Annotated in this window: 37 protein-coding genes; 21 read left to right on the top strand and 16 right to left on the bottom strand. The window is 48.4% G+C overall.

Annotated features, from left to right (window positions below; genetic code table 11):
* The 4 genes from NG792_RS29030 to NG792_RS25520 all read left to right on the top strand — a co-directional run.
* On the top strand, positions 1-718 hold a 718-nt coding region (locus tag NG792_RS29030), incomplete at its 5' end, for a plastocyanin/azurin family copper-binding protein (protein ID WP_317619525.1).
* A 176-nt stretch (positions 719-894) separates the two neighbouring features.
* Complete coding sequence (map, locus tag NG792_RS25510) at positions 895-1,728, top strand: type I methionyl aminopeptidase (protein ID WP_261237257.1); 834 nt, start codon at positions 895-897, stop codon at positions 1,726-1,728.
* A 724-nt stretch (positions 1,729-2,452) separates the two neighbouring features.
* Complete coding sequence (locus tag NG792_RS25515; RefSeq protein ID WP_261237258.1) at positions 2,453-3,358, top strand: UbiA family prenyltransferase; 906 nt, start codon at positions 2,453-2,455, stop codon at positions 3,356-3,358.
* A gap of 423 nt (positions 3,359-3,781) precedes the next feature.
* Positions 3,782-5,188, top strand: a complete 1,407-nt coding sequence (locus NG792_RS25520; RefSeq protein ID WP_261201522.1) for an amidase — start codon at positions 3,782-3,784, stop codon at positions 5,186-5,188.
* A 195-nt stretch (positions 5,189-5,383) separates the two neighbouring features.
* Here the strand turns inward: NG792_RS25520 and NG792_RS25525 are convergent, their stop codons facing one another.
* Positions 5,384-6,127 (bottom strand): hypothetical protein, encoded by a 744-nt coding sequence (locus NG792_RS25525; protein ID WP_261201523.1) that lies wholly within the window; start codon positions 6,125-6,127, stop codon positions 5,384-5,386.
* Between the two features lie 864 nt (positions 6,128-6,991).
* Positions 6,992-7,204 carry a hypothetical protein gene (locus NG792_RS25530; RefSeq protein ID WP_261201524.1) on the bottom strand — a complete coding sequence of 71 codons (213 nt, stop codon included), beginning with the start codon at positions 7,202-7,204 and terminating at the stop codon, positions 6,992-6,994.
* A gap of 34 nt (positions 7,205-7,238) precedes the next feature.
* On the opposite strand from NG792_RS25530, the gene NG792_RS25535 reads away from it, so the two are divergent.
* Positions 7,239-7,475, top strand: coding sequence for a hypothetical protein (locus NG792_RS25535; RefSeq protein ID WP_261237259.1), 237 nt, complete (start codon positions 7,239-7,241; stop codon positions 7,473-7,475).
* 96 nt (positions 7,476-7,571) lie between these two features.
* On the opposite strand, the gene ilvC is transcribed toward NG792_RS25535, so the two are convergent.
* A complete protein-coding gene (gene ilvC, locus NG792_RS25540) occupies positions 7,572-8,567 on the bottom strand; it encodes a ketol-acid reductoisomerase (RefSeq protein ID WP_261201526.1) in 996 nt (331 codons plus the stop codon).
* A 188-nt stretch (positions 8,568-8,755) separates the two neighbouring features.
* Here ilvC and NG792_RS25545 point away from each other — a divergent pair, with 188 nt between their 5' ends.
* The 3 genes from NG792_RS25545 (at position 8,756) to NG792_RS25555 (ending at position 10,473) form a co-directional block, all read left to right on the top strand.
* The gene (locus NG792_RS25545) at positions 8,756-9,388 is read left to right on the top strand and encodes a hypothetical protein (RefSeq protein ID WP_261201527.1); all 633 of its coding nucleotides are present in this window, start codon (positions 8,756-8,758) and stop codon (positions 9,386-9,388) included.
* Positions 9,389-9,548: 160 nt separating this feature from the next.
* Positions 9,549-10,091 carry a J domain-containing protein gene (locus NG792_RS25550; protein WP_261237261.1) on the top strand — a complete coding sequence of 181 codons (543 nt, stop codon included), beginning with the start codon at positions 9,549-9,551 and terminating at the stop codon, positions 10,089-10,091.
* 109 nt (positions 10,092-10,200) lie between these two features.
* Positions 10,201-10,473: a DUF3143 domain-containing protein gene (locus NG792_RS25555; RefSeq protein WP_261201529.1), complete on the top strand. Its 273-nt coding sequence runs from the start codon at positions 10,201-10,203 to the stop codon at positions 10,471-10,473.
* A 150-nt stretch (positions 10,474-10,623) separates the two neighbouring features.
* Here NG792_RS25555 and uppS read toward each other — a convergent pair whose 3' ends face one another.
* The 3 genes from uppS to lysA all read right to left on the bottom strand — a co-directional run bounded on the left by uppS (position 10,624) and on the right by lysA (position 13,965).
* Complete coding sequence (gene uppS / locus NG792_RS25560) at positions 10,624-11,373, bottom strand: polyprenyl diphosphate synthase (RefSeq protein WP_261201530.1); 750 nt, start codon at positions 11,371-11,373, stop codon at positions 10,624-10,626.
* Entirely contained in the window at positions 11,370-12,326 is a 957-nt protein-coding gene (cdaA, locus tag NG792_RS25565) for a diadenylate cyclase CdaA (protein WP_261201531.1), read from the bottom strand. The genes uppS and cdaA overlap by 4 nt, the downstream gene beginning before the upstream one ends.
* 229 nt (positions 12,327-12,555) lie before the next feature.
* Positions 12,556-13,965, bottom strand: a complete 1,410-nt coding sequence (gene lysA, locus NG792_RS25570) for a diaminopimelate decarboxylase (RefSeq protein WP_261201532.1) — start codon at positions 13,963-13,965, stop codon at positions 12,556-12,558.
* Between the two features lie 101 nt (positions 13,966-14,066).
* On the opposite strand from lysA, the gene rimI reads away from it, so the two are divergent.
* Both rimI and NG792_RS25580 read left to right on the top strand, forming a co-directional pair.
* Entirely contained in the window at positions 14,067-14,648 is a 582-nt protein-coding gene (rimI, locus tag NG792_RS25575; RefSeq protein WP_261201533.1) for a ribosomal protein S18-alanine N-acetyltransferase, read from the top strand.
* A gap of 204 nt (positions 14,649-14,852) precedes the next feature.
* A complete protein-coding gene (locus tag NG792_RS25580) occupies positions 14,853-15,215 on the top strand; it encodes a hypothetical protein (RefSeq protein ID WP_261201534.1) in 363 nt (120 codons plus the stop codon).
* A 66-nt stretch (positions 15,216-15,281) separates the two neighbouring features.
* Here NG792_RS25580 and NG792_RS25585 read toward each other — a convergent pair whose 3' ends face one another.
* The 3 genes from NG792_RS25585 to dnaG form a co-directional block, all read right to left on the bottom strand.
* A complete protein-coding gene (locus NG792_RS25585) occupies positions 15,282-16,301 on the bottom strand; it encodes a nucleoside hydrolase (protein WP_261237264.1) in 1,020 nt (339 codons plus the stop codon).
* A gap of 511 nt (positions 16,302-16,812) precedes the next feature.
* Positions 16,813-17,958 (bottom strand): glycine cleavage system aminomethyltransferase GcvT, encoded by a 1,146-nt coding sequence (gene gcvT, locus NG792_RS25590; protein WP_261237265.1) that lies wholly within the window; start codon positions 17,956-17,958, stop codon positions 16,813-16,815.
* A gap of 170 nt (positions 17,959-18,128) precedes the next feature.
* Positions 18,129-20,045 (bottom strand): DNA primase, encoded by a 1,917-nt coding sequence (gene dnaG / locus NG792_RS25595; protein ID WP_261201537.1) that lies wholly within the window; start codon positions 20,043-20,045, stop codon positions 18,129-18,131.
* A 109-nt stretch (positions 20,046-20,154) separates the two neighbouring features.
* Here dnaG and NG792_RS25600 point away from each other — a divergent pair, with 109 nt between their 5' ends.
* The 3 genes from NG792_RS25600 to NG792_RS25610 all read left to right on the top strand — a co-directional run bounded on the left by NG792_RS25600 (position 20,155) and on the right by NG792_RS25610 (position 23,006).
* Positions 20,155-21,087, top strand: a complete 933-nt coding sequence (locus NG792_RS25600; protein WP_261237266.1) for an SGNH/GDSL hydrolase family protein — start codon at positions 20,155-20,157, stop codon at positions 21,085-21,087.
* A 109-nt stretch (positions 21,088-21,196) separates the two neighbouring features.
* A complete protein-coding gene (locus NG792_RS25605; RefSeq protein ID WP_261237267.1) occupies positions 21,197-21,844 on the top strand; it encodes an Eco29kI family restriction endonuclease in 648 nt (215 codons plus the stop codon).
* Positions 21,825-23,006, top strand: coding sequence for a DNA cytosine methyltransferase (locus tag NG792_RS25610; RefSeq protein WP_261237268.1), 1,182 nt, complete (start codon positions 21,825-21,827; stop codon positions 23,004-23,006). The genes NG792_RS25605 and NG792_RS25610 overlap by 20 nt, the downstream gene beginning before the upstream one ends.
* Positions 23,007-23,307: 301 nt before the next feature.
* Here the strand turns inward: NG792_RS25610 and NG792_RS25615 are convergent, their stop codons facing one another.
* The 3 genes from NG792_RS25615 to NG792_RS25625 all read right to left on the bottom strand — a co-directional run bounded on the left by NG792_RS25615 (position 23,308) and on the right by NG792_RS25625 (position 24,660).
* Positions 23,308-23,964: a Uma2 family endonuclease gene (locus NG792_RS25615; RefSeq protein WP_261237270.1), complete on the bottom strand. Its 657-nt coding sequence runs from the start codon at positions 23,962-23,964 to the stop codon at positions 23,308-23,310.
* A 221-nt stretch (positions 23,965-24,185) separates the two neighbouring features.
* Positions 24,186-24,416 (bottom strand): type II toxin-antitoxin system Phd/YefM family antitoxin, encoded by a 231-nt coding sequence (locus NG792_RS25620; RefSeq protein WP_261201542.1) that lies wholly within the window; start codon positions 24,414-24,416, stop codon positions 24,186-24,188.
* 94 nt (positions 24,417-24,510) lie between these two features.
* Positions 24,511-24,660: a hypothetical protein gene (locus tag NG792_RS25625; RefSeq protein ID WP_261201543.1), complete on the bottom strand. Its 150-nt coding sequence runs from the start codon at positions 24,658-24,660 to the stop codon at positions 24,511-24,513.
* Positions 24,661-24,693: 33 nt separating this feature from the next.
* Here NG792_RS25625 and NG792_RS25630 point away from each other — a divergent pair, with 33 nt between their 5' ends.
* The 6 genes from NG792_RS25630 (at position 24,694) to NG792_RS25655 (ending at position 29,942) form a co-directional block, all read left to right on the top strand.
* Positions 24,694-26,409 (top strand): bifunctional serine/threonine-protein kinase/formylglycine-generating enzyme family protein, encoded by a 1,716-nt coding sequence (locus tag NG792_RS25630; protein ID WP_261237272.1) that lies wholly within the window; start codon positions 24,694-24,696, stop codon positions 26,407-26,409.
* A 122-nt stretch (positions 26,410-26,531) separates the two neighbouring features.
* Positions 26,532-26,885, top strand: a complete 354-nt coding sequence (gene avd, locus NG792_RS25635) for a diversity-generating retroelement protein Avd (protein WP_261201545.1) — start codon at positions 26,532-26,534, stop codon at positions 26,883-26,885.
* Positions 26,886-26,897: 12 nt separating this feature from the next.
* Positions 26,898-27,953: an RNA-directed DNA polymerase gene (locus NG792_RS25640; protein WP_261237273.1), complete on the top strand. Its 1,056-nt coding sequence runs from the start codon at positions 26,898-26,900 to the stop codon at positions 27,951-27,953.
* A 24-nt stretch (positions 27,954-27,977) separates the two neighbouring features.
* The gene (locus NG792_RS25645; RefSeq protein ID WP_261201558.1) at positions 27,978-28,133 is read left to right on the top strand and encodes an SUMF1/EgtB/PvdO family nonheme iron enzyme; all 156 of its coding nucleotides are present in this window, start codon (positions 27,978-27,980) and stop codon (positions 28,131-28,133) included.
* 136 nt (positions 28,134-28,269) lie between these two features.
* Complete coding sequence (locus NG792_RS25650) at positions 28,270-29,229, top strand: serine/threonine protein kinase (protein ID WP_261237274.1); 960 nt, start codon at positions 28,270-28,272, stop codon at positions 29,227-29,229.
* Between the two features lie 56 nt (positions 29,230-29,285).
* Positions 29,286-29,942 (top strand): Uma2 family endonuclease, encoded by a 657-nt coding sequence (locus tag NG792_RS25655; protein WP_261237276.1) that lies wholly within the window; start codon positions 29,286-29,288, stop codon positions 29,940-29,942.
* A gap of 90 nt (positions 29,943-30,032) precedes the next feature.
* On the opposite strand, the gene NG792_RS25660 is transcribed toward NG792_RS25655, so the two are convergent.
* The 3 genes from NG792_RS25660 to NG792_RS25670 all read right to left on the bottom strand — a co-directional run bounded on the left by NG792_RS25660 (position 30,033) and on the right by NG792_RS25670 (position 33,991).
* The gene (locus NG792_RS25660) at positions 30,033-30,584 is read right to left on the bottom strand and encodes a Uma2 family endonuclease (protein ID WP_261237277.1); all 552 of its coding nucleotides are present in this window, start codon (positions 30,582-30,584) and stop codon (positions 30,033-30,035) included.
* 160 nt (positions 30,585-30,744) lie between these two features.
* Positions 30,745-32,442, bottom strand: coding sequence for a potassium channel family protein (locus NG792_RS25665; RefSeq protein ID WP_261201550.1), 1,698 nt, complete (start codon positions 32,440-32,442; stop codon positions 30,745-30,747).
* A 502-nt stretch (positions 32,443-32,944) separates the two neighbouring features.
* Positions 32,945-33,991, bottom strand: coding sequence for a tetratricopeptide repeat protein (locus tag NG792_RS25670; RefSeq protein WP_261237278.1), 1,047 nt, complete (start codon positions 33,989-33,991; stop codon positions 32,945-32,947).
* A 383-nt stretch (positions 33,992-34,374) separates the two neighbouring features.
* Between NG792_RS25670 and NG792_RS25675 the strand changes: the two genes are divergently transcribed.
* Positions 34,375-35,250 (top strand): MBL fold metallo-hydrolase, encoded by an 876-nt coding sequence (locus NG792_RS25675; RefSeq protein ID WP_261201552.1) that lies wholly within the window; start codon positions 34,375-34,377, stop codon positions 35,248-35,250.
* 146 nt (positions 35,251-35,396) lie between these two features.
* On the opposite strand, the gene NG792_RS25680 is transcribed toward NG792_RS25675, so the two are convergent.
* Entirely contained in the window at positions 35,397-39,260 is a 3,864-nt protein-coding gene (locus NG792_RS25680; RefSeq protein ID WP_261237279.1) for a PAS domain S-box protein, read from the bottom strand.
* An 822-nt stretch (positions 39,261-40,082) separates the two neighbouring features.
* Between NG792_RS25680 and acnB the strand changes: the two genes are divergently transcribed.
* Positions 40,083-42,692, top strand: a complete 2,610-nt coding sequence (gene acnB, locus NG792_RS25685) for a bifunctional aconitate hydratase 2/2-methylisocitrate dehydratase (protein WP_261237281.1) — start codon at positions 40,083-40,085, stop codon at positions 42,690-42,692.
* Positions 42,693-43,074 lie beyond the last annotated feature (382 nt).

The raw sequence follows: 43,074 nt of genomic DNA on the forward strand, positions 1-43,074 counted from the left end.
CATCCTCCCCATCCTCCCCATCCTCCCCATCTTCCCCATCCTCCCCATCCTCCCCATCTTCCCCATCCTCCCCATCTTCCCCATCCTCCCCATCCTCCCCATCCTCCCCATCTTCCCCATCCTCCCCAACCCTCCCCAGGCATTCCCCCGGGATGATACATTCGGGAAGGAAACGTTCGCAATTTTCCTCAAAACTATGACTGTACTCCCCATCCTGCGATCGCCTTTAAAGCTGTTCCCGCGTCTGTTATTGCCCACGCTGTTATCCCTACTGCTGAGTCTGGGCCTCGGATTTGGTGGGTTCGGGTCCCCCGTGCTGGCGGATGCCATTCCCCCCGGCAGTCTAGCGGCTCAATCTGTGACTGAAATTAAAGTCAGTTTGGGCAATCCGGCGAATGAGCTAAAGTTTTTTCCCAGTCACCTCGACTTTGTGGCCGGAAAGCAATATAAATTAGTCCTGGACAATCCCAGTCCCCAAAAACATTATTTCACGGCTAAAGATTTTGCCGATGCTAGTTATTCGAGCAAAGTTGAAGCGGGAAAGGTGGAAATTAAAGGGGCGATTCACGAACTTGAACTCAAACCCACGGCTGAGGCAGAATGGATCTTAACTCCGATGAAACCCGGAACTTATCAGTTGCGCTGCACCATTCCAGGTCACACTGAAGCGGGTATGACGGGGACGATTACTATCACGGCTGGACCGCAATCGGTCTAAAGCACTAGAACAGGTAAAGGGTCAGTCCCGACCCTTTACCCCAGAACCTTATGGGGAATTGCTGAATAATCTGTTAACTTAGATAAAGATTCCTAGATGCACAAGGGCGATCGCCGACTGGCGCAACGCTTCCTCATTATTTATTGATGTCCATATCCTAGTTACTTATCCCATAGATGAACATTCTTTCTAATCTACTGCCTCAGCCTGTCGGTCAATCGCGTGCCAAAAAACAGCAACGCCGGGGGATTGAACTCAAGTCGAAGCGTGAAATCGATATCATGCGTCAGGCAGCAAAAATTGTCGCCACGGTCCTCAAAGAAATTTCTGAAACCGTTGAACCGGGAATGACCACTGCTGACTTGGATGCTTATGCGGAAAAACGCATCCGGGAAATGGGGGCCACTCCGAGTTTTAAAGGGTATCATGGATTTCCCGCTTCGATTTGCGCCAGCGTTAATCAAGAAGTGGTGCATGGAATTCCCAATAAAAAGAAGGTACTCTGTCTCGGGGATGTCCTCAAGGTGGATACCGGCGCTTATTTTGAGGGATTTCATGGGGATTCTTGCATTACGATCGCGGTGGGTGGGGAAACTTCTCCAGAGGCGGCACACTTGATTCGGGCAGCAGAAGAGTCGCTTTACAAGGGCATTGAACAAGTGAAGGCGGGGAATTATCTGCTGGATATTGCCGGTGCGATCGAGGATTGCGTGAAGGCGAATGGGTTTAGTGTGGTGGAAGATTTCACGGGTCATGGTGTGGGTCGAAATCTTCATGAAGAACCCTCGGTGTTTAATTTCCGGACTCGGGAGATGCCGAATGTCAAACTGCGTGCAGGGATGACTTTGGCGATCGAGCCCATTGTTAATCAGGGTTCGCGTCACACGAAGATTTTATCGGATAAATGGACAGCGGTGACGGTGGATAATTCCTTGTCGGCTCAGTTTGAGCATACGGTTTTGGTGACTGAGGAAGGTTATGAGATTTTAACCGATCGCACCAAGGTATAGTTCTTCGGTCAGACTTGCCTCCTCCAGTCGGATGGAGGCTATTTTTTTGGAGGCGATCGCCCCTTACCCTCCCGGATGGCACTCAGAAAGCCGCTTTTTTGACAAGATCCTGCTCATTCACCACAAATGCGGACCCAGAAAGCGGGTTTTTGCCCTAAATTGGCTGTAGAACCCGCAAAAATTTTGTGAAAAAACCCGCTTTGTTTTCCCTTTACTGTAACCGACTCCGAGATTGTCCCAACCCTTCAAAAATGGGGGATCACTTGTTGACTGGGGCGATCGCCTTTTTGGTTGGTTTCTTGTTCGACCCTAAAGCATCGATCCTCGATGAGATTCCCGGAACAAAAAACTAGGTTTCTAGTCTTCAGACAGTTGCTGATAATGACAAATGGTGTATAGAAACCCGGTAGTCTTCCCCATCCTGTATCCCCGGACTCCGGTGACAACATTCGGGGTTAAACTTTAACTCTCTTCACACCCCTGTGAAGATTAACGAGATTGTAAATACAGCTCGGCTTTGAAAAAATTTATCGAGTATGGTATAGTATGAGCGCTTCTGTCTTAAAAATTTTTTAAGCTTCCCCGAGAACCCAAATCAAGGGGAAAGTGATATAATCCGGTAAATGAAAGGCGATCGCTGAGTTCGTTTAAACCGAGCTTCAGCATCTTAGAGTATAGCATCTCGCTCAATTCAATAATAGGGTGTAAGGGAGAAAAAGCGATTGTGCAAGCTAAACTGCTAGGAAACTGGAACTGGGGCATCCGATGGGCGCAAATGGTTAAGCGCGAACTCTTGGTGAATTGGTTATTCATCAAAAGTGAGATTTGGGTCGGAGTTATCCCGGGATTGATTTTTTTATGTGTGGCCTGGAATTCGCAAGAATCGCCAGCAGTAGAATTACTGCCGGTGTTAGCCGGGGGAACGCTCTATTTCTTGTTATATACTTATACATTTTGTGTAGCCAACCAAATGATGGGGGTGGTGGGCGATCGCCTTAACCAACGCGATCGCCCCCTGTGCCGGGGACTGATTTCCTATCAGGGAGCCAAGCGGCGCTGGATTGCCAGCATGGTAGGCTTTGCGGTGGTGGGATGGCAGTTAGGGGTTTTTGAATGGACTCTGCTGTGGCAACTCTGTATCAGTTGTCTGACGTTTGGGCGATTGGGTTTAGAGTGGCCCACGAAACACTTTTTCTTAGGACTCGGAGCGCTGGCGCAAATGGCAGCAGCATGGCAGGCAGTTGCTTCCATTAACCTGGTTCAGGGGACTTGGATCTTATTGGTAGCTATTCTTTGTAGCGCTGTTGTGGGCATTCAAGACCTGAGTGATCTCGAAGGAGATGTGGCGACGGGAGTAAACACATTTCCGGTAACCTTTGGCAATGTGGGCAGCCGAGTTATCCTTTGTATCGGCTTTTTGCTCTTGCCTCTAGCCATTCATGTGGGACTGTTGATGCCAGCCGGTTTGAACAACCCTTTACTGCTCTGGGCCCTCGCTCAAACCTTGGCGAGTTGGGGTGTGGCGGTGCGGGTGATTCTCTATCGATCGCCCACTGCTGACCGCGACACCTACTTACTGGCTTTAGCATGGTATTACATCGTTTTAGGGAGTGCAAGCGCTGCATTTTAGTCAGATTCAACTATCATTCACCTCTAAAATAGTTCAGAGCGATCGCCGATAATCGGCGATCATTTTTTTGCCCTATTTCCTTGGCGTTGTTGAAGGAAAATTCCCCCAAATCAGAATAGAATGCCATTCCTTCTAAATCCCCGAAAATAATGTTAATGAATTAACACCACCTTGTGGACTCAGCGAAGATCCCCGGTAAAAACCTAAATGTGCATTCTCGGTTCGAGGGGCGATCGTCAACAGTGACGATTGATAAACTGTCTACTTCACTGCATACCAAGGGGAATCCAGATTGTAAAGTAAACCATGAGCACGCGTGGCAACAATCAAAGCTAAATTGGGTAGGTTGCATCAACGAACCCACGCCGATTCGTGCTCGATGACAAGATAGAGAAGAAGAAGGCGATCGCGAGATAAGCAACCATGAATAAACAGGATTTAGCATTTACACCGGCTTTGGAACAAGCGCAGCTGATTCGGAACAAACAACTCTCGCCTTTAGAACTAACCCAGCTTTATTTAGAACGCATCGAAACCTTAGATCCCAAGCTGGGCAGCTATTTCACCGTTACCGCTGAATTAGCCTTAGCTGATGCCAAGGCCAAAACGGAACAACTCGCCACAACGGATCCCGATACCCTGCCCCCCTTCTTTGGCATCCCCATTTCCATCAAAGACCTCACCGCCGTGGCGGATATGCCCTGTAGCTATGGCGTTGCCGCCCTGCGGGACAAATTACCCAGTCAAGATCGCGCAGTGGTTACCCGCATCAAACAAGGGGGATTTGTCCTCTTGGGGAAAACCGCTACATCCCAATTAGGCAGTCTTCCTTTTACAGAACCGGCAGGATTTCCACCCACCCGCAATCCGTGGAATTTAGACTATAGCCCAGGGGGGTCCAGTGGAGGAGCCTCTGCCGCCCTGAGTGCTGGATTATGTGCGATCGCCCAGGCATCCGATGGCGGGGGTTCCCTCCGGGGTCCCGCTGCCTGCTGTGGGTTAGTCGGAATCAAACCCGCCAGAGGTCGAGTTTCCCTAGCGCCCCTGGGGGATTGTGTCAGTGGATTACTCACTCATGGGGCGCTCACCCGCACAGTCGCCGATGCCGCCGCCATGCTGGACCTCATTTCCGGTTATGTTCCCGGAGACCCTTACTGGCTTCCCGACCCTGACCCCTCCTTTCTCGCTCATGCCACCGCGAAAACCGTAAAACCCTTGCGGATAGCCTTTGCCACCCAGCTTGATCCAATTGGGGAAGCAGCCCCCGAATGTCAGCAGGCGGTCCTAAACACCGTGCAACGCCTGGAAGAAATGGGACACGCGATCGAAGAAATTTCCCTAGACTTAACCGATTTACTCCAACCCCTCACCGCCATTTGGGTCAGTGGAGTCTCCTTTTCCGGGATGCCTAGAGAGATTCTGCAGCCGATCAACCAGTGGTTTTTAGAACGCGGACAACAGGTAACCAGCGGTCAATACCTGCAAGCTGTCGCCCAAATGCAGATGTTTTCCCGGCGGATTGTGGCCTCCTTGGAGCAATATGACGCCCTGGTATTACCCGTGTTTATGAGTCCGACCATTCGGGTCGGGGAATGGGCGAATCTCAGTCCTGAAGAAATTTTGCACAAGAGTTTTGAATGGGTGGCTCCCTGTCCCCTATTTAATGCCACAGGTCAACCGGCGATCGCAATTCCCGCCGGATTTTCCTCCGGTTTACCCGTGGGGGTCCAGCTTGTAGGCCGTCCCGCCGGAGAAGCCCCCCTCTTTACCTTAGCCGCTCAACTAGAAGCCGCTCACCCTTGGATTCAGTACCGCCCCCCCATCGCCTAGGATGTTGGCCCAGTGGGGGTTAGAAGCTGACCCCGACCCAAATTAAAAAACCGGGTTTCTGCCTGAACCTGTGACAATTGGCAAAAAAATGGACAAGAAACCCGGTTTCTGACCCCTACTCCAACCTTTGCTCCCTGCTAAAAAAAACTCCCTCCTGAATGGGAGAGAGTTGAAGGTTTAGGAGGAGCTTAAAATTTAATTCGCAGGAATCGCCGAACCCGACTCATTGCTCGGTTCTGCCGATTGAGGCTCAGGAGCTGTTTCTGCGGGGGTTTCCGGTGCCTGCTGGCTTTCTACCGGAGGCGTGGCAGGTTCGGGTGACTCCGCCGGTGCGGCAGGAGTGGAATCTGGCTTAATTTCCGGCAGGTTGATGTTGATATTCGAGGGGGCCGCAGGCGCGGGTGCCGGTGGCTCGGCGGGAGCCTCTTGGGTTTGAGAGTTGGGGACCGTGATATTAATATTCGGGGCCGGTTCTGCCGGAGCGGGTTCAGAAGCGGGTTGCTCTTGCTCCCCGGAAGTATCTTGCGGGACCGGAATCACTCGTTCAATCAGAGTCCGTTCTCGCTCGATGGTGCGGGTGGGTGCGGGTTCGGCTTCTATCTGTTGAGGGACCGGGGTAGTCACTGGAGTAGAAGCGCCATCGCGGTCGGACAGATAGTACAGGGTTCCTGCGGCTAACGCGGCTAAGGACGTGAGGATAATACCCAAGAATAAGCCCCGGGCCGAATTGTCGTTGTCGCGCTCTCGCAGTTGATTTTCTCGAACGTTTTCCACGACTCGACCTTGCACATAACCGTCGTTATAACCGGCATTTTCTGCACGGGCGACTCGGGCAGCGGTTGGACTGGCTGGGGGTACGCTGACTTGACCATGCCCTTGAGGTGTACTATTCACCTGTGAAGGGGTTTGAGGAGAGGATTGGCGTTCGTTAGATTTCATAATCGGTTCTATCAAAAGTATTCAACAAATGGGGGTATGTAACGTCGGCAGTTGGAGACTGGAAATAATCGGGGTAGTGGTTCATGCTTTTAAAATTTTTCAACGGAGTTGAAAAAAGGGGTCTACCCGGGTTCATTTTCGAGTTCGTCCCTGCTTCGGGTTTGACAATCCACGAGGTCAAAACGCTTTTTCAATCAAAAAGTTTTTCCCTGAATGATTGCTGGTTCAACGGTTTCAAAGTTGCTGTACACCCCTTCCTAAAAAAATAGTTTAATAATGAGGGTTGGAGAGTCTGAACGGGGTTAAGATACCGTCAGAGGGAAAATGGATGGTTTTGCGAGTGAATCGAAAGGATTCGAGGGCGCAAAACGGCTTTTTTTGGGTCATCCTCGATGCGATCGCCTTCTAAAATAAGATGGCTTGGCACAGGGGACGGGAGTTAACTCCAATGTCCCATCGAGTCTGGCCTTTCACCCCAGAGAATCGGTCTAAACTCTAGGGGGATTGGACTCCTGATTGGTTCAGGATTCAACCCTGCTGTAATTTCAACTGTACTGGCTTAAAACCCTGTTCGGCTCCCCCCTTGGATGGATTTAAAGCGACTGTAATTGGGTAGAGGGATCGGTATAAATACAATCGATTAAAGGAAAATAGTGAGGGGGAATTTGGGGATAAGTTTTTTGGTAAAAAGTTCCGAGGAAATGAGGCGAATCCTCGTTTTGATCCGGGGTTTAAAAGTTAGTGGGGGAGCCGGAATAATTTAGGGTAATTTCTGGTTTTTTATTCCCTGGGTATGAGAGTTTTTCTAAGAGAAAAGGGTAGCGATCGCCCCAGGGGGTAGAACAATCGGGTCCGGGCCTCGACTCAGCGGCGATCGCCTCTAGCAAAGGGTTTGTCCGGGCAATGAAGAGAATCCCCTAGATTCAAGCCTACTCCCACCGGCGATCGCCACTCCAGGACTCGGTGAAGACAAACAACCGCCCACCACCAGGAATTAAATTCCAGCCCTCCCAAATTGGTCCCTAATTTGCCTAAACCCAGAGAAAATGTGGTATAATCCAGTTGTGTGAGCCTCAAATAACAGTGCTGTCCTTTCACTCTAAAGACACAGATGCTTAAAACCACCTTAATTACAGGCTCGATTCTGTTGGCCTCTCTGTATATCGGATTTGGAGATAGATTTACCTTTCTGCCAAAAGAGATGCAGACAACGAGCGCCCAAACTCGCACCAGCCTCACGAAATTTGGCACCGGACTTATCCCGAAGTGGGTTTCTAACACTAAAGAGAAACCCGATGCGTTTGAGCGAACGGAACAACAACTCCAGCAAGAACAGAAGGCTCCGTGATGGAATCCCCGGCGTCCCCACCCCTTGGACAATTCCATCCCACCACAGACGCGCCCTAGGGCGCGTCTGTGCTTTTTCGACTCCTACTACAGCGGCTTATTTTTTCTTCAGCCAGCTAAACATCGCCCGCAAATCTTTTCCGACTTCCTCAATGGGATGTTCGGCTTCTTGTCGGCGCATGGCGGTAAATCCAGCCTTACCGGATTGGTTCTCTAACACAAATTCCCGAGCAAATTGTCCCGTTTGAATTTCTTTGAGAATTTTCCGCATTTCGGCGCGGGTGGTATCGGTGACGATGCGAGGACCGCGAGTATAGTCTCCATATTCGGCGGTATTAGAGATACTGTCGCGCATGGTGGCGAGTCCACCTTCTACAACCAAGTCAACAATCAGTTTGACTTCATGCAGACATTCAAAATAGGCCAATTCGGGCTGATATCCAGCTTCAACCAAGGTTTCAAAACCGGCTTTAATCAAGGCACTTAAGCCGCCACAGAGAACCGCTTGTTCGCCAAAGAGGTCCGTTTCGGTTTCTTCGCGGAAGGTCGTTTCGAGGATACCGGCGCGGGTGCCGCCAATGCCTTTAGCATAAGCCATTGCGCGATCGCGAGCTTGCCCCGTAGCATCTTGGTACACTGCAAACAAGGCGGGAACCCCTTCTCCCTGTTCATAAGTCCGACGGACCAAATGTCCCGGCCCTTTTGGTGCCACCATCACCACATCCACATCATCCGGGGGGACAACTTGTCCAAAATGAATGTTAAACCCGTGGGCAAAACACAGTACCTTGCCTGCGCTGAGATTCGGCTCAATTTCATTTTTATAAACCGACTTTTGGACCTCATCCGGCAACAAAATCATAATCCAATCAGCAGCTTTCGCGGCGTCAGCAACGCTATGCACGGTCAATCCGGCGTCTTTTGCTTTAGTGGCTGATTTGCTGCCCGGATACAGCCCGACAATGACGTTCATGCCACTATCTTTCAGGTTGAGGGCGTGGGCGTGACCTTGAGAGCCGTAACCAATAATTGCAATGGTTTTTCCGGCTAATAGATCCAAATTTGCGTCTTCGTCGTAGTACATCCGGGCCATAAACAGACGTCTCCTTCCAGCAAGCTTCGTAAATATTGCAAACTTTGTATTGTATCAGATAAAGGGAATCATTCCAAGGTCAAGTTGAGTTTTTAGAGCTGGGGGATGGGGTGGTATTTCATTCCGGCGGCTTAAGGCTACCCTAGAAATCGTAGGCTCGACATCATGTCCTAGGAAGGATAGAAGCAATGGATGAAGTGGTAAAAAAGGTAGCCGCTTTGGGACTGCCTGGAATTATTTTGGCGATCGCAATGGCAACGACGGGGTTAACAGGTTCTGCCGCGATCGCCGCTGCCTTAGCCCTGTTGGGGGGTCCCGCCGGGGTCCTCGGCGGTATCGGCGTTTTGGGGATTACCGGGTTAATTGCGGAATATCTGACCCGGGAAAGCATTGAACAGTTGCTCACGGATGTCTATCGGGTACGGGCGCGCACCGAACGCACGCAGACGGTTTTAGGGGAGTTGGAGTGGTTACCTATTTCTGAGGAGTTGAAAACTCGCCTGGAATGGGAAGTGCGACAAGTGGGCAACCAACAGGCGAATTTTGCTACCTCAATTGGACCCGTAACTCAGGAGGCGATCGCCATTTTAAATCAGGTTCGGGGCATCAACTATGCTTCAGACAGCGACTTGAAAAATTCCAGACCGATTTTTGTCCTCCGGGATGGGACGGTGGTCCGAACCTGGAAAAATTGGTTAGGAATTGACCATATTTTCCTAGCGGATACCCAGGGGAATATTATTTATGGGGGGTTCGTCAGTTGGGTGGATAGCGACTCTTTGAATGAGGCGATCGCCCAGATTCGCACCGACTTTACTTAAAATCAGGACGGCGGCCCCTCTTAAAAAGGGACCTTTGAGGGTCCGGTTAATTCATGGCTTGCCCCGACTCTCGATAGATGCGATAAACTATCTAAAACTGACGCCAGTGGTGTTTGTTGTGACTCAAAACAGAGTAAACGCCAACAACCGAAAACCTCCAATGCCACCGGGTACCTTGTCGGCACTGAATTATTATGCCTTGCTTGGCCTCTCCACTGGGGCAACGGTGCCGGAAATTCGGCGCGCTTATCGGGAACTGAGCAAGCGCTATCATCCCGATACTTCCCCCCTTCCCCAGGAGGAAGCGCGGGAAAAGTTTCAACAGCTTAAGGATGCTTACAAGACCCTGAGTAATGACCGAGAACGACATCTGTATGATGTGAAATTGAGACTAGAGCGGGATGGAATTGCGGGAAATGGGGTGGCGTTACCACCGCATTGGAAGCGCACCCCGGACGCTGCTTCTGGGAGGTCTACAGGGACGGTTCGCGACCCGTCGGAGCGTCCTTTGTCCGGTGGGGAGTTGTTTGTGCTGTTGATTCTGGGGATAACATTGATAGGCTGTTTGTTGCTGGCGATCGCGATCGGGTTAACAAGGGAAAATGTACCTTTACCATCCCAGACTCCAGAGTTGTTCTCGATGCCAGTCTCTGTGAGCGCCTTGGATGAGAGAATGAACCTATCGGGCCAAACTGGATGTTGAACCCGTGAAATGCCTGTTTTATGATCAAAAAAGAGGACGCGGCGACGGCGATCGGGGAATTCCAGTAGAACAAAATTTCTAAACTTACTGAAGCAAAGCTAAATTTTCTATGACATTACCTTCACCGGATACCCCGCTTTATAACCATGCGCTTCCTGCGATCGAGCAATGGTTAGAGGACCAAGGATGCGAACAAGACCGAACCGAACTGCACTGCTGGCGGGTAGAACGCCCCAGTTGGAATGCAGAACTTTTGCTGGATGTCGATCATGTCAGTGTCCGCTACATCAATGCTGACGGTGGGGTGCAAGATATTCAACGCTCCTTCAAATATTCCCTCAGTCGGCGAGATATTGAAGAAGCGATTTTTAGTGGACCCTAGGGGATTGGGGGAGATGGGGGAGATGGGGGAGATGGGGGAGATGGGGGAGATGGGGAGGATGGGGGAGATGGGGGAGATGGGGGAGATGGGGGAGATGGGGGAGATGGGGGGATGGGGGAGATGGGGGAGATTGGGGGGATGGGGGGATGGTTAGACTTTGCCAAAACGGCGTTCTCGTTTTTGATAGGAACGAAGGGCGTAGTGAAATTCTTCTCGGTTAAAATCCGGCCAGAGGGTTTCGGTGACATAGAGTTCCGAATAGGCGACTTGCCAGAGGAGAAAATTGCTCAGGCGCATTTCGCCACTGGTGCGAATCAACAAATCGGGGTCTCCGACATCGGAGGTGTAGAGATGACGTTCAAATAACGCCTCATCGATTTGTTGGGGTTGAAGTAAACCTTGCTGCACCTGTTCGGCGATCGCCCGACAAGCTTGGACGATTTCCTGACGACCTCCGTAATTCGTGGCGATCGTAAAATGGATCCCCTTATTGTTGCGAGTATTTTCCACCGATCGCCTGATTTCTTCTTGGAGGGATTTAGGCAAAGACTCTAAGTTTCCCACAAAGTTAATCCGGACATTTTCCTCCATCATCTCCTGGAGTTCTTGGCGCAGGACCCGCTCAAACAGGGTCATCAAAAAATTGACTTCTTCTAGGGGACGCCCCCAATTTTCACTGGAAAATGCGTAGACGGTGAGGGCCTGAATTCCCCAATCCCGACAGCAGCGCAGGAGGTCCTTGAGGGTATCGACTCCCCGCCGATGCCCCATAAACCGGGGCATTCCATGAAGCTTCGCCCATCGACCATTTCCATCCATGATCACTGCTACGTGCTTGGGGAGTCTCTCTCCGTCGAGGTCAGCAGGCAACTGTTGTAAAGCTGATGGCTTGGTAATCATTTTTTCTCCCGTGAAGCCGATGATGGAAGACGGAGCAAGCGTAGCACGAGTCCGACTGCTTTTGATAGTAACTGACGGCCTAAATTTCCCAAATCTGGAGCAACGGGTTCCCGTTCCACCGTTTGTGAAAATCGGGCTTGTAGTAGTTCCTTGAGTTTACTACTGGTTAAAGGTCGATTCAGGGTACCTTTTTCTGCCAAGGAGATGGAGCCAGTTTCCTCGGAGACCACGACGCAAACACAGTTTTCGACGCGTTCTGTAATCCCCATTGCGGCCCGATGACGGGTTCCTAACTGTCGGGAAGCGCTGCGATCGGACAAAGGTAGAATCACCCCGGCGGCCATAATGCGAGAGGCGCGAATTAAGAGCGCCCCATCATGCAATAGGGTACTGGTCTGAAAAATAGTCTGCAAGAGTTCTTTAGAGACTTCGGCATTGATTTTGACCCCGGGAACGGAAAAATCTCGTTCGTCTATGGGACCGCTTGTTTCTAAAATCATCAAAGCGCCGGTGCGGTTTTGGGAGAGTTCCTTGACTGCATCGACGATTTCATCAATGACACTATCGGGTTTAGGAATAATCTGGCGGTAGGGTTGAAATAGTTGCCGGATTTCGCCTTTACCCAATTGTTCCAAAAATCGGCGGAATTCCGACTGAAGAATCACCGCCATTGCCACTGCCGAACCAATCACTAAGTTACTTAGGACGAAACTTAACAGAGTCAGTTCGAGGCGGCTACTGATAGCTGCTGCGACCATCAGAATGATAAATCCGCGAACGATCCAAAGGGTGCGGCGCTCCCCAATGATGACGAGCACCATATAGGTCAGGGCCAAAACTAAGAGGATGTCAAGCGGAGTTTTAATCCATTCCTGCCAAATTTGGACCAGGTGAAGCAGCAAGGACTGAGTCCAGTTCGGGTCGATCGACAAGTGCTCCCACAAATATCCCATCGGATCTCGATTAACCTTGCGCTTCTACATGACGAGATTGATAGGCTGGCAACCTCGCCAGCCTCTTAATTTTTCGTGGGTCTTAACCCACAGGGGGTTGAGCCCAAGCTGTTGTCCACCGGAAAAGCGATCGCCCCAACACTGGAATCAGTGTTTAACCGATTACATGGCTCAACTCCAGAAGTTTTAAGGTTTCACATCGCCGGTCCTTTCCCAAAATGAGTGGCTATTAACTTAGATGAGCCAGTCTTTCAGGTAGGCGATCTTGTCGAATTAAATCTTCGTAAGTTTCCCGGGCCAGGATGATATTCGCAATCCCATCTTTGACTAATACGGCAGCGGGTCTGGCTACCCGATTATAATTCGAGGCCATGCTGTAATTGTAAGCACCTGTGGTCAGAACGACTATAATATCGCCGCTTTCGGTTTTAGGCAGATGGGCTTGATGAATTACAATGTCCCCCGATTCGCAGTGCTTACCGGCTATGGTAACAGTTTCTGTCAAGGGTGCGGACATCCGATTAGCAACAATGGCTCGATAGACGGATTGATAGGTAATCGGACGGGGGTTATCGGACATCCCGCCATCTACGGAAAGGTAGGTGCGGATTCCAGGTACCTGTTTTTGTGCGCCTAGGGTGTAGGCGGTGACGCAAGCCGGACCAATCAGCGATCGCCCGGGTTCACAGAGCAATTTGGGTAAAGTCACCTGTTGGGACTCGCAGGCTTCGGTAATGGCTTCGCTAACGCCTTTGACCCATTCCTCAATGCTCGGTGGGTCGTCGGCTTCAGTATAGCGAATGCCTAATCCGCCTCCGACATTCAGTTCGGTGACGGGGAGTTGGTAGGCAGCGGCTTGTTTTAACCATTGGACCATCACAGCAGCTAGGTCCCGGTGGGGTTGCCGTTCAAAAATTTGGGAGCCAATATGGGCATGGAGTCCAATGCAGGTCAAAACGGGATGCTGTTGGACAAAGGCAAAGACTTCTTCGATTTGGTCGGGATCAAAGCCAAATTTGCTGTCGAGGTGTCCGGTGCGGATATATTCATGAGTGTGACACTCGATCCCCGGGGTGAACCGCAACATGATGCGGATGGCTGACGGTGCGGTTTCTTTGGCGATCGCCACTAAGTGATGCAAGTCTTGCCAGTTGTCGGCAACGACGGTACAGCCACTGGCAACGGCAATTTGTAACTCTTCTTTAGATTTGTTGTTGCCATGCAGATAAATTTTTTCGGGGTTTAAACCGGCTTCTAGGGCCGTGTACAGTTCCCCACCACTGACGACATCGATCCCCAGGTTTTCTTGGCCGACGATCGCGCAGATTGCCAAGCAATTCCAGGCTTTCGATGCATACAAGACCTGAGATTGACCGGGATAGTACCGCGCAAACAGGTCCCGATACTGTCTGGCCCCTTCTCTGAGGGTGTCTTCGTCCAAAATATAAAGGGGCGAACCGAACTGCTCGACCAAGGTGACGACATCACAGCCGCCGATTTCTAGGCGATCGGCTTCATTGACTCGGGCGGTAAGCGGGAGCAGTTCCTGGTTGGGCGATCGCGTCTCGCTGGCGCTACTGGATTGACTTAGATACTGACGGCCTGTTTTTTGAACCGCCTGGGTTTGAATGGATACCATATTTAACAATTTGTATGAGGTTAGGTCGATCCGCGTAAGTGGCTTCGTTTTCCAGTGTACAATCGTCTCCTGTCCTTTCTCCAATCAACCTCGGCTGTTTTGTGCCTGTTTTATTACTCAACCGACTCACCCCCGACCTGTTAGAGTCTGTCGTGGAACTCGATCAGCGTTCTTTGGGCGGAATGTGGAGCTTTGATGCCTATCAGCGCGAGTTCAACAGTCCTAACAGTGATTTGCTGGTGTTATCGATTCCCTCACCGCCGGACTCTCCTGATTCCCCAGACTCTCCTCCTGTTTCCCCTCTGGTGGGCATCGGTTGTCTCTGGTCGATTCTGGAGGAAGCTCATATCACGGTTCTGGCTATTCATCCCGATTACTGGCATCAGGGTTTCGGTCAGTCCCTGCTCTATGGACTGTTGGCTTGTGCTAGGGCGCGGGGACTAGAATGGGCCACTTTGGAAGTACGTCGTTCTAATCAACGGGCTTTGTCCCTCTACCAAAAGTTTGGTTTTAGAGAGGTTGGCTTTCGCAAACGGTACTATAAAGACACGGATGAAGATGCCCTGATTTTTTGGCTCTCGGGTTTGCATAAACCCGAATTTACTGACAGTTTAGGGCTGTGGGAAGCCATTGTGCGCGATCGCCTCGCTCAATCCGGCTGGTCTTTATCCGTGCATCTTTAGGATGATGATTTTTTGATAGTTTTTGGTATAATGTTATCAGGTTTTCTGAAACGTTAAAAACAACTTTAAAAAGTTGGGGTTTCATGACGATCGCAATAGCAGACCCTGGCTCTGACTATTGAATTTTTCATCGACCCGTTAAACAGACTTCTTTCTTAACCTTGTCTTGCTAGTAAACCCCACAGTATCTAAGGGGGTATATATATGCCAAAACTACTGTCTACACTACTGATTTTCGCGGGAGTCAGTCTGAGTCTGACCGCGATGAGACCGGCAACAGCGATGGATTCTGACCCGTTCATGATTGCACAGGGTCCTGAATCAACTTCCGAGTCTACCGAGCCTGTTATGCAAACCCAGATGGGCGATCGGGCTGATTTAGAACGGGGAATTAGTGATTTTGACTGGGATCTCCCTAATCAAAACCCCGAAACTGAATTCGGCACTCCCCTCTTGCTTCCTATCCGCCTCACTGTTCCTTCCCAGGAAAACGAGGGTGATGGGTTAGCAGTTCAAATCGATTTCACTCGGTTAGATCGGTTAGAAGAGGTCGAGGGCCAACAGTGATTGATTTCAAGTGAAAGGGGAGGGCGGCGAGTGCTACCCTCCCCTTTCTCCTGGAGTCATTCCAAATTAAACCCTCACCCCTTCTTTCAACCTCTGGGAACAGAGTCTTTTTAAATCATCGACTAAAATTCCTAACAAATTTATCGCCTCCACTTCCACTGCTACAAAAGCATTGGTGAGAGATTTAGTCCCGTGGCGACGGTCTAAAATCGTTTGACCTCGGGTATAATTTCCAGCAGTTTCTACCGTCACTAATCCCCGCCGAAATAATAAGGTTTCTGGATAAAACAAATAAGCCAGGGTGACGGCATCATGAACTAAAAATCCATTAATGCCAGCAGTTTCTCGATGTTGCAAACAAGAATTGCTCATAAATTGACTCAGTTGGTGAATAAACTGGGCCAGTTCCAGGGTAGGATATGCCTGGGCGATCGCCTCGGTCATCTCCACTGTTAAAATTAGCTTCCGGGTCACATCCAACGGCAAAATTACCACATCCTCTCGACTCTCCAAAACAGTGACTGCCGCCTCGGGATTAAATGCCACATTAAACTCCGCTAGTGAGGTCACATTTCCTGGCACATCAAACGCACCCGCCATTAACACCAATTCCTTCGCCAAACGCAAAATCCCCGGTCGTTTCTGTTCCGCTGCCGCCAAATTTGTCAGCGGTCCCAACCCAATTACCGTCACCTCCCCCGGTGCAGCTTCTAAGGTTTCAATAATCATGTCATCGGCATCGGGTGCTGCTGCAAATTGCCGAGGAGAATTGGGCAGTAAATGAGATAAATTGCATAAACCATCTATCCCATGTACTTCCGCAGCATCCCCAATTTTTCCACCCTCCCAAACTACACTTTTGCCCACTTTCACTGATTCAAAACCCCCTAATGCTAAGACTTTACAAGCATTGGCAAAGGTTAATTCAGGGGAAACATTTCCCGCAACGGTCGTGACTCCCACCCATTCAGCGAACCCTTGTTTCACCAAACTTTGCAGCCATAGCAAGGCAAAGGTATCATCTCCACCGGGGTCTGTATCCACTAGAATTTTTCGGGGGGATGGTGTCAAGATTTGACCGGACATACTTCCTCATAGATGCTTTATGGAATACCTAGACTTTTGATAATTTTTTTAAAGGCCCCCCTTCTTAAGGGTTGGGCTGTTTCATTCTCCCAGCCGACTTAATTTTTGCATTGTTCAATCGCTTGATCTGGCCGGGGATACAGCCATATTCCCCTCCCTTGGAGGGGTGTCCCGAAGGGACGGGGTGGTGTCTTGATTGAGAAGAGACATATACTTTTGAGTAAAGAAGCATAGCTCAATACTTGATTACTAGCTAGAATTTACCACCCCGCCCCTCCGGGGCACCCCTCCAAGGGAGGGGAATATGCCCCAAAATTCCCCTCCCTTGGAGGGGTGTCCCGAAGGGACGGGGTGGTCTCTATTTTTTAGGTTCAACTTAGGAAATTAGGCCGAAAACCCTTGTTCCGTAAAGCTTACGGGGTAAGGAAAATTTGACAATGAAACAGCCCTACGTTCTTAAGGGGGGTTGGGGGGATCAATCCGGATTTTGGTAACAAATTTAATGAGTTAATTAAGCTTTTTGAGGTTTTTTACCCGAGCGATAGAAGGGCTTTTTAACTACAGTTCCCGGATAGGTTTTCCCGCGAATTTCCACCTCAATAGATTGACCGGGTTTACTCAGTTCTAGGGGTAAATAAGCTAGGGCGATCGCTTTTTCCAAAGTAGGAGACCAACTGCCACTCGTAACCTCTCCCACAGGTTTACCTTCAGATATCACCGGATAACCATGACGAGCAATATAACGACCCTGCATTTCGATTCCCACCAAACGCCGTTTAACCCCTGTTTCTTTCTGTTTTACTAATACTTCCCTGCCGATAAATTCCCCTTTGGTATCCAGATGCACTAACCAACCCAAACCCGCTTCTAACGGGGTTGTGCTTTGGTCGATATCTTGACCATAAAGCGCCATTGCTGCTTCCAAACGAAGGGTATCCCGGCAACCCAAACCACAGGGAGTTACACCCGAATTTAAGAGCGATCGCCACAGGGTCATCCCTGTTTCTGGATTCACCATCACTTCATATCCATCTTCCCCAGTGTATCCCGTGCGGGCCAAAAATCCATTTCCCCCGCATACTGACCCTTGTAAATGTCCAAACGGTTTTACCGCAGACAAATCCACTTCGACAAACTGCTGTAATTTCTGTACCGCTTCGGGACCTTGAACTGCTAGTAATACCTTCTGTTTCGATAAATCCTGGAATTCCACATCGGACCCTGCCAATTGTGCTAATAACCAAGCTTTATCTTGTGCACAAGTGGCAGCATTCACAATCACCTGAGCAAAATGCCTTCCTGTTTCATCCTGCCCTTGATCATAAAAAATAATGTCATCTAGGATGCCACCCTTGTCATTCAGGAGAACTGTGTACTGACCCTCACCGGGTTGTAAACGAGACAAATCTGAAGGGACTAATCCTTGCATTTGCGTTAGCAAATCTTTACCACTCACAGAAAACATCCCCATGTGGGAGATATCAAACATTCCCGCAGCGGTTCTGACTGCTTGATGTTCCGGGTTAATTCCCGAAAACTGCACCGGCATTTCCCATCCAGAGAAGGCAGTCATCCTCGCATTTAGGGCGATCGCCTCCTCATAGAGGGGAGTTCGGGACAAGGGTTGTGCCGTCTCATTTGCTGCTGTGGTTGCCACTAATGTTTCCTCCGGTTGGGTGAAATATTTCTTATTTTAGGTGAAATTGGGTCCGGTGGCAGGGGGATAAACAGGCGATGGGGAAACCGGGGAATCCGCCTGCCGGTTCGATCCGTTTTGTGCTTATATTTTTTATACTATTCCCCACATTTTAAAAATTGCCCCCATTTTCAATACATTTGTAACCAATCAACTAAACTCACTTGGCGATGCTTATCTAGTTCTTCAATGCGCTTTTTTTCTTCAGAAATTTGTTCTTGATAGTACCGCGCACGGTCGGGTTCTTTTGTAACATCGGTTTGCTCCCAAAGCTGTAACGCTTGACGGCAACGCTTCTCACAGAATACCTTTTCAATACAAGCGATCGCCCCTTGAATCATCAGAGGTGGATTCAATAAATCTCGCTGAGACTTTTCATCCAAATGAAACAACTCAGAAACAGGTTTTAAATCCCGATTATTCTGTAAAAACCGCTCTTGGACTTGAGACAGTAAATCCCCGGTTGAATTGTGATATTCAAGCTGGATAATTTGCTGCCACAAAAACCGATGGGGGGTGAGACTAAAATCTAAATCCCGCGCCTCCAACTCCTGGGCGATCGCCCCGCGATGTTCCGGACAATGCAAATACAACCGCAATAACACTGCTTCAGCATTTTCTAACAATCCGCGATCGGCAGAAACCGGAACTTGATCCAGTTGCTTCTCCTGCTCACTCTTACTTTCCTTGCGCCGGATTCGATTAAGTTTTTTAATTAAATCTTGGGCGCGTAAAGTAACTAAAGTTCCATTTCCCTGACTGAGAATTTCTGCACAGCGATTCACATAATACATTCGGGTATCGGTATTCTGAATTTTGGTGAGTAAATTCACCATTTGCTTGGCAATCCGTTGATAAGCATCGGATTGGTTTAAATCATTTCCTTGTAACAATTGCTGCATCTGCCAATCTAACCATAAAGGCGCATTATCCATCAATTGCCGATAGGGTTCTGGACTGCCGGTAGATTTGAGAAACTCATCCGCATCTTTACCATCGGGAATATTGATAATTCTCAGTTGGACTTGTCCCTTGTATGCCAATTCGGCAATTTCTCCGATCGCCCGTTCCGCTGCCGTCGTCCCTGCCGTATCCGCATCAAAATTCAGAATCACTTGTTTGGATTCGGTATAACGCAATAATTGCTTAACGGCATCCAAACTCAATGCGGTCCCCAAAGAGGCAACGGCATTAGAAATTCCTGCCGCATGAAGGGCGATCGCATCAAAATATCCCTCCACCACTACCGCTTTATCTGCCTTGGAAATCGCTGTTTTAGCTTTATCCAACGCATACAGCGTTTTGCCTTTATCAAATAACGGTGTTTCTGGAGAATTGAGATATTTCGGTTGTTCATCGCTGAGGGTTCTGCCACCAAAAGCAATAGCACGACCCTGGGAATCATGAATTGGAATCATCAGGCGATCGCGAAAGCGATCGTAATATCCTCCCCCGGTATTCCGCGCCTTAATTAATCCCGCCTCTTCCACCAACTGGACGGAAAACCCTTTTTCTTCTACTAAATAACTATAGATACTTTCCCATCCTGCCGGTGCATAACCCAATTGAAACTGTTGGATTGTTTCCAGACTTAATTGCCGGTCAACTTTCAGATAATTCAGCGCATCACTGCCTTGGGGTTGATGTAAAGCGTGCTCATAAAACCGCACGGCGATCGCCATAATTTCATAGAGTTCTTCTCGCCGAGAAAGCTGTCGCTGTAACTCTTCCCGCTGTTCCGGTTCAATCGTATGCACAGGAACCTGATACCGTCGCGCCAGATCCAACACTACATCGGAAAACGAGTGTTTGCCAATTTCCATCAAAAACGTAATCGAATTTCCCCCCGCCTGACATCCAAAACAGTAATACATCTGCTTACTGGGACTCACGGTAAAACTGGGTGACCCTTCATCATGAAAGGGACACAATCCCACCAAATCTTTACCCATTTTTTTGAGTACAACACGCTCAGAGACGATATCTACGATATCAGCACGTTGCTTGACTTGTTCAATCGTGTCAGGATGGATGCCAGGAATGTTCATCAGCACAGAATTACAGATTGATTCTTATAATCATATTAAGTCCTAAATCCCGATTTTATTATAGGGTGATGGGATAAAAACGCTGAGGGTGGTGGTGGAGGTTAAACCCGTGAAAATGATATGGATTGCGATCGCGATAATTGTTGGACTGTTCATCGCCGTAGAAGTGGCACTCAGACTGCTCTTTGGGTTTGGCAACCCTCCCCTGTACATCCCCGACGAGAAAATCGGGTATCTGTTGGCACCGAATCAGAAATTGCGACGCTTTGGCAATCGCTTCGAGATTAACCAATATTCCATGCGGAGTGCTGCCGTGAACCCAACATCAGACACCCTGCGAGTCTTGTTGCTAGGAGATTCCGTTGCCAATGGCGGATGGTGGACAGATCAAGCGCAAACCATCTCCGCCTTCATGCAGCAACAACTCCCGGAACGCCTCCCGGGGAATTCCCCTCAAATCGAAGTGTTCAACGCCTCCGCGAACTCCTGGGGACCCCGCAATGAACGCGCCTATCTGGAGAAATTTGGGACCTTTGGTGCTAAGGCAGTGGTGTTGCTCATCAATACCGATGATTTGTTTGGGACCCAACCAAGTTCTATACAAGTTGGACGCGATCGCAACTATCCTGACAAAAAACCGCCCTTCGCACTGGTAGAGATAGTGAGTCGATATCTTTTACCCGCGCCAACTGTGCCTAAGTTACCCGAGGAAAAAGGCGATCGCGTGGGGTTTAACTTAGAAGCAATTCATCAAATTCAGCAAATTGTCACCGCAAACCAAGGTCAATTTATATTAGCAATCACCCCCTTATTACGAGAAATCGGAGAACCGGGACCGAGAGACTATGAAATAAAAGCGCGTCAACGCCTGCAAGAATTCACCCAACAGCATCAAATCACCTACTTGGATTTTTTAGACCCTTTTAATGCCGTAGAAAACCCAGCAAGTTTATATCGAGACCACATTCATCTCAGTCCAAGTGGCAATGAGTTGGTTACTCAGAAGATTACGGAGGCACTGGCGCCGATGATGTCATTTTAAGGCATTAGGGTAGTGCTGCAACCCACATTGCGATTGTTGATGAATTATGAATCACTCATTCCATTTGATGGTATTATGTTGATGGTTATTGGTTTAAGATCGGGCAGGTATGGATATTTTTGATCGTTCACAACATCTCTATGTTTCTTCAGACTTTGACGCTATCATCAAAGATACGATCCGCTTTTTTAATGGAACCCCTGTCCATTCTATTCCTATTCCCAAACGCTTTTCGGGTACCGGCGTATATGCTCTATACTGTATTGCTCAGTCGGGAATGTACTCAAAATTTCATAAAATTAATAGAACTGCATTTAATATGCCGATTTATATTGGTAAAGCGGTTCCCAAAGGGTGGCGGCAAGCTAGGCAGTTATCCTCCATAGACAGTAGAAGTTATGAGTTATATAATCGACTCTATGAACATAGCTATAGCATCAATATTGCAGAGGGTTTGGAAATATCAGATTTTTTCTGCCGGTTTATGATTCTCGAAGGGAGAGAAAGTGATTTGATTGGAACGGTTGAAGCGGCCCTCATCCGAAAATATCAACCCATTTGGAACACTTTAATTGACGGATTTGGTAATCATGATCCGGGCAAGGGTAGATACCAACAAGCAAAATCAGATTGGGATGTTTGCCATCCAGGACGTCCTTGGGCAGAAAAGTGCCAGGGAATACCTGCAAACCAAGAAAACCTTTTTCAAAGTATTGAAAACTTTTTAAATAATTTAGATGATGAAAAACAACCCTAAAATATCTTGCTTAGAATTATTTGCAGGTGCAGGGGGTCTAGCTAAAGGACTAGAACTCTCGGGAATTCAACACACCGCTTTGATTGAATGGAATAAAGATGCCTGCAAAACCCTGAGCTATAACTATAGCGAAAATCTGGTTTATAATACCGATATTCGTTCCTTCCAGTTTGACCAGTTCGATAAGGTTGATATGGTTTCAGGGGGACCGCCCTGTCAACCCTTTTCAATAGGAGGAAAGCACGAAGGAAATATAGATGAACGAGATATGTTTCCTTATGTGTGCAAAGCCATCAGTATCTCTAGGCCAAAGTTTTTTATATTTGAAAATGTCAAAGGTCTTTTACGACAATCATTTAGGCGCTACTTTGAATATATTATTTTAAGATTAACCTATCCTGATGTTGACATAAAACTTTCAGAAAATTGGCAAGAACATCTCATCCGCCTTGAAAATATCCAGACATCAGGCCAATATGACGCCGTAAAATATCAGGTAACTTTTCGCTTGGTGGATGCAGCAAATTACGGCATTCCCCAACGCCGGGAACGGGTTTTCATTGTAGGTATTAGAGAAGATTTAAACATCAACTGGGTTTTTCCCCAAGAAACCCACTCTCTAGATGCGCTACTCTGGTCACAATTCATTAGTTGTGATTATTGGGAACGACATAGAGTCAAACCTTCAGGACTTGAAAATTTGGATAAAAGAACCCAGCAAAGGATTGAGCAACTCATCCAACAACCTACTTTATTCCCTCCCCCCTTAAAGCCTTGGAAAACAGTTAGAGATGAAATTGGAGAACTGCCAAAACCAGACCCTCAAGGGAGCTTTAATAGTGAACATATTCTTAGAACAGGCGCAAAGGCATACCCTGGACACACGGGGAGTTATATTGATATGCCTTCTAAGACATTGAAAGCTGGAGATCATGGTGTTCCTGGAGGAGAAAATATGATTCGGTATGAAGATGGTCAAATTCGGTACTACACAACCTTTGAAGCTAAACGAATCCAGACCTTTCCAGATGACTATAAAATTGTGGGGTCATGGACAGAAGCCATGAGACAGATTGGCAATGCTGTACCTGTAAAACTAGGGCATTATATCGCAAGTTCCTTGGCTCAGACAATTTGTATGCCAGAGATTTCTCCTACCTAGATTTTTTAGATCCTTTTAATTCGGTGGAAAACCCAGAAAGTTTATATTTGGACCATTTAAGGCATTAGCGGAGGGCAAAAGTGCTTTATATTTTTAGCAAGAAACCGGGTTTCTACCGCAACTTTTGCCTGATCACCCTGGTCAAGATGTATCGGGTGTGGGGCGATGGGGAAATGGGGATGTTGAGCTGGGTCTAGCATCTGTTGATGAATTACCATACATTCTAGGGTTGGTGAGGCAATCCCTCGAAAGACAAATGGGAGACGTAGAGTAATCGATATGAATAATGGATAATTGATATTTATCCATTATCAACTGACTGAAACTGTGCCATTAACCAGGCTCCGACTTGGGATTGGTCTTGGTTGCGACTCCGTTGCAGCGCTTGGTCTAGGGTCGCTATCTCCAGTCCTGGAAACATCATAGAGACATCAATTCGCTGACTCCCCCGATCGCTCATCTGATATGCCAATACCTCCGCTGTTTCCACGTTCACAATCCAATATTCAGCAATCCCCACCTCTTCATAAAGGAATCGCTTAACTGTGCGATCGTCCAACAGGGATGATTTCGCTACCTCCACCACCACATCCGGTACCGGATATTCTTCCAAATTTACAACGTCAGTGCCGTTGGGGATGGCAGTTGCCTGGGTGCCAACGTAATAAGCTAAATCCGGCTGAAACTCGACATAGCCCGGTTTGCGGAAGGAACAGTTGTCTAATTCTCTAAATGCGATCGCCTTCAAAATGCTGTACAAGTTAACAGCTAGGGAAATCACACTATGGTCTGTGCTGTGGTCAAAGCCTACGGGTAGTTGCATTTCTAATCTCATTCGCCCATTGCTGTAATAGCCTTTGGATTTAGCATGGGTGGGGTCATCCAAAGCACTCAGGTACTCCTTCCAGGTGGCAGGAACCCAGGTATCACTGGCTATTAGATTAGAGAGTGGATTCATGCTTATCATCCCGGAGGAAAAATCTACATCTATTCTATGTTACTCCTACTCTGTAACTTTGGCAACCGGCAGAGTCTCCATTTCCACATCCAGAACTGTTACAAATTTTCGATATTGATGCAGTTAAGTATTAGGATCGCCAATTGCCGTTTTAAGTTGGCTTGATAAGCGTTGATCTCCGAGTAAATACCAAAGCCAAATGTGGGTATCTAGCAGCAGTTTCATTCTAACACCTCCCAGGGCTTAGGCTCTGGCGCAATTATATCTCCTAAAATTTCACCGCTTTCCTTCATAGCCCCAAAAGCGGGGCGGGCATCTGGGATCGTAGCGGGATAGATAATCACTAAGGGTTTGCCTTTATGGATGACCGTAATCGGGGTTTTAGTGCGTTCGACTTCTATAAATAAATTCTGGAGAATTTGGGGCAGTTCATTGGTCGTAATTTCTGTCATTTGTTACCGCCTGAACCGTGAAAAATAATGTAAATGCCGCACAGCTTAATTTTAGCTGACTAGAAATTCCCCGAGTCCGGACCCACCGTCTGGACTAACGGGGGTCGCCAATCAACACCAACGGCGACCCGAAAAACGGATGACAGTGAGACTGACTTAATTTCGCCTGACGCAACGCCTCCACCTGGGTTAACTCCTCCTGCATGATCAGGGGATTCAACTCTATCCCGGAAAGGTAGTACAATGACCCTGTACCCCCTTCCCTTGTCTCTGCCCTATGTTTTGGCCCGACGGACACACCCTGCAAAACGGTAAACTGGTGATTGAGCACGTTCTCGGTCAAGGTGGATTTGGCATTACCTACAAAGCCATCCATCGCGGGTTTAACGCGCCCGTGGTGATTAAAACCCCGAACGCTCATCTCCGGAAGGACCCAGAATATCCGAAATATGTGAAGCGCTTCATCCGAGAGGCTCAGACTCTGGCTAAACTGGAACAGAATCCTCACCCCAATATTGTCCGGGTTAAGGATTTATTTGAGGAAGGGGATGCCCATTGTTTGGTGATGGAGTTTATCGATGGAACGACCTTATCTGACTATGTGCAGCAACGCGGCCCCCTGTCTGAAGCCGAGGCCCTGAGATATATTCGTCCCATTGCCGATGCGTTGGTTCGAGTGCATGGGGTAGGTTTGGTGCATCGAGATGTCACCCCTCGTAACATCATGCTGCGGGATAATGGGCAGCCGGTTTTGATTGATTTTGGCATTTCTGGGGAGATTGTCCCCCAGGCTATGAGTTCCAAAATGTTTGGTAGTCGTGATTTTGCGCCCTATGAACAGTTAATTAAAGGCGATCGCAACCCGACCGTAGATATCTATACCCTGGCCGCCTCCCTGTACTATCTGATTACCGGACAACTCCCCCAGGATTGTTTGTCCCGCAAAGTGGATGATGAGCCATTGATTGCTCCCAAAGACTTAGTGTCGGTTAGTCAGCCCATCAATGATGCAATTCTCACAGGAATGGAATTGCTCCCGAAAAATCGCCCTGCTTCAATGGCAGCGTTCTTAGGGTTATTATCCCCTGCACCTGCCCCAGTCCCTGAAAAAATCTACCACTACGAAATCATCACCCTCAATCAGCAAGGGGAAATAGCCCAACGGCAAAAGGGACAGAATCGCGGCATTCTGGAAACCACCCTGGGGTTAAACCTAGAAATGGTGGTGATTCCTGCCGGAGCATTCCTGATGGGATCGCCGGAGAATGAAGCGGAGCGAGATAGTGACGAAAGCCCCCAACATCGGGTGACCTTACCAGAATTTTTGATGAGTCGCACGGCTATCACTCAAGCCCAATGGCGAATCGTTGCCCAACTGCCCCAAGTGATGCGTTCCCTAGAGCCTGATCCGGCTCACTTTAAAGGCAATAACAATCCTGTAGAACAGGTGAGTTGGGAAGACTGTATCGAATTCTGCCTGCGGTTAAACCAAGCCACAGGTCAGCCCTACCGCCTTCCCAGTGAAGCGGAATGGGAATATGCCTGTCGGGCTGGAACCACTACTCCTTACCACTTCGGCCCCACCCTCTCCCCTCAAGTTGCAAACTATCATGGCAATTACAATTATGGTCAGGGCAAGAAAGGGGAATATCGAGAAAAAACGATTTCCGTGGGCAGTTTAAATGCCCCGAACGCTTGGGGATTGCACGATATGCATGGGAATGTGTACGAGTGGTGTTTAGATGATTGGCATGACAGTTATGAAGGTGCGCCAACCGATGGTAGAGCCTGGATAAAGAATGATAATCATTCTCAAAGCAATATGGACTGGTTAAAAGATTTGTTGAATAAAGAGTCAATAACCAAGCTGCTGCGTGGCGGTTCCTGGGACTACTACCCGAGGTTCTGCCGTTGTGCCTACCGCAACAACTACCCCCGCGACGTCAAGGACAACTACTTGGGTTTTCGGGTGGTGGCCCCCAGAACTGCTTAACCCTCTACTCTTTTTCCCTCTTTCCCTCTTTTGGCGCGGAGCGCCTTTTTTTATTTTTTTAGATGACCCTGCCCCTGACTATGGTTTGATAAAGAAAGGTTACCTATTTTTGACAAACTGGAATGGACGAACTGCCGATTATTCAGAAAACCTACGATCTAATACAATGGTATATTCCCATTTTGAACCGATTACCGCGAGATCATAAAATGATGCTCGGAGAGCGGATTGTTACCCATCTCTATGAATTCCTAGAAAATCTCATTATAGCACGATATTCATCTCAAAAAAGCAACCTATTGCGTGCCCTGAACCCGAAACTTTCTATCCTCCGCTACCAGACCCGCCTCCTCATGGATTTTCAACTGATTTCCGTTGAGCGCTATGAATATATCGCCAAACAGTTGGATACCATCGGCAAAGAACTGGGAGGCTGGATTCAGCAACAATCGGGCAAACCCACAAAAACAACCTAACTTTAACCTAGCATGAAACGTTTCGGAAATCTCTGGCCTCAAATATCGAGCTTTGCAAACCTCCTCATAGCAGCCCGCAAAGCCCAAAAAGGGAAGCGGTTTCGGCCCACGGTTTTAGAATTCAACGATAACTTAGAAAGCAATCTGATTCAACTGCAAACTGAGCTCAACAGCCAAACCTATCAACCGGGAAATTACCATCAATTCTATGTCTATGAACCCAAAAAAAGGCTAATTTCAGCGGCCCCCTATCGAGACCGAGTGGTCCACCATGCGCTCTGCAACATTATTGCGCCTTTATTAGAACGCTCCTTTATTGATACTTCTTATGCGAATCGCATCGGCTACGGTAGCCACTGCGCCCTAGAAAAATTCACCACCCTCGCCCGCACTCACCGCTACATTCTCCAGTGCGATATTCGGAAATTTTTCCCCACGATTAATCATAGCCTTCTCAAGGCAATCATTCGCCGCAAAATTAAATGTAAAAATACCCTGTGGTTGCTGGATACTATCATTGATAATGGCAAAAATCTCGATCCGGTTCTTCACTACTTTCCCGGGGATGATCTGCTGGCACCAGTTTTATATCCTTGTGGTTTACCCGTAGGCAATTTGACCAGCCAATTTTTAGCAAATCTCTACCTCAATGGCTTTGATCACTTTATTCTGCAAGCGCTAAAAATTCCCGCTTACGTTCGCTATGTTGATGATTTTGCTTTGTTTGCCAATGATCATACTCTCCTAGCCCAAGCTCGCCCAGAAATTGAAACCTATCTGGCCACCCTACGGCTAAAAATTCACCCCATCAAAAGTCAACTGTTTGAAACTCGCCACGGTGCTAATTTTTTAGGGTTCCGCATTCTCCCCCAACAAATTCGCGTTCGTTCGGACAGTCTCCAGCGACTCCGAGGTAAACTGAAAACCCGTTACCATGAATATCAGCATCAGCAGATTGATCAGAGTCAGTTCCAGCAATCCATCCAAAGCTGGCAAGCTCATCTCGACCACGGCAACACCGCCCACTTGCAGCATCAACTTTTTGATCCAATGCTGGTAGAATTTTAATCAAGGGATGAACGATTTTAGCTGCTGCGTGGCGGTTCCTGGAACAACAACCCGAGGAACTGCCGTTGTGCCAACCGCAACAACAACACCCGCGACAACAAGAACAACAACTTGGGTTTTCGGGTGGTGGCCCCCAGCACTCTTCAACCGGCCAGAATAGCTCAATGGGAATTGGGTTAGCGTGCGATCGAGGAGTTCAGTTTCATTCCGGTGATGCCCCGGCATCCAAATATCTCGTCACCCAAAGGTGGGGGAGTAGGGACATCCGAAACCCGACTAATGGGATAATGAGGGCAAATTCTATCATACAAATCCTATGCCTTGGGAAAAAGGAAAAACACTGAAGGACGGAGCCTACACCATTGAGAGTGTTTTAGGACAAGGGCGATTTGCCATTACCTATCTAGCCAGCGATCGCATGGGGGAACGGGTGGCGATTAAAACCCTCAATCCTGATTCCTCAGTCTTAGGGCAAATGAGCGCGCCGGATCGTCAAGCCTTCGGCAGTAAATTTTATGATGAAGCGCTCAAACTGGAAAAATGTAAACATCCTAATATTGTGCCAGTGCGGGAGGTGTTTGAAGAGTCGATGCGCGCTTGGTTGACCCAAGTCCGCTATGCTTGTATTGTTATGGACTATATCGATGGCTTTGATCTAGAGCATCGGCGATCGCCCCGTCTGCCGAGCGCTGAGGTATTGCACTATGGACGACAAATTGGCTCCGCTTTGATTGCCGTCCATGCACAAAAGATACTCCATCGGGATGTGAAACCGGGAAATATTATCGTGCGATCGCAGGGGGGCAAAAGTGAGGCAATTTTGATTGATTTTGGTTTAGCGCGTGCCTTTGCTCATCCCCTCACTCAACACATTACCACCAGTGGGTTTGCTCCCATCGAGCTATACTCAAATAAATTTGAGCGCGGCCCTTGGACTGATGTCTATGGTTTAGCCGCCACCCTCTACGAATTACTCACCGGAAAACCCCCAGAGGATGCCCTAGCCCGCCATGATAAAGATTTAAAAGTAGACTTAACTCCCCCGCGATGTTATGTTCCCCAGATTAGCAAACGAGTGAATCAGGCGATCGTCCAAGGTTTAGCCGTGATGCCGGGCGATCGAACCCCATCAATTCCTAAGTTTTTACGACAATTGGGAGTTGGACAGTGGTATGTCCCCTTTCCCGATTGGGATGTCAATATTTGGGTACAGGTAGGCACTATGATAGGAACTCTTCTCGCGGCAACTGCGGCGATCATAGCGTTGTTCAAATAGGGCTTGATTCGGAACTTGTTATAATGCATCAATCCTGATTAACAATAACCGGGACTATGGTTCAAACTCCTATCTCCTCTCATATTCTCTACCCGGACTCTGATGGTAAGCCGATCGCGGAAAATACCCTGCAATATCGCTGGATTGTGCGGTTAGTCACTAATCTCAAGCAACTCCTCAAGGAACAAGTTGCCTTTGTTGCGGGGGATTTACTCTGGTATCCGGTTCGGGTGGAACGTCCTCCCGCCCCCTGTCAAGCGCCAGATGCGATGGTAGTGTGGGGTCGTCCGGATGGGGACCGAGGTAGTTATAAACAGTGGGAAGAAGATAACATTGCCCCCCAGGTGGTGTTTGAAATTCTCTCTCCCAGTAATACCATGATCGAAATGGCGGCAAAACAAAATTTTTATGCACAGTATGGTGTGCTGGAAATGGTTTTTTATGACCCCCAATCTCATAATTTTTGGGGGTTGCATCGGGCTACGGCGCAAGATAGCTTAAACTTTATCCAATCCCAGGATTTACCTTGGATTTCTCCTTTGTTGAATATTCGTTTTGAACTGTCGGCTGATGGTTTAGCGGTGTATCATCCTGATGGGGAATTGTTCAAGGAACCGGGGGAGTTGTATGAGGAACGGGATAAGGCACAACAGGAAAGGGATAAAGCCTTTGCTAAACTTCGGGAACTGGGGATTGACCCTGAAACCCTTTAAATGATGCCTGTTACGGTGCTGAAATATATTGAATTTCAGCACCAAGACTTAGGAAATCAACGGGGTTGCTGAGGGCAAGCAACCCCAAAATTAGGCTGAAATTATGGCTTGAATGGGAATGGTTACATCAGGAAAGGCTAGAGGAGAAATTTCTCCCTCTTTTAAGGTCATTTTAGACCCATAATCCCGTCCCCTGGGTTGACGGTAGATAATTAATTCCGTTGTTTGGAGATTGACTAGCCAATATTCGGGGATTCCCGCTTCGGCATAGATGTGATATTTTAGGGTTGAATCTTTCTCTAAACTGGTATTAGCATATTCAATCACCCAGAAGATGTTTTCCGGATAGGGATGGTGAGACAGATATTCGCGCCCGAGGGGTTGCACAATGGCGAGATCTGGTTCGGGTTCCGATTGGTTGGGGAGGGTAATCGGTTTAGCGTGACGCAGGAAAGCGCGATCGCCTAAAACCCGAGTCAGATACGATCCCGTTTCGGAACTAAAAAACGCATGAGCTTCGCCTTCAGGGGACATTTTAACGATTTCTCCGGCTAACAATTCCACCGGGCGATCATTGAGTAACCCGGTTTTAATAATTTGGTGGTAGTCTTCTAGGCTCCACTTGATTGTTGAAAGTACCATCTTGACACCTCTATCAACCTTGTCTCTAGTTTATCATGAGTTTGCCAAGGGTGAGAAACCGGGTTTCTGGGATAACTTTTGTCTGATTGCAAAGATTTAGGAAAGAAACCCGGTTTCTGGATTGTTGCCAAGGGAAAGAAACCCGGTTTCTGAATTAAGGTTAATTGGAACTGCTGGATATCAGTTTGGAGGGGGTGGTGCGCCAGAGTAATTCTAGTTTGTTGCCGGGGATTGTTAAATATAAAACATCTCCAACTTTTAGAGAGGTTTCTAATAACTCCCACCCATGAATAGTTTTCTCTGGGGTTTGAATATATAAGGGGACAAAATCTGCTTTCATGGCTGATTCTTGGACAGTTTGATGATAAAAAGGATGGGCGGGGGTGATTAAGGTAGCGATCGCCACCCAAAGACTCCCGGCAGTCATGCCATTGCCTAAAATCCGTCCCCCGATCGCAGCGGCAGCAAAGGCAGGGGCGGCGATTTCTGTAGGATTGAGGACGTGTTCAAAGTCGAACACTTGTTGTACCATTAAGGCAAAGCGCGGGTCCTCACTTCTCACGACCAGAGGCAGTTGCGGCACTACGCCTTTTGCAGTTAAGGCAATTTCTAAGTTAGTCATGTCATTGCTAGTGACAGCTAATACCGCTTCGGCTTTTTCAATATGAGCCGCTTTTAAACTGGCGGGTAAGGTAGCATCTGCCTGAATGACAGGAATTTTTAACCCCTGTGCGGTACTCAGAAAGCGGCAGTTTGGATCGCGATCGATGACAACGACATCATACCCATTGCTATGTAGTTGCTCGATCGCCTTGATTCCGATGTCTCCTAGTCCACACACGATATAATGATGGCGATGGGGGATTTCCGGGGTATCCCACAGTTGTCTCAATCGGCTACCTAGGATAAAATCGTTCAGGAGAGCATAGCAAATCCCCACAGCACCAGCCCCGACGAGCATCATCAGGGCGGTAAACAGTTTCAAGGGAACGGGAGAATGCTCCGCTACCGCTTCATTGCCGCCAGCGCCCGTAATCATGCCCACCGAAAAATACAGAGAATCAACAAAAGAGGTGTTTGTATTAACAATAGTATAAGTAAAAGTTGCCGTTAAAATTGTTAGTAAGAGGGCTAATAGGGCGAGGGTGGTGGCTTGATTTTGCTGTTGAAATCGGCGCCAATTGCCGAGGGATTCTTGGAATTTCCGGCCCCAGGAACGTCGGTTGTGGCGCTTACTGAGTTGGGTGGCAACAATCAGGCGATCGCCCACTTCCAATGTCTTTCCAGTCAGGACCGCCGAAACGAGGTCGATATGAGGATGCTGGGGTAGATAGTATATCAGCATCCGGCGCGGATCTTCCCATAACTCAGCTAACTTGCGCCCGTTCCAGGGATGGCGCTGATCGATGTATTCTTCATGAATCGGCCAAGTTTCATTAAACAGTGTGAGATGCCCGATCGCCCGACTCCCCATTGCCGCAAAGGCAAAAATCGGGGCAGCCAAGGTGGAGACACTCATGCTGGTATGCTGGGGTAACGTGCGATCCAAGCGATCGCCTAAACTGCCATTAAACAGCCGTGTAATAATCCGAATCTTGGGATTTAGCAGACGAGCTTGCATCAGAATAGCTAAATTCACCGCATCATCATCGGAGGCGATGGCGATCGCATCCGCATCTCGAATCCCAGCAGCGAGTAAGGTGGCCGCTGATCGTGGATCTCCCACAATGATCCCCGTCTCTTCTCCAGGAACCAGGTGCTCTCCCACCCCTACAACCGACGCCCCCTGTTGTCTTAATAAGCAAAAAATTTGATACCCCGTGCTACCCAGACAGCAAACAATGATTCGCGGTTTCATGATGACCCCAGCCTACGATCAGGATTGAGAAAGAATACAGCCAAATTCACATCAATGTCACGGACGATAATATTTTCAGTCCCTCGGGATCTAAAAAATGTAGCGAAGGACACCGCCTTTTGTTTTTGCTTCAAAAAACTATCCCACCGATGGATATTGGCAGCGATCGCCTCTTGCAAAGCATGAGTAATTCCACTCAAGTAAAAGGGTTTTGGGTAACAACCCGCTGAATCTATTGAACTGGCGATCGCCAATTCCCGAAAAGGCGAGTATCTGGATCATGTATAGCAAATCAAATTTTTAAAATCTTACAAACCAAGAGTGAGAGTATCTTGCTCCTTACTGTAACCAGATGCTCCCACTCCCTTTAAATTTTGTCTAATTTATTTAGACTTGCTATATCTTGGCTTTTTAAAAGCCTGTTTTCTGTTCCGTTTGAGTCAAGGGCTTACTTGATCTAACCGCACCCTTGAATTTCTCCGGATTTTCAGATAGAAGGAAACTAAACTCCCTCTGACTTCGCCGCAGTTGCCGATAACCATTCCAACGCCCCGGTTGTTTTGTGCCATGCTACTAGCGCCGTAGCGGCATAAGAAACCGCCTCACTTTCATCCCCCCATCCGATTAAACTCGGCAGTTCTTTCGGCATCTTTTTCTTTCCCAAAAGATAATCAGGAACATATTGATTACGCTTTAAAGCTTGTTGTAACTCCTGATTTGTCTGCTCGGTTGCGCCATCCTTTTGAAACAACCATAAGGCGCGGGAATAGGTCCAGGAAGCCGAAGATTCATCTTCATATTGTTGAAAGAGATGGGCGATCGCCTCTGATGCACCTTCTTCCAACAGGCAAGGGAGCAACATATAGCGGATGCCTTGATTATCATTGGGGTTGAGGCGTAACATCTGCTGGTAATGTGCGATCGCCTCTTCTGTCTCCCCCAACTGCAAACAACATTCCGCCAGACCCTGCCGTGCGCGCATATAGGGACGAGTCTCAGTCATTCCCCAAAAATATCCAGCGTGTTCTTCAAAGAATTCTGGACCTAAAGCTCGTTCACCCGCCTGTACCCCTTGCTCATAAAACCCTTTGGCTTCCTTCAGGGTTTTAGCAGACTCTTGGGCTAATAGCACATAAGCATCCACACAATCGGCGCTAATCTTTAATGCCCGCTTGGCTAATTGTACCCGCTTCTTGCCCGGAACCGACCAAGCCTCATACATAATATCTTGTGCCTTATCCAGGGGGGTTTCCTCCTGAGTCAGGGTGAGGGGTTGTCCGGAAGTGAGGGCTTCTTGGAGAAAAGCGCTCGCTGCTTCGCTCGACTCAAACTCATTCTCCTGCAAGAATTTCTGAATCTGCCGCATCATCTTTTCCATCTCCTGGAGACTGCCCGCCTTAAATCCTTTCAATCCCTGACTCGGGAGATCTTCATCGCTTTTAGGGGCTTTGGTAAGTTTAGTAGTTTTGGTGCTTTTAGTGCTTTTGGCAGCACTCGGGCTTGTTTTCTCCGTGTTTTTTTTGGGTTTTCTGGGTTTTTTCTCAGTCATGGTTGATGTCCTGGGGTTCATTCACTACAATTTATATTAGCAGGAGTAGAAAACAGTGCGATCGCCACCACTCCCCCTGGTGTTTCCCAGGGGTTGACTCCAGGCAACACAAGCTACACTGAAAAGAATCAGACCTCAGCATCAAGACAGGATAGCGGGAATCAGAACGGGGATTTCTTCCCCTTTGTTTAGGGCTTCCCTCCCTCATTCGGGTCCAGGACTGATGCACCCAAGGGACGATTTATGAGCTTGTACCGGGCTGAAACCTTAGCACCAGTTGCACCTCCCCCCCCGAAGATTTCTGGGCCGTAACGATTGGGTTTAAAACTCTTCCAGGGCAGCGAATTTCAACTCTCAAATTTAAAATAAATTAGAGGAAAATAATGGCTAATCAACAACTACGACGACCTGAAAATGTGAGCGGTGATTTCTATGTGGATACCACCTGCATTGATTGCGATACTTGCCGCTGGATGGCTCCCGATATCTTTCACCGTGACAATGAGCAATCGGCAGTTTATCAGCAACCCCAAACAGAAGCCGAACGGTTGGAAGCGTTACAGGCCCTTTTAGCCTGTCCTACGGCTTCGATTGGGACTGTAGATAAACCCAAAGACATCAAAAAAGCCCAAGAGAGTTTTCCCCTGTTAATTGAAAACAATATTTATCATTGTGGGTATCATGCGGAGAGTTCTTTTGGAGCGGCGAGTTATTTAATTCAGAGACCGGAGGGAAATATTTTGGTAGATTCCCCCCGCTTTTCTCCCCCGTTAGTTCAGCAGTTGGAATCAAGGGGAGGGATTCGTTACCTTTATTTGACCCATCAGGATGATGTGGCCGATCATCAGAAATTTGCCGAATATTTCCGATGCGATCGCATCCTACATCAAGATGAAATCAATCCCCGAACTCGGGAGGTCGAAATTCAGCTCACCGGCTATGAGCCAATTGAACTCGAATCAGATATGGTAATTATTCCCCTTCCTGGACATACCAAAGGCCATACCGTTTTGCTCTATCAAAACAAATTTCTATTTACCGGAGATTGTTTAGCTTGGTCCCATCGGCTGAATCAATTGATAGCCTTTCGCGATGCCTGTTGGTATTCTTGGCCAGAATTAATTAAATCCCTGCACAAGTTAAAAGACTACTCCTTTGAGTGGATTCTGCCCGGGCATGGTCGCCGCTACCATGCAGAAAATGCACAGCAAATGCAGCAGGAACTCCAGCGCTGTCTAGCTTGGATGGAAACCCAATGATAACCGGGCCATTTCAGGGGTTGAGGACTGATGCCAAAAAAACAAGTTTTTCCTACCTTTCAGGGCTCATTACACCAGTCTAAAAAGCCGATTGGCGTTTAAAAAAGGGGAAAGGGGAGCAATCCGAAATGAAAGTAAGAAGTCTATTAGAGAGACTGCCTGAGTAACAGGGTGGCATTTTCAGCAGTCAAGGGTTTAGAAAAAAAATAACCTTGTCCATCTTCAGACCCCAGGGACTTGAGTTCGGCTAGTTGTTCAGCGGTTTCCACCCCTTCTGCGGTGACATCCATTCCCAAACCGTGGGCTAAAGTGACGATCGCCTGAATGATTTCTAAATTTTTACCTTGGGTGCCGATCCGTTGCACAAAAGACTTATCAATCTTTAAAGTGTCAATCGGAAACTGAGCTAAATGAGACAGGGAAGAATAGCCCGTTCCAAAGTCATCTAAGGATAAATGAATGTTTCGTTCTTTCAGTTGCCAGAGGGTTTGATTGGCGGTTTGGGTATCTTCAATCAGGACACTTTCAGTAATTTCTAGCTTTAAGAAAGCCGGGTCGAGACCTGTTTCTTGGAGGACGCGATCGACGTGTTCGACTAAATCCGGTTGTAGAAATTGTTTCCCCGATAAATTGACGCTCATTTTTAAAATGCCCTCTTTCCGGAGGGAGGGAAATTGGGTGTGCCATTCCACGAGTTGTCGGCAAGCTTCCCGCAGGACTAAGATGCCTAATGGCACGATTGACCCCGTTTCTTCCGCCAGGGGAATAAATTCGCTGGGGGGAATAAAGCCTCGTTGAGGGTGATGCCAGCGCAACAAGGCTTCAAATCCTACTATTTTCCCGTCGAATAAAGACACAATGGGTTGATAGACGAGGCTGAGGGAGGTTTGATTGAGACTGTCGGCTTCATGAAGTTCTTGGCGCAAATCATTTTCTAACTGTAAAAGTTCCACTGCCCGGTCATGCATCGCCTTATCAAAGATAGCAGTTCGAGCTTTGCCACTGCGTTTGGCGCGATACATGGCGATATCTGCGTTGCGGAGTAAATCCGCGCTGACTTCATGCTCGATGGAACTGAGGGCGATGCCGATGGTTACGGTAATAAAGACCGCGTGTCCTTCAAAGGTAAACGGTGCTTTTAGTTGCTGGTGAATTTTTTCTGCGAGGTCACTCGCCTGTTGAATGCTTTGGACATCTTCTAATAGGATAACATAATGATCACCACCGAGACGGGCAACGGTATTTTGAGAATTCAGACACCGTTCTAAGCGGAAGGCGATCGCAATTAATAGCATATCCCCCACGGCATGACCTAAGCTGTCATTGACTCGTTTAAAGCGGTCAATATCGATAAATAAAACCGCTATTTGCCGAGCGCTTTGCCAATTTTGGCGGGCGCTGGCTTCCCGGAGTCGTTCCATTAAAAAGGCGCGGTTAGGCAGTCCGGTTAAGGGGTCATAATAGGCTTGATGAATGAGTTCTTCTTCTGCCCGCTTGCGATCGCTGATGTCGGTTTGAACGCCAATATAATGGCTAATTGTCCCCCGTTCGTTTTCTACAGGAGACAAACTCAGTTCATTCCAAAATAACGTCCCGTCTTTGCGATAATTGCGTAAGGTGACTTTGCAATCTTGTCCATTGCGAATGGCATTTCGCAACTCGTGTAATGCGGGTTGATGGCGATCGCGTCCTTGCAGAAATCGGCAGTTGCGTCCTGTCACCTCGGCGTAGGAATACCCCGTCATTTTTTCAAAACTGGGATTGACGTAAACCACGGCATTATCTTTGTTATACTCTGAGATGACGATGCCATTGCTACTGGCGGCGATCGCTCTTTCAAAGAGTCGCAGGCGTTCTTCTTGTTCTTTGCGCTCAGTGACATCCCGGGAATTGATCACAAATCCCGCAATTCCCGGTTCCTGAAGCAGGTTGCTGCCAACAGACTCTAGGGTGACCCATTTCCCGCTGGCATGACGAAAGCGAAACTCGCTCTCAACGACCCCGCCTCGTTGTTCCAAGGCTTGGGTAAATAAAGTATAAATTGCCTCTTTATCTTCCGGGTGAAGGTAGTTAAACCCATTGTCACCGATTAAATCTTGGGCTTTATAGCCTAGAATTCTTTCAACCGATGGACTTTGATATCGAATCGTTCCATCCGCTTCTAAAATGGTAATAATATCCGATGAATTTTGGACTAAAGACCGAAAGCGTTTTTCACTTTTAGCCAGGGCCTCTACCGCATTTTTCTGTTCGGTAATATTAAAGGCACTTAAACATAGACCAATAATCTGATTAGTTTCATCAAAAACAGGTTGCCCATTAATTTCAAACCAGTATTCGGTCCCGGTATTTCCCAAGATTTTCTGCTGGAGTTGGACCGGCATTCCTTGAAGGCATTGATGAAAACTTTGATTGAAGAGTTCCAACCCATTGCGGGATACATATTCGTAGGCAAAATCTCCGGGTTCAATGGTTTTGCTCCATAACTTTTTAACAGTTTCCCGAGCGGTTTTATTAACATCTCTAATTTTATACTGGCGGTCAATTAAAACAATGGATTGAGCCGATGAATTGAAAATTGCCCTTAAATTGGCTTCGGATTCAATTAAAGCCGCCTGAGTTTGCTTACGTTCCGTCACGTCGGTCAGGGTTTCGATTAACCGCACAACTTGGCCGTTACGGTCGCACAGGACTTCTCCTTTACTGACAACCCAGCGGATAGAGTTGGTTTGACCATGCAGAATCCGGTACTCACTTTCGTAGTTCGTTTTAGCCCCGATCGCCTGCACAATTGTGCTTTGAACCAGGGGCCGGTCTTCCGCTTGGATCGCTTTAATATAACTACTAATGGTGGGGTTATAGCTGCCTTTTTCAATCCCTAAAATGGCGTGAACTTCATCAGACCAGGTAACATTTCCCGAGGGCAAATCCCACTCCCAAACGCCCATTTGGGCAGCTTTAAAAGCAGCCAGCAATCTCCCTTCACTCTGCTGCAATGCCCGTTGAGTCCGCTGGCGATCAAGTTCGGCGGCTGCCTGTCCGGCAAATATGCTCAAGACTAATTGGGCGCGGTGAACGTCGATTAACGGGCGATCGTCGAATCCACACATTAACCCGATGGGTTTGCCATTCATATCCACTAAGCGGACTCCCAAGTAGCTGCAAGCTTCTAGCTTGCCCAGGGGGTTGCCTGGAGACAGGTGCGACTTAAATTTATCGGGAATCCAGTCGCTTCCACATTGCAGGACTTTTGCCCAAGGCGTTCCGGCGATCGCATATTCCAGTTCGCACAATTGCTCATTCCACCCGGGACCCGTCAGTTCGCCCCCCTCCCAGAATGCCCGAACTTTCACCACGGAAGCTTTGGTCCCCACCACCTCCCCAATAAAGACGTAGCGCATCCCCAATAATGAGCCCAGATAGCACGCCAAGGCGGGAAAAAACTGCTCTCCCGTCACGGGGGCTTTTCCGTTGTCCAGGGATTGCAGAATATTCTCCACTTCCTTGAACTCGGTCAGATCTTTAAAGGTTTTAAAGTACAGGAGTTCCTTTCCCACAGTCAATGCCTCGATGGAGACACTCACCCATAAGGGTGTTCCATCGGCTTTCTTCGCCACCAGTTCATAGTTCTTGATGACACCTTGAACCTGGAGGGTAGCGAGCAATTTTTTTCTTTCCGTTAAGTTATAATAAAAACAGTCTTGGTTGCGATTAATCGGCTCAGTACCTCTAAAGCCGAACAGTTCCCGAAAGCAATCATTAACATAGACGATCTTGCCATCAGTTGAATGGATCAAGGCGATCGGCACGGAAATCCGTTCGGCGATCGCCTCAAACAGACAGTTGGTCTCGCAAATCTCTAGGGAGACAGGTAAATCACTGGAAATAGACCCGTCCGGGTTAATGTAACTCAGGGTAGCTTCCTCCTTGACCCGTTGGCGTTCTAACTTCGCCTTTTCCTGATCTTTATTTATCAATTCTATCTCTTCGTTCTGTTCCACTAAGCTCATCCCCACTCCTTCCCTCTCGTTGGGAAACTCCCGGCCCATCTCATCTTAAAAATTGTATGAACATTTTTTAATTAATCTTAATATTCGGTGGGCCTTTTGTAAAACAGTTTTAATTAAAATTCATTAAACCCCATCGGCTCGGCAGACAGAACTTGTGCCAATACTTAAACAAAAAAGCGTGTTCCTCGGGCCCCAAGACACTTCCGAGGGTCTTTGTTAATGAAAACCCCTGCTCCCCTCCAAGCCTCTGTACCTAGATTACCCGGATGTAGCTAATAACTCTCTTGCCTCTTCCTTGCCGAGTAAACCTAGCCCTAACTAAACCTGAAATTAGCAGAGGGATGCAAGAAATCGGGTTCTAACCGGATGAAATGTCAACTGCCTAACCGGGCTAACCCTCCTCACCCTCCGGTTGAGGTCGGTAGATGCGGCGGGAGGGTTAAGTTATCCCAATCATTGTAAGAGTTATCTAAAAAAGTTAAGAATTGTACATAAATCTTTACAGCCCAAATAACTTCCCCATAAGCTTTTGGGATGTAACCCGATCGCCAGGGGTGGGATCTGAAATGTCGTTACGCTCTCCCGGTAAGGGGAGGGTTCAGTCCTGAACCGGACGGATGCGATCGCCCCAGATGCCCCCCAGAAAACCGTCTCAGCCGTCGAAAGCGGAGGGAACCGCCCAGAACCCGTCAACTCCCCCTGGGAAGGATAAACAACTTATCCCCTCCCCCCAGTAACAATCACTCATCCTGTCAAAGTGCCTACTGAATCCAACCCATTCCTACATTAAAATTAGCGATACCGTTAGAGGAGACACCTGCAATGCTAGAATCCTACCGTCAACAGGCAGCCTCTAGGGCCAGTCAAGGCATTCCGCCCCTGCCCTTAGATGCCCAGCAAACCTCAGAACTCTGTGAACTGCTGAAAAATCCCCCACCGGCAGAAGAAGAAACCCTGCTGCACCTGCTGCGCGATCGCATCCCACCCGGAGTAGATCAAGCTGCCTACGTCAAAGCTGGCTTCCTCACCGCCATTGCCAAAGGCGAAATCACCTCTCCCCTGGTTTCCCCCTTGGAGGCGATCGAACTCCTCGGCACCATGTTGGGCGGCTACAATGTCCAATCCTTAAGCGATTTGCTGCAATCCAGCCAGCCAGAGATTGCCCAAGGTGCTGCGGATGCCCTCAAGAAAACCCTGCTGGTGTTTGATGCCATGCATGATGTTCTGGAGTTGTCCGAAACTAATCCCTATGCAAAGCAGGCGATCGACTCTTGGGCGAATGCCGAATGGTTTACCTCTCGCCCTCCTGTCCCTGAAACTGTCACCGTCACCGTTTTTAAAGTCCCCGGGGAAACCAACACCGACGACTTGTCCCCCGCCTCTCATGCCACCACTCGCCCGGATATTCCCCTGCACGCCCTCGCGATGTTAGAATCCCGCATGACCGGGGCCCTAGAAACCCTAGGGGAAATCAAGGGCAAAGGACATCCCGTCGCCTATGTGGGGGATGTGGTGGGAACCGGGTCCTCCCGTAAATCTGCTATTAACTCTGTGCTGTGGCATATTGGCAATGATATCCCCTGCGTTCCGAATAAACGTGCAGGCGGGTATATCCTTGGGGGTGCGATCGCGCCGATTTTCTTCAACACCGCTGAAGACTCCGGTGCTCTACCTATCGAATGTGACGTCACCAACCTGGAAACCGGCATGGTGATTACCATCCATCCCTACAAAGGACAAATCACCAACGAAGCCGGAGAGGTGATTTCCCACTTCACCCTGAAACCGAACACCATTTTGGATGAAGTGCGGGCGGGGGGACGGATTCCCCTGATTGTCGGGCGATCGCTCACCGACAAAACCCGCAAGGCGATCGGACTCGACATCAGCCCCCTCTTCACCCGTCCCGAAATCCCCACCGACACCGGCAAAGGCTTCACCCTCGCCCAAAAAATGGTCGGAGAAGCCTGCGGCATCCCTGGCGTCCGTCCCGGTACCGCCTGCGAGCCCCTAATGACCACCGTAGGTTCCCAGGATACCACCGGACCCATGACCCGCGACGAACTCAAAGAACTCGCCTGTCTCGGCTTCTCCGCCGATTTAGTCATGCAGAGTTTTTGTCATACCGCCGCCTATCCCAAACCCGTGGATATCACCACCCAAAAAGAACTCCCCGACTTCTTTTCCACCCGAGGCGGCGTGGCATTACGTCCCGGAGACGGCATCATCCACTCCTGGCTGAACCGGATGCTACTCCCGGATACCGTCGGCACCGGAGGCGACTCTCACACCCGTTTCCCCCTGGGAATTTCCTTCCCCGCAGGTTCGGGCTTAGTCGCCTTTGCTGCGGCTTTAGGCGTCATGCCCTTAGATATGCCGGAATCGGTATTAGTGCGGTTTAAAGGGGAATTGCAACCCGGTGTTACCCTGCGGGATATCGTCAATGCCATTCCTTATGTTGCCATCCAAAAAGGATTGCTCACCGTCGAGAAACAGAACAAAAAGAATGTGTTTTCTGGACGGATTATGGAAATGGAAGGCTTACCGGATTTGAAAGTAGAACAAGCCTTTGAACTCACCGACGCCACGGCAGAACGCTCCTGCGCCGGTTCTACCATTAAACTGAGTGAGGAAACCGTTGCCGAATACCTGCGATCGAACGTTACTCTGTTAAAAAATATGGCCGCCCGAGGCTATCAAGATGCTCGCACCATCTTACGCCGCGTCGCCAAAATGGAGCAATGGTTACAAAATCCCCAACTCATGTCGGCTGATGCTGATGCCGAGTATGTGGAAACCCTAGAAATCGACTTAAACGAGATTAAAGAACCCATCGTCGCTGCACCCAATGACCCGGACAACATTAAATTAATGTCCGAATGTGCGGGAGATAAAATTGATGAAGTCTTCATCGGCTCCTGCATGACCAATATCGGTCATTATCGCGCTGCTGCAAAAGTTTTAGAAGGGGCGGGATTAGTCAAGGTTCGCCTGTGGATTTGTCCTCCCACTCGCATGGACGAAGAACAGTTAAAAGCCGAGGGCATTTACGAGATTTTTGAAGCAGCCAATGCCCGGACAGAGATGCCCGGTTGTAGCCTTTGCATGGGCAACCAAGCCCGTGTTGAAGATGGAGCAACGGTGTTTTCTACCTCGACGCGCAATTTCAATAATCGCATGGGTAAAGATGCCCGAGTCTATCTCGGTTCAGCAGAATTAGCCGCAGTTTGTGCCTTACTTGGACGGATTCCCACGGTGGAAGAATATCAAGCAATTGTCAGTGAGAAAATTAATCCCTTTGCTGATGATTTGTATCGGTATTTGAACTTTGACCAAATCCAGGGATTTGAGGATGAAGGTCGAGTCATTCCCCTGGAAGAGTTGCCAAAAATTGAGGATATTTTGGGAATGCCTGTGGGCGCAGGTAAATAACTGTAGCCTAGACTATAGCGGTTCCGGGATTGATAGCAACTAAATCCAGATTTTATCTTTACTTTACCCCCCTGGCAAACGCTATAAGTTAGAGCTTTAGGGGGTAAAAATAGACAGGAGTCAAGCGGAAGCTACTTAAAATTGACCCGGAAGGGTAGAGGGTAGCTTCCGCTTTTTTGTAGCGTTTTGTGTTCAGGAAAATTGAATAACCGGCCACCCTAAAATTAACAGGATGGAAACTTGCTGCTACTCACAAGGCGAGAAGAACTGGCAGGCTCCCGATTTGGTAAACTTACCAATAGATGATATAGCGTTTCTCTTGTTGGTGAAGTACATTCACCGATCCCCCTAAATCCCCCTTGACAAGGGGGACTTTCCAGGT

This window comes from Laspinema olomoucense D3b (assembly GCF_025370785.1).
Classification (GTDB): Bacteria; Cyanobacteriota; Cyanobacteriia; order Cyanobacteriales; family Laspinemataceae; genus Laspinema; species Laspinema olomoucense.

What these genes read in the sequence shown, in the direction of transcription:
- cdaA (WP_261201531.1), bottom strand. Translation starts at nt 12,326, where the DNA reads ATGGGATATTTGTGGGAGCACTTGTCGATCGACCCGAACTGGACTCAG.
- NG792_RS25520 (WP_261201522.1), top strand. Translation starts at nt 3,782, where the DNA reads ATGAATAAACAGGATTTAGCATTTACACCGGCTTTGGAACAAGCGCAG.
- ilvC (WP_261201526.1), bottom strand. Translation starts at nt 8,567, where the DNA reads ATGGCCCGGATGTACTACGACGAAGACGCAAATTTGGATCTATTAGCC.
- map (WP_261237257.1), top strand. Translation starts at nt 895, where the DNA reads ATGAACATTCTTTCTAATCTACTGCCTCAGCCTGTCGGTCAATCGCGT.
- NG792_RS25665 (WP_261201550.1), bottom strand. Translation starts at nt 32,442, where the DNA reads ATGAAACCGCGAATCATTGTTTGCTGTCTGGGTAGCACGGGGTATCAA.
- NG792_RS25580 (WP_261201534.1), top strand. Translation starts at nt 14,853, where the DNA reads ATGCCAAAACTACTGTCTACACTACTGATTTTCGCGGGAGTCAGTCTG.
- dnaG (WP_261201537.1), bottom strand. Translation starts at nt 20,045, where the DNA reads ATGAACATTCCTGGCATCCATCCTGACACGATTGAACAAGTCAAGCAA.
- NG792_RS25650 (WP_261237274.1), top strand. Translation starts at nt 28,270, where the DNA reads ATGCCTTGGGAAAAAGGAAAAACACTGAAGGACGGAGCCTACACCATT.
- NG792_RS25555 (WP_261201529.1), top strand. Translation starts at nt 10,201, where the DNA reads ATGACATTACCTTCACCGGATACCCCGCTTTATAACCATGCGCTTCCT.
- uppS (WP_261201530.1), bottom strand. Translation starts at nt 11,373, where the DNA reads ATGATTACCAAGCCATCAGCTTTACAACAGTTGCCTGCTGACCTCGAC.
- NG792_RS25630 (WP_261237272.1), top strand. Translation starts at nt 24,694, where the DNA reads ATGTTTTGGCCCGACGGACACACCCTGCAAAACGGTAAACTGGTGATT.
- NG792_RS25525 (WP_261201523.1), bottom strand. Translation starts at nt 6,127, where the DNA reads ATGAAATCTAACGAACGCCAATCCTCTCCTCAAACCCCTTCACAGGTG.
- NG792_RS25620 (WP_261201542.1), bottom strand. Translation starts at nt 24,416, where the DNA reads ATGACAGAAATTACGACCAATGAACTGCCCCAAATTCTCCAGAATTTA.
- NG792_RS25610 (WP_261237268.1), top strand. Translation starts at nt 21,825, where the DNA reads ATGATGAAAAACAACCCTAAAATATCTTGCTTAGAATTATTTGCAGGT.
- NG792_RS25615 (WP_261237270.1), bottom strand. Translation starts at nt 23,964, where the DNA reads ATGAATCCACTCTCTAATCTAATAGCCAGTGATACCTGGGTTCCTGCC.
- NG792_RS25640 (WP_261237273.1), top strand. Translation starts at nt 26,898, where the DNA reads ATGAAACGTTTCGGAAATCTCTGGCCTCAAATATCGAGCTTTGCAAAC.
- NG792_RS25655 (WP_261237276.1), top strand. Translation starts at nt 29,286, where the DNA reads ATGGTTCAAACTCCTATCTCCTCTCATATTCTCTACCCGGACTCTGAT.
- NG792_RS25680 (WP_261237279.1), bottom strand. Translation starts at nt 39,260, where the DNA reads ATGAGCTTAGTGGAACAGAACGAAGAGATAGAATTGATAAATAAAGAT.
- NG792_RS25675 (WP_261201552.1), top strand. Translation starts at nt 34,375, where the DNA reads ATGGCTAATCAACAACTACGACGACCTGAAAATGTGAGCGGTGATTTC.
- NG792_RS25545 (WP_261201527.1), top strand. Translation starts at nt 8,756, where the DNA reads ATGGATGAAGTGGTAAAAAAGGTAGCCGCTTTGGGACTGCCTGGAATT.
- avd (WP_261201545.1), top strand. Translation starts at nt 26,532, where the DNA reads ATGGACGAACTGCCGATTATTCAGAAAACCTACGATCTAATACAATGG.
- lysA (WP_261201532.1), bottom strand. Translation starts at nt 13,965, where the DNA reads ATGGTATCCATTCAAACCCAGGCGGTTCAAAAAACAGGCCGTCAGTAT.
- NG792_RS25660 (WP_261237277.1), bottom strand. Translation starts at nt 30,584, where the DNA reads ATGGTACTTTCAACAATCAAGTGGAGCCTAGAAGACTACCACCAAATT.
- acnB (WP_261237281.1), top strand. Translation starts at nt 40,083, where the DNA reads ATGCTAGAATCCTACCGTCAACAGGCAGCCTCTAGGGCCAGTCAAGGC.
- NG792_RS25605 (WP_261237267.1), top strand. Translation starts at nt 21,197, where the DNA reads ATGGATATTTTTGATCGTTCACAACATCTCTATGTTTCTTCAGACTTT.
- NG792_RS25585 (WP_261237264.1), bottom strand. Translation starts at nt 16,301, where the DNA reads ATGTCCGGTCAAATCTTGACACCATCCCCCCGAAAAATTCTAGTGGAT.
- NG792_RS25535 (WP_261237259.1), top strand. Translation starts at nt 7,239, where the DNA reads ATGCTTAAAACCACCTTAATTACAGGCTCGATTCTGTTGGCCTCTCTG.
- NG792_RS25670 (WP_261237278.1), bottom strand. Translation starts at nt 33,991, where the DNA reads ATGACTGAGAAAAAACCCAGAAAACCCAAAAAAAACACGGAGAAAACA.
- NG792_RS25550 (WP_261237261.1), top strand. Translation starts at nt 9,549, where the DNA reads ATGCCACCGGGTACCTTGTCGGCACTGAATTATTATGCCTTGCTTGGC.